Below are 44265 nucleotides of genomic sequence, written 5' to 3' on the forward strand. Positions count from 1 at the left end.
CCCGCCAGGAGGAAGGGCACAGCCCTTCCTCCTGGACCTCCTTCCCAGTTTTTCATACGTTTTTCACGGTGAACAACCTCAGACAGCAACCTGGTACCAAAACTTGTGAACATGCGCGGATTCGGCAACAAATTATTACGAGGCCTGCAAATCGCTTTTGGAATTTTTTTGGGCTTTCCCGTTTTGATCATCCTGCTGCCAACCTGGTACCTCTATCGATGGACGGAAATTCGCGCTGGCCGACCGGCACCCGTCACCCCCTGGCACTATCTGCAAACCCTGCTGCAATCCCGGAAAGCAGCCTACAGCCTCCAAATGGATGGTCGGGAATTGGGAGGCACATTCACAGACGCTTTTGCAACCAATTCGGACCCCGAACCTGCCGAACCGGATAACTGGGCCGACACTCCAGACAGACTGCAGCAGACCCCCTTCCTCCAGGCAACTTGCGGGGAAAGGGATGGACTCGGCAACGCCATGCCTTGCGAAGGGGTTGCCCTGGTCACCGGGGGCGGCAAACGGTTGGGGGCAAGCCTCTGCCAGGAGCTGGCCCGTCTTGGCTTTGCCGTGGCGGTGGTTTATCACCATTCCGAGCCGGCAGCCCGCCGTCTGGCCAAGGATTTGCGCGCCCGGGGCGGCCAAGCCGAGGCCCTGGCCGTGGATCTGGGCAATCCGGCCCGGATTCTGTCCCTGCTCCATAATGTGGAAAGATGCCTGGGTCCCGTGCGGCTTCTGGTCAACAACGCCGGGGTTTTTGCCCCGACCCGGATCGTGGACGGCAGTTGGGAGGCCATGGATGCCCTGTTCAAGAGCAACCTGCAAGGTCCCCTCTGGCTCTCCCTGCAAGCCGCCGAAAACATGCGCCGTCATGGGGGTGGCCTGATCATCAACATGGCCGATCTGTGGGGTGAACGCCCCCTGGCCGGGCATGCCGCCTATTGCGCTGCCAAGGCGGGTTTGATCATGGCCACCCAGGTTTTGGCACGCGATCTGGCTCCCCGGGTACGGGTCAACGCCATTGCGCCAGGCGGAATTTTACCACCCGATTCACCAACAGATGCCGCTCCCTTCCAAACCCTGCTGCAACACACCCCATTGGCCCACCACGCCAATCCCGATGCGGTTTTGCGAGCCGTTCGATATCTGCTCGCGGCACCCTTCGTGACCGGTGAAATTTTGCATGTGGACGGAGGACGGCGGCTTGTTTGATAACAGCCGTATAAGTCTGTCGCATGGATTCGTCACCTTCGGTCGAATGACCAAGAATCAATTGCCACCGGGCAGGTCACCGGAAAATCAAAAATTCTCCGGCACCTTGCCCATGGTATCGACCCGTGTGGGTAACGGGTTTGGCTTATCATGAGAATGTTGACTGATGATATTTTGTAGCTATCATGAATCACATGAAGATTGAGTTTGATCCCGCCAAGGATTTAGTCAATCGCATGAAGCACGGGGAATCCCTGCGCGAAGCGATTGATCTTGATTGGGAAAAACTCCTTGTCTCCCTGGATTGCCGTCGCGACTATGGAGAGCCGCGCCAGGTTGGCTACGCACCAAAGGATGGAAGGATTTATTGCGTCGTGTTTGTAGACCGTGGAGATACCCGGAGAATCATCAGCCTGCGCAAAGCAAACAAACGGGAGGTCAGGGACTATGTCAGTGCCAGAAACATACATGGGGTTCATACTCCCCACTCCTGAAGAGGAGGAAGCGATCGCCCGTGGCATTGCGGCAGACCCGGATACATACGAGCCAACAACCGAGGAGATCATGGCCATGCGTCCCCTGCGTGACTGGCCAGTTGATCCCGAAATGAAGGTTCTCTTGTCCGTGCGATCCGATTGAACTCAATCGCTTCCCGTAACGTCACCACCAGCGATTCCAGCAGGGATTCACGTGTCATTTCCTGACAATTCACCCCGGAGATTTCTTCGATCCATCCAATCCAGAAGCCATCCACTTGTTTGATAACAGCCGTATAAGTCTGTTGCATGGATTCGTCACCTTCGGTCAAATGACAAAGAATCAATTGCCACCGGGCAGGTCACCGGAAAATCAAAAATTCTCCGGCACCTTGCCCATGGTTCCGGCCCGGGCGGGTGACGGGTTTTGTTCGATGATCAAGGGCGGCTTCAGGCCAATGGGATCGACGGGGGAATTTTTGTCGGCACCTTTGGGTGATTGCAGACCCAACGGATCGGCAGTCAGATCGGGTTTGATATAAACCGGACGGGTCTCCCTGGAGATCATGATTTCCACCCGGGCATTTTGCAAGGGACTGGGGCGCATTTTTTCAGATTTCAAAGGGTGGATTTTCTTGTTCTCAGCCGGTTCGAACTCTGCCATGCCCCGCAGTTGCAGACGATTGGGATCAATCCCCCCTTTGACAGTCATCAGATCAATGACTGCCGCAGCCTTGGCACCCGATATGCCCCAATTGGTGCTGAAGGGTCCTGTCGGGTCGGGAGGCTGGGCATCGGTATGACCCGTCACGCGAATCAGGTTGGGAATGTCGGCAATGGAGGCCGCAATCTGCAACAAAACAATCTCGGTTTCCGGTTGGATTTGCAGCGTACCACTGGTAAAAAGTGCCTGATCATTGATCTGCAACGAAAACCCCTGTTCGGTCTCCATCAATTCCGCATCCCCATTGTCCACCATGGGTCGGGAGAGAACCTCCAGTTTTTCCCGTAGCTTGACCAGAATGATCTGCTGGGAAAATTCGGTGGCAATCAGGGATTCGCCAGAGGGGTCGGCATTGATTTGTTCGACGGTCTGGACCCCAAACGCATTGCGCAGGGAACCTGCTGCCGTCTTGAATTTGACGATATCCAACTGGGCCATGGAGAGCAGCAACACAAAAAAAGTCAACAACAGCGACATCATGTCGCCGAAGGTCATCATGTATGCTGGTGCCCCTTTTTTGCATTTTGGGCAATCGGCCATTGTCCGGATTCCTGTTGATCAAAGATGAGTGTACTGGATCACAGTTCACGCTGTTTGGGTGGCAGCGCGGTCAGCAGGGCCTCCTGCAACAGACGTGGATTGAGGCCTTTCTGGATGCCGAGCATGCCATCGATGATGACCTTGCGCACTTTTTGTTCTTCGGCACTGTAGCTGGAGAGTTTGGTGGCAATGGGCGAGGCAATGAGATTGGCCATCAAGGCACCATAAAACGTGGTGATCAAGGCCACCGCCATGGCCGGACCGATTTTCGATGCATCCTGCATATTGGCGAGCATTTGCACCAGGCCGATCAACGTTCCGATCATGCCAAAGGCCGGGCCGAATTCGGCAACACCCTCCATGAAGGCAATTCCTTTTGCATGGCGTTGTGCCAGAGCATCAACCTCCTTGTTGAGAACATCCGCCAGAAATTCCGGGTCAGCACCATCGACGCAGTAGGTAATGGCCGATTGCAGGAACGGATCACTGGCCTTGACTTTTTCCAGGGCCAGGATGCCATCCTTGCGGGCGATGTTGGCCAAATCCACCAATTGGGAAATGACCTTTTCCAGACTCTGCTCCTTGACCACGAACACCTTGGCGGTGACTGCCGCCACATTGGCGATTTCGCTCAGCTTGTGCCGCACGAACATGGCGCAAACCGTGCCCCCGCATGTGATCAACACACTCGGTATGTCGATAAACATTGCAAAGGTGCCACCAATGAGGATGGCCCAGGAAATCAAGCCAAGACCGGCCAGGAGACCAACGATTGTCGCAACATCCATTTTCAATGATCCTCATTGCATTGAAGTACAAATCAAAAAAAACAGGCCAATTCAATCCTCAATATCAACATAAATATCAAAATCATGATCAAGTATTATTTAATATTATATACGCATATGAATCCTTGAACAATCATATTTTCCGCTTGTTCGATGTTGCTGACCTGGTTTGCAATCCGGTCTTTCTCCTCTTGTCCTGTTCCCTGGAATCTTTCTTTTCTTTCAGTTTTTCAGCCCTGTAACGCCTGATCAGATAGACTGTCAGGAGGAGAGCCACAAGCATCATGAACCCGACAAAACCCCATGCCATGTCCGTATTGTCATGTACCTTGTTTTTAAAGCCTCTGGATGCTGATTCAACGCGACTGGTTTCCATGGTCATTTCCTGAAACGATGGTACCTGGTGTACGGTGGGGCAGAGTCGCAAACTTCCACTCACCCCATGATTGAACATTCATCTTTCTTAAAGGCTGTCCATTAACCCTCGGATAAAAAAATTGGAAAGAAAGACTTTATTGGGGCTCCGCCCCAAACCCCGCCAAGAGGAAGGGCACAGCCCTTCCTCTTGGACCTCCATCCCAGTTTTTCATTCTTTTTTTTTGAAATTAACAAGTTATTAGACAGTCTCTTATGTTTTTTCGCTCTAATTCAATGCACGATAACAGCAACATTATTGAACAGGTGGCTATTGACCAGCAGATGCGCCCCAATGCTGGCTGCGAAGCCCAGGGCCACGACCGGAGTCCATTTCAGATGGGAAAAGAAGGTATATTTTCCCCGGGCCTGTCCCATGAGGGCGACACCGGCGGCGGAGCCGATGGAAAGGAGGCTCCCACCAACCCCGGCGGTCAGGGTCACGAGCAGCCACTGTCCTGCATCCATGGCCGGCATCATGGTCAGGATGGCAAACATGACGGGAATGTTGTCCACAATTGCGGAGAGTACGCCTACGGACACGTTGGCCAGGGTCGGACTCCATTCGACATACAGGGCCTGGGAAACGAGGGCCAGGAAACCCAGGAAACCCAACCCTCCAACACAGAGAACGACCCCATAGAAAAACATCAGGGTATCCCATTCGGCCCGCCCCAATTCACGAAAAATGTCGAAGCGAATATCGCCGATAAATTCGTTGGATTTCAACGGGTGGGAATTTTCCGGATGTTGGCGGCGATAGCGTTCGACGGTCGTTTTCAGGTAAAAGCCCAGAAACTGGATATAGGCCAGACCAAGCATCATGCCGGCTGCCGGGGGAAGATGCAAATATTGGTGAAACGAAACCGAGGTCATGATGGTGAGAAGGAACAGGAAGATGGCTCGTTTGGCACCGCGCCGCATCCGCACGACTTCCTGGCTGGGTGCCGGTCGTTCGTCGGGCACGGAAAAATGCATGATGGCACAGGGAACCAGCCAGTTGACCAATGCCGGGATGAACAAGGCAAAAAAGCCGGCAAAGGGAATGACCCCTTTTTGCCACACCATCAGGGTGGTGATGTCGCCAAAGGGGCTGAACGCGCCTCCGGCATTGGCTGCCACCACGATGTTGATGCAGGAGAGCGCGACAAAGCGGGTATTGTCCTTGCCGACGGCCAGCACCACGGCACACATGAGCAGGGCGGTGGTCATGTTGTCCGCCACCGGTGAAATGAAAAAGGCCAGGACTCCGGTCAACCAGAACAGTTTCCGATAGCCGAAACCGGTCCGAATGAGCCAGGAGCGCAAGGCCTGAAACACCTGCCGCTCATCCAATGTATTGATATAGGTCATTGCAACGAGCAGAAACAGAAACAACTCTGCATAGTCCAGCAGATTGTGGCGCAAGGCTTCCCCGACCACGCCGGGCAGGTTGTGTTCGGCATAGACCCAGGCAATCATGGCCCACATGGCACCCGCCGCCAGCAGGACCGGTTTGGACTTGCGCAGGTGTGTAAACTCTTCTGTCATGACGAACAGATAGGAGACGATGAAAGTCCACAAGGCAAATATGCCCACGCTGTGGTTGGTCAAATCCAGGTGCCTGGTGGCCGCACCGGTCCCCCCTGTGGACGCCCAGGTCAGACCCGGCCATCCCCACAGCGGAACAATCGCTGCGATCCACATGCATAACCTGTTGAACATGATCGCCTCCCGGAGGTTTCGTTCGTTTCGCTTTCGTCGTTATCTTTATCAAATTTTAACATGCTTCATTCTCCAGTCAATGTTTTCTCGTGCCACGTTCGTTCCGGACGTGGCAGCACCGCCCATAATTATTATTATCATCATCCTGAATAATAAATTGAATAAATAAATGATAATAATTCAAGAATGCCATGGAGTTTCCCCGGAAGGTGAGGCGCAACCCTTCTTCCTGGGCTTTCATCCTTGTATTTAATAATTTTTATTTTATTTCCAAATCAAAAATTTACTTAGAGGCTATCCAATAACTTGTTGATTTCAAAAAAACAAATGAAAAACTGGGATGGAGGTCCAGGAGGAAGGGCTGTGCCCTTCCTCCTGGCGGGGTTTGGAGCGGAGCCCCATGCTGTTTTTTTACGCCCCCCTTTTCCCAGGCTTTTTTTGCGCCGTTTGCAAAAAAAGCCCAGGGGGCGGGCCATGGTCTGACTCTTGGCGCGTTGTTCAGCGCCAAGAGTCAGACGTATTGCAGGTTTTTTAAAGAGAAAGCACGCATCGTGGCCGAAAGGATGATCATGGCCTGGAGTAAGAACGGAATTATAATGATGGGATGTATCGTTGCAATCTTTCAACCCAACCCCAGAGATTTCAGCTTGCGGTGCAACGCCGACCGTTCCATGCCCACCGCTTCCGCCGTGCGGGAAATGTTGCCCTGATGGCGGGCCAAGTGTTCCGCCAGATAGTGCCGTTCAAACTCCTCCCTGGCGGTGCGCAGATTGGCGCTGCGCAGGAGCTGCTCCCAGGGAGATTGCACCTCGCGGTCACGCCGCACGATAAAGTCCGGCAAATCCTCGGGACGCAGCACCGGTCCGGGGGCCATGATCAGCAGGCGTTCCACGAGGTTTTTCAACTCCCGGACATTGCCCGGCCAGTGATACTCGGCCAACAGATCGAGTGCTTGTTGGGCAAAACTCCAGTGTGGTGTGACACTCTGGTGCTGACCGATAAAATAGGCCACCAGGGCCGGAATATCCTCGCGCCGCTCCCGCAAGGGAGGAACCCGTAACGGAATCACGTTCAAACGATAGAAAAGGTCGGCCCGAAAGCGGCCCTGGGCAATCAGCTCTTCCAGGTTTTTGTTGGAAGCGGCGATCACCCGGACATCCACCTGGACTTCCCGACTCCCCCCCACCCGCTGGAAACGCTGTTCCTGGAGGATGCGCAATATTTTGGCCTGGGTATTCAGGGCCATGTCGCCAATCTCATCGAGAAAGACCGTGCCCCGATGCCCCTGTTCGAAGCGTCCCACCCGGGGATCCTTCTCTTCGTTCATGCCGCCTGGTTCATATCCGAACAGTTCGCTTTCGATCAGGGTTTCCGGAATGGCCGCCGAATTGACGGTGATGAAGGGACCTTCCGCCCGCTGCGAAAATTTATGGATGCGGCGGGCAGCCACCTCCTTGCCGGTACCATTTTCGCCGGTAATCAAAACCCAGCCGCTGGTCGGAGCCACCCGGCGGATCTGCTGGTCCAACTCCCGCATGATGGGTGTATCGCCGATCATGGGTTGATCCAGGACCACCCGCGCCTTGAGATCGCGATTTTCCCGCACCAGGACCAGCTCCCGGATGGCCCGCTCCAGCAGCAGCAGGACCCGATCCAGGGAGAGGGGTTTTTCAAGAAAATCGTAGGCACCACCCTTGGTGGCCACCACGGCGGTATTGATGGTGCCATGCCCCGACATCATGATGACCGGGGCATCGACATTGGCGGCCAGAATCATCGGGGACGTCGCTCCCGGATGGGTCTCGCCGGCGGCTGATTTTTTCTGCCCCTTGATGCGATCCAACGTTTCGATACCGTCGATGCCATCCATCCAGATATCCAGGAGAATGGCATCCACGAGCTGGCGCGCCAGCAGGCGCAGGGCTTCTTCGCCCGAGGCAGCCTCCAGGACCCGATACTCCTCGTCCTCCAGAATGCCCCGCAAACTGGTGCGGATGGACTCTTCATCGTCCACGATCAGGATGGTGTGACTCATGGTCAACAAACCGTTGGCCCAGACAAGGTTGATGCCGATGTGGGACCATGCATGGACAGTTGAAACTCCACCTGCACCCCCTGCCAGGGAGATTCCCGCAGCCGCAGGGTGCCACCATGATCCTCGATGATTTTCTTGACGATGGCCAGGCCCAGGCCGGTACCCTTTTTCTTGGTGGTGAAATAGGGTTCCCAAACCCGTGACCGGTCTTCCGGGGGAATGCCAATGCCGTTGTCGGCCACCACCACCCTGGCCCATTGGCCATTCTGCGCAAGCGCGGTGGAAATGACAAGTCGGCCAGGTTGGGCGGCATCCCCCTCTTTTTCCTGCCGTTCATGAATCGCCGCCAGGGCGTTGGCGATCAGATTGGTGACCACCTGCTTGATCTGGCCGCGATCATAGGGAAACAGGGTCAGTTCATTTGAAAATTCACTCTTGAAATCAATCGCACGCAACTCTGTATCATGCAGGGTCAACACGTCGCGGATGGTGGCGTTGAGGTCATCGTTTTTCAGATCCGGGCGCGGCATGCGGGCAAAGTTGGAAAATTCATTGACCAGCACGCGCAGCTCCTCGACCTGACTGATGATGACACGGGTTCCTTCGTCCAGGATGCGCCAATCCCGGCGCTCCTGCTCCCCCTCCCGCAGATATTTGCGGCGCAGGCGTTGCGCCCACAATTGAATCGGGGTCAATGGATTCTTGATTTCATGGGCAATCCGGCGTGCCACATCACTCCAGGTCCGGGTCCGTTGCGCCTGCAGAACATCGGTCAAATCATCGAAGGTCAGAATGAACCCGCTCCCTTCATCTTGTTGATTTTCCAGCAGGGTCAGGCGAATCAGCAGGGTCAGATGCCGGTCCGGGGCCTGAATCTGAATCTGGGTGGAGAGCATGTTGCCACCTTCGCTGCCGGGACCCGGGACCCGTTCGGAGCGCATGGGAGCATTTTTCAACAAGGTGCGTACCGGCTCCAACACCTCTCCCGGCAACACCGTCGCATAAGGCTGGCCCATGGCCGCAGCCAGATTCACGCCCAACAGCTCGCCGGCCACAGGATTCATCAAGGTGATTTCATCGAAGCGATTGACGCTGATCACCGCCGAGGAAATATTGCGCAGAATGGCGGCCATGAAGCGCCGCCGCTCTTCCAGCAGGGCATTGGTGGTTTGCAGATCCCGCTGATTTTCCGTCAGCTTCAAGGTCATGGCATTGAAGGCGGCCTGCAAGGTGGCCAGTTCATCGTCACCGGTCACCGGCAGGGTGACGGAGAGATCGCCGGCGGCCACCTTGCGGGTTCCCTCCACGAGTTCGGTGATCGGATCGGTTATCTCTCCGGCCATTCGGAACCCGGACCACATGGCCGCCAGCAACAACAACAACGTCATCAATGCCAGGGTCAGGGCATGGCTGTTTTTGAGCAGTCCATGGGCGGCCCGCAACTGGTTGTAATCGACATAGGCGGCTTCGATCACCTCCATCTGGCCGAGAATCTGCCGGTCGATCCAGCGACCGGTGGAGAGATAGACATCCCCTCCCAGATAGACAAAGGCCCGCACGCGCGTTCCAGTGTCATTGCTCACCAAAAGTGCCCGGGTTGAACCGTCGCGCAGCGTTGTCAGACCCGGAAGAGGATCTGGAGGCAGGTCCCCCGCATGACTGATGCGGGTGCCATTGCTGCGCTGGATGACGATTTCATCCAGACCACGCGCCAACCGTTCCAGCTCCAGGGCCGCCCGGGTCGCATCCTGGTCCTGCAAGGCGACGCTGGAGGTGATGATCCGGTTTCTGGCAATATCCTCGGCGTCGTGGCGGATGGTCCGTTGGCTCTCCTGATAGTATGAACGGGCCACTTCCAGGGAGTGGGCCAGTGCCTGGGTGATCCGGTCGGAAAACCAGGAATCCACCCCGCGATTGAGCAGCTCCAGGGACAAAATCGCCACCACCACCGTCGGCACGAGCGACAAGGCCACAAACATGGCCACCATGCGGGTGCGCAGTTGCGACCCGGCCCGTTGTTGCCGCCGGTCCAGCCAGAGCCGGGAGAGGTTGCGCACCACCAAAAATCCCAGCGCCAGCAACAAAAACAGATTGATATACAAAAGTATCAAAAATGCCAGGCTGTAGTTGCCCCCGGCTGCCGTCTGCACCTGCAAGCCCAGGCCCGTGGTCAGGGTGGTTGCCACCACCAAAAACAAAAACAGCGTGGCCAGCCAACCCCGTTTTGAACGGGTTGCCCACGCCGCCCATCTGACCCACCGCCAGTTGCTCATGAATGACGAAATTCCGTCACAAGACGATAATCCACCGGTCGCCAAAAGGTGAACAACCGGTTCAAAAAACGCAAGGGACGCGATATGCCTTCCCGCTCCAATTCAAAATGGGTCTCCAGGAGATAGCGTCGCCCCGGAAGCAAAAAATGGGTGGTCGCCCCGGTTTTACGTTCTTCCAGAAGAATGTTGCGCGGATGTCCCAAAAATTGCAGGGCTTCGTCGTCGTCGTCGGTGTAATAGGTCTGTCCCCGGGTGATTTCCTGCATTTCATACCGTTGCGTGATCAGATGGTAACGCAGACGGCGCTTCAGTTTCAAGCGCGACACCTCCCGATCCGGCAGGAGGGTACGCACTTCCAGCAATCGAAAACGATAGGCCGCCAGGATCGGCTCCCCCTGTTTCAAGAGTTCCAGCGCCTCGCGCTGAAACGCCGGCGTCAGGGTTGCCTGGGCATACAGATTGTTCCCCTGCATGGAAGCCACCACCTCCCGCAGGGGATTGGGAGGTGGGGCATGTTCCGTCTGACAAGCCGTCAGGAAAAACAACAACAGCAACCCGAGACCATACTGAACCATCCGCAGCAGCAACCCACGGCCACACCGATGCAGTGGATGGCCTTGATCATCGTTTTCACCAGTCCCCTGCCCATGGCCGAAATGACGATCAAGGCCCAACAGATGCATCCATTCGGAAAAACCAAGCCGTCTCTCCCCATTTCCGGGGAAAAACCAAACCGACCGACTCATCAATTCGGAAAAGCCACGGCGGGTTCTCCCACTCCCAGCGAATAGGGATGGAAGGTTGGGACGGGAAGATCGAACGACTCCCCCTCGACAAACTCCCAGGCTCCAGATTGGGACAACAATTTGTGGAGCAGCATGTTGTTCATCGTATGGCCGGAGCGGATTCCCTCGAACTGGCCCAGGATGGGGTGACCCAGCAGATAGAGATCACCGAGGGCATCCATGATTTTATGGCGGGCAAACTCGTCTTCATAGCGCAGACCGCCATCGTTGAGAATGCGAAAATCCCCGATGGCAATGGCATTGTCCAGGGAGGCTCCCCGGGCCAGACCATTGGACTGCAACTTTTCCACTTCCTTGAGAAAGCCGAAGGTACGCGCCCGACTCACCTCTTTGACGAAGGAGGTTTCGGTAATTTCCAGATCCACGCTCTGTTCGGTCAGCAGGGGGTGGTCGAAATCGATCATGAAGCTGACCTGGAACCCGTCTCCGGGATAGAAGGCGGCCCGTTTGTCCCGATCTTCGACGATCACCGGTTTCCTGACACGGATCCATTTTCTTGACACGCGCTGTTCCACGACCCCCGCGCACTGGATCAGAAAAACAAACGGGGCGGCGCTGCCATCCATGATGGGCACTTCGCGGGTGTCCAGATCGATGTAGGCATTGTCCACGCCCAACCCGGCGAAGGCGGCCAGGAGGTGTTCCACCGTGGAGACCTGCACCCCGTCATCATTGGCGAGCGTGGTGCAAAGGCGCGTATCGATGACATTTTCGACCCGGGCCGGGATCAAGGCGTTCCGGCAGTCCGTGCGACGAAAAACGATACCGGTATTTTCAGGGGCCGGTCGCAGCGACAGGTAGGTCTTTTCGCCGCCATGCAGGCCAATACCGGTACAACGAATCGTGTTTTTTAAAGTTCTTTGCAAGTACATGAAAAAGCACCCTGGATTCCGTTCCGACCCCCTCTGTGGGGCCTCCATGACAACCTTGCCTGGAGTATGGAAAAAATATGCCAAATTCTAAAACCGGGCAAATATCTTTCTGCCATTCGAGGTTGGTCACAACGGTCCTGCCGGCTCCCTGAACGCTTTCGGACGACCCGAGGGTCGTCCGAAGCCTGTTTTCCGTGCTGATCAGTCAATTTGTCGGCGCAGGAAGGTCGGGGTATCCAGGACATCGGCATTGACCGGGGCGAACTCTTCCAGGTCGGCGCGTCGCCTGGGACGACGGTTGGACTTGCTCATGGCTTCAGCCGGGGTTGCAGCATCCATCTCTTTTTCCGGCTGGGCAGAGGCAACCTGCCGGAAATTTTTTTGCTGACCGACTTGTTGCGGGGCGGGCTTTTCACGGCTGTCACGGCTGTCACGGCTGGGGAAGGCCATTTTTTCGGCGCTGCCGATGCCTGTTGCCACCACGGTGACGCGGACCGAATCTTCCATGGCTTCGTCGAGAACGGCACCGAAGACAATGATGGCATCTTCATGGGCCATGTCCCGGACCACGGTGGCAGCTTCGTCCACTTCCTGGAGGGCCAGATTGTAGCCACCGGTAATGTTGATCAGGACCCCGCGGGCACCGTGGATGGAGACATCGTCGAGCAGCGGACTGGAGATGGCCTGGGTGGCGGCGTCGAGGGCGCGGGTATCGCCGGAGGCTTCGGCGGCTCCCATCATGGCCTGGCCCATTTCGTCCATCACGGTGCGCACATCGGCAAAATCGACATTGATCAGGCCGGGAATGGTGATCAGATCGGTGATGCCGCGCACGGCCTGGTGCAGGATGTCATCCGCCTTGCGGAACGCTTCCAGGATGGTGGTATTTTTTCCCACCACGCCCAGGAGTTTCTGGTTGGGGATGGTGATGACCGTATCGACGTGTTTGCGCAGTTCGGCCAAGCCTTCTTCGGCGAATTTCATGCGGCGTTTGCCTTCGAAGCCGAAGGGTTTGGTCACCACGGCCACGGTCAGGATCTGCATTTCCTTGGCAATCTTGGCGATGATGGGGGCCGCGCCGGTTCCGGTACCGCCACCCATGCCGGCAGTGATGAACACCATGTCGGCCCCGTGCAGGGCTTCCTGGATGCGTTCCCGGCTCTCTTCGGCGGCCCGCATGCCCATATCGGGTTTGGCTCCGGCCCCGAGACCCCGGGTCACCCCTTCGCCGATCTGGATGCGGATGGGAGCCAGATTCCGGGTCAGGGCCTGCGCGTCGGTATTGGCAACGATGAACTCCACCTTGTCCAACTGGGACTGGATCATGTTGTTGATGGCATTGCCACCGCCTCCGCCAACGCCGACGACCTTGATCCGCGCTCCTTTTGTTTCATCGTTCTGCTCAAATTCGATGCTCATGGGACCCCCTCAATAGCCTGAAAATTTCGGGCATCATACCTCAAAAAATTTCTCCAAACCACTCTCGCATGCGATGCATCACCTTGCGGACACCTCCGGTCTCCTCCGGGATAAAACGTGTGGGGCGGTCCCGGTCGAAGCGGGTGGCGAACTGCACCAGGCCCACAGCCGTGGAGTATATCGGACTGTTGACGACATCCGTCAATCCACCCACTCCCTGTGGGGATCCCCGGCGAACCGGCTTCTGAAAAACATCCTCGGCCAGCTCGGCCATTCCTTCCATGATAGCCGAACCGCCGGTCAAGACAATGCCTGCTGCGATCTGTTCCTCGAAACCGGAGCGGGCAATTTCGCGCTTGACCAGGGTGAACAGCTCTTCCACACGCGGCTCAATGATTTCCGCCAGGATGTGCCGCGCCAGGGTACGGGGTTTGCGGTCGCCGATACTGGGAACTTCGATGATCTCTTCCGCGTTGACCAGGGAAGAGAGAGCCGCTCCATAGGTTTTCTTGAGCTGTTCGGCCTCCCGGGTCGGGGTACGCAGACCAACGGCAATATCGTTGGTGATATGATCGCCACCGATCGCCAATACGGCAGTATGCTTGATATGACCTTCCGCAAAGATGGCAATATCCGTGGTACCGCCGCCAATGTCAAGCAGGCAGACGCCCAACTCCTTTTCGTCCGAGGTCAGGACGGCCTCGGCGGAGGCCAACTGTTCGAGGATGATGTTGCCCACATCCAGTCCGCAACGGTTGGCGCATTTGATGATGTTGTGGGCCGAGGAAACTGCGCCGGTGATGATGTGAACGTTGGCTTCCAGACGAACTCCCGACATGCCCAGAGGTTCCTTGATGCCATCCTGGCCATCCAGGATGAACTCCTGGGGAATGGTATGGAGAATTTCTCGATCCTGGGAAATGGGTTGTGCCCGGGCGGCATCCAGAACCCTTTGGATATCGCTGGCGGTCACCTCCCCTTCCTTGGTGGCCACCACGCCGTGAGAGTTGCCGCTCTTGATGTGGCTGCCGGCGATGCCGGTGTAGACCATGTTGATCTCCACCCCGGCCATCATTTCCGCTTCTTCCACGGCCATGCGCATGCTTTCGACCGTGGAGTCGATGTCGATCACCACCCCCTTGCGCAACCCCCGGGAGGGGTGGGTGCCGATACCGATGATATCCAGGCGTCCATCCTGTTGCTGATCGGCGACGATGCAGCAGATCTTGGTGGTTCCAATATCAAGGCCAATAATAAGATTTTGATCCTGTTTCGCCATATTGCTTCCGAATCATCCTGATCGTTTGAGGCCTGGCAGGGACCATGCTCACCCTTGAAACAGGCTCTCTTCCCTGGCTGCGACGTGAGATCTTTTCCTTAAAGCTGCTTTTCGGGGGGCATGGGGCGCACTGCCACCAGGCCCGACACGCGCATATCCACTTGCCGGATACGGCGATCCAGGACCCGATACCGGTCCTGAAGCTGTCTCAACAGGTTCATCTCTGCCTCCGTGCGCTGTGAAAACAGGATTCTGACACCTTTCTTCGTATACACGATCCAGCGGTCACCGGGAATGCTGATCGCTTCCGACAGTTGCTCCCGCAACCAGGAGTGTTTTCCCAAAAGGTTCATGAGTGAGACCACTGTTTCCGGCTCCAAAACCGACTCCTTGCGAAACACCACCGGCATCCGCAGGGGATCTCCCTTTTCCAGGAGCTTGATTGGTTTGCCATATTCATCCAGCAGGGTCAACTGCTCCCCCTGCCGCCCCATGCAGACCGCCACTTTTTCAATCATGGCAATGGACAAAATACCCGGATAGACCCGTTCGACACGTACCTTCCGAATCCAGGGCAGGGCTGCCATGCGTTCCATGACCTGGCGCGGATTGATCAACAACAAATTGGTTCCCTGCACAATCCCGATGTCGCGCAGGGCGTTCAGGATGGCTTTCTCATCCGTATGCACCCGACCCAACAAGCGGATTTCCTGCAACTGAAAATGCCCGGGCTGACGGGCTTCACGCCACCCCAGTGACACCCCTCCTGCAATCAACAAGGCCAGTAGGAAAATCAGTAAACGGGACCACATGACTTCAATGCAGCACTTCGCAATATTCGTGCCACAAGTTGATCGAAACTCATTCCCATGGCAGCGGCAGCCTTGGGAGCCAAACTGAGTTCGGTCATACCCGGCACGGTGTTGATCTCAAGGACCCAGGGTAATTCATCACGATCCAGCATGATATCGACCCTGGCCAAACCACAACATCCAGCCACCCGATAGGCCGCCAGAGCGGCATCTCGCGCCCGTTCCAAAGCCAGCGCCGAAACATTTTGCGGGGGGATCCGGTACTCTGTCCGACCTGCCGTATATTTGTTTGTATAATCGTAGAAACCACTGACCGGATGAATTTCGATGGGGGGCAGCGGCTGGTCATCGAGGATGGAGATGGTCAACTCCTTGCCGACGATGGCCGTTTCCACCAGAATGCGGGCCACGCCGTCGGCGGGCAGATCGTCGGTTTTGGCGGCTTGCAGCAAGGCTCCCGCCAGTTGTGACCGTTCCGTCACGCGCGTGACGCCGACGCTGGAGCCGGAGTTGGCCGGTTTGACATACCAGGGAGGCGTGGATTTGACCCGGGCGGCAGCGGCTTCCGGGTCTCCGCCGCTTGCGGTCAGAATGATCTCTTCTCCCGGGGGTGTCGGCACACCGGCGTCACGGAACAGACACTTGGTCAAACTTTTGTTCATGCACACCGCCGACGCCGCCACACCGGAGCCGCTGTAGGGGATCCCCATCACTTCCAGGAGTCCCTGGACCGTGCCATCTTCCCCCAGAGGGCCGTGCAGGGCCAGGACTGCGACCTGGATGCCTTCCCGAACCAGGAGCGTGGCCAGATCCCGTCCCGCATCAATCGCCACGACCCGATGACCGAGGCGTTCGAGGGCGGCGGTCATGGCGCGCCCGCTCCGCAGGCTGACCTCCCGTTCCGCCGAAATCCCCCCCATCAACACACCGATTTTTCGACCTTGCCATTCCATGTTCATTTTATTTCAACCCGAAAGTTGCTTCCCTGCGCCTTTGTGGTCCGGATGCCATAAGGTAGGGGTTTCGCTTCTTCCGCGCAAGTCATTCTTCTCATCCGTCGCTCTTTTTCACCACGGCGGTGATGTCCCATCCGGGGAGAGGACGCACACTTCCGGTTTCAACTCTATCCCACTGTCATGCAATACTTTTTCCCGAATCGTTTCCATCAATGTCAAAACATCCCGACTCCGGGCACCCCCACGATTAAGGATGAAATTACAGTGTTTTTCCGCCACCTGTGCCTGGCCCTGCCACACGCCCCGCAATCCGGCGGCTTCGATCAGGCGCCAGGCGGCAGGCCCCCGCGGGGGATTGCAAAACACGCTGCCTGCCGAGGGGTGATTCAGGGGTTGGCTGGCGATGCGGCGGTGATTGAAATCCTGCATGGTCCGCCGAATGATGGCCGGATCTTCCGATTGCAACCGAAACCGTCCCGACAAAAAAATGCTCCCGGCAGCAAGATTGGTATGTCGATAGGACATGCCGAGTTCCCGGGGCGTCTGTTCCTGTTCCTGACCGGTCGGCGTCAAAATCCGTGCAGACAAAAGAATTTTGCTCATGTCGCCACCGTAGGCACCGGCATTCATCCGCAGGGCACCCCCCACGCTCCCGGGAATGCCGGAGAGAAATTCCGCACCTGTCAGGCCCTGGTGGCGGGCAAAGTGGGCCAGGGCGCGGGTGGAAACGCCGGCCTCGGCCTCGATGGTCACCGCATCCACCAAATGCAGCCGGTTCAGGCCGGCAGTCAGATTCAAGACAACCCCATGGAAACCGGCATCATCGACCAGGACGTTACTGCCTCCGCCCAGAACCAGCCAGGGCACCTTGCCGGCCAGACGCTGCACCAACTGGGCAATTTCCAAAGTTGTCACGGGAAACACCATCCAGCGAGCCGGACCGCCCAGTCGCCAGGTGGTGTGGGGGGTCAGGGAAACCTGCTCGGCCACAGGCCGGGTCAGAACCGGAAAATCGGGCGTCGTCACCTCCATCATCTCAAGTCAGCGAACCGGCGTAGGCGCGTGCCCGCTGGGATATGTTGCCGGCTCCCAGAAACAGGACAATATCACCCGGTACCAGATGCGCCGTCAGGTCGGCAATCCAGGCGCTGCCGCCGGGCAGGGGGGCGGTCCGGGTCCGGCTTTGTTCGCGGATGGCCGTCATCAGGATTTCCTGACCCCGCTCGCCCAGGGGGGGATCCTCGGGCGGCGTCTCGCCAGCCGGATAAATGTGATCCACCAGCACGAGGTCGGTCTCCCCAAAGCTGGCGGCAAATGCCTGAAAGTGATCCCGGACCCGGGTATAACGATGCGGCTGAAACGCCACCACGAGACGCCGTTCCCGGCCAAACCCGGCCCGCACGGCGGCCAGTGTGGCCTGAATTTCCACCGGATGGTGACCATAATCGTCGATCACCACCCGCTCCGGGGTGTTCAGCAGCAGGTCAAAGCGGCGCTGCACCCCCTTGAAGCCGGCCAGGGTGTGAGTCACCGTAGCCCAGGGTATGTCCAGTTCCCGGGCCACGGCAATGGCAGCCAGGGTATTGGTCACGTTGTGCAATCCGGGCAGCGAGAGGGAGACCCATCCCCAATCGACCGGTGCGGCCTGCGGATCGGCGGTCACCTCGACCCGGAACCGGGTACGGATCCCTTCCTGCACGACCTCCACCGCCCGAATGTCCGCCCCCTCTGACAAGCCGTAGGTGACAACCCGCTTGTCGCCCAGATCCGGCAGCATGGCTTTGACCTCGGGGTGGTCCCGGCACAGGATGATCAAACCATAAAAAGGCACCTTGGCCACAAATTCCCGAAAAGCCCGGCGCACGGCATCGAAGTGGCCATAGTGTTCCATGTGTTCCGGATCCATGTTGGTCACCACGGCCATGGTGGGAAACAGCTTCAGGAAGGAGCCGTCCGACTCATCCGCCTCGGTGACCAGAAAATCGCCCCGTCCCAGATGGGCATTGCTTCCCAGGGATTTGACGATGCCGCCATTGACCACGGTCGGATCCATGCCGGCCTCGCCCAGCAGCGTGGCGATCAGGGAGGTCGTCGTGGTTTTGCCATGGGTTCCGGCAATGGCGATGCTGTATTTGAACCGCATCAGCTCGGCGAGCATTTCCGCCCGGGGCACGACCGGAATGCGGCGGCGGCGGGCGGCCACCATTTCGGGATTGTCCGCCGTGACCGCCGACGAATACACCACGGCATGGGCCTCGCCCACCTGGTGGGCCGCATGACCGATCTGGATGTTCGCTCCCAGACGGCGCAGACGCACAACATTGGCATTTTCCGCCACATCCGAGCCGGAGATCACATACCCCAGATTGATGAGGACCTCGGCAATGCCGCTCATGCCGATGCCGCCGATACCCACAAAATGCAAACGATTGATTTTTTCGTACATGATCCGTAAACCGCATCCATTCGGTGTCAAGAGTGGGAGAGGGATTTCGGTGCCAGGGTCGGGACAGAAGGGTTATTGCAGTGCCCGTTCCACTGCCTCCACAACAACCGGAGCCTGAAGTTCCCAGCAATAACGGGATTTGGCCAGTTCCAGAGCCGCCTTCCTGCCAGCGGCCAAGCGTAACGGATTGCCTGCCAATTCATCAAGTGCTGCCGCCAGGTGGCGGGCATCGCCGGATGGCACCAGAATGCCGGCCTCGGGATGGTCACCCAGAATCTCCCTCTGCCCCCGGGTATCCGTGGCCACAATAAACAATCCCGCCAGCAAATACTGGAACAATTTATTCGTGACGGTCAAATCCCGACTCGGAATGACCGTGTCATCCAGGGACAGCCCCACATCGTGTTCGGCAATGCGCGACAACAAATCCCGGTTCGGGACCAGGGGGTGGACAAAAACCCGTTCCCGCCAGACAGGAGACAGTTGCCGGGCCAGCCACGCCCGAGAGCCTGGCGAATCCTGGGCACGCAGGTGAATTTCGACCGGAATGCGCATATGCGGCAGGGCCGCAAAAAGAAACTCCAGACCGCGACCCGGACCCAGAGTCTGGGAAAACCAGTGCAGGGAGACCCTCTGCCGCCCCGGGGGTCGATCCAGGGCGAGGGTATCCAGCGTTTCCCGATCCGCCCAGGGAAATACATTGTAGACCACCTGCGGCGCGGGTGTCTCATAACGTTCCGCCAGACTGGCCGCCAGGGCATGGGACGTGGTCAGGGCATAACGACAATTCCGCAAGGCATCCTGTTCCAGCCGCCGCAAAAAGGTCAGTGGGCGACTCTGCCGCATGGCCGCAGTCAAATCCTCGGAAAACCAATCCTCGAAATCCACTCCCACCCGCAGACCGGCCTGCCGGAGTTGTTCTCCGACCCACAACCCTCCTTCGGCATGCACGATGGTCAAATCCGCCCGGCGGGCCAGGGCGGCCCGCAACAGATGGTGTACTCCGTATCCAAGCAGGGCGGGCGTCACCCGGCCCCGGCGTTGATACAGTTCCCTGGCCCAGCGGGACTGGAGACGCACCCCAATATTTTTGACCTTGCCTCGCCAGCCCTGGGGTCGAAAATCCAATGCCGGCTGAAAATGCCAGATTCCCTCTTGCATCAGCAAGGCATCCCGCTCCACCCAGGCCTGGCTGGACCAGACACCCAGGATCTCCACGTCATGACCGGCGGCCAGCAGGGCCATGGCCTCTTTTTGTGGTCGGGGTGCCGAAGCAAGATGGGCACCGATCAGAATCAAGATTCTGGCCATGAATCCAAACAATCAATGTACAAAAAAATAAACGAAAAACTGGGATGGAGGTCCAGGAGGAAGGGCTGTGCCCTTCCTCCTGGCGGGGTTTGGGGCGGAGCCCCAACAAAATCTTTCATATCAAATCCTTTTTTTGGAAAGGTTCTGAATTTTTGGAAGGGTTCTGAATTTTTGGAAAGGTTCTGAATTTTTGGAAGGGTTCTGAATGGTGACTCATCATGGATGAAAGATCGATCATGGACCCGGCTGGACAGGATGCCCGGATTTCAACCGTTCCAGCATGGCAACGGCTGGCGGGAAACCACTTTGTCCGGAGCGATCCAACCAGCGCATGGCCTCCTCGCGGTTGGCCAGATGGGGTGAAGCGGTCAACAGGAGCAGGCCCAGATTGTATTGGGCCGGTGCCAGACCTTTTTCCGCTGCCTGTCGCAAATGGTCCATGGATTTTTGTTCATCCCTGGCAACGCCCTGACCGGAACGATAAATCCGTCCCAGAATCAGATGGGCATCGGCAGATCCCTGGGCAGCGGCTTTTTCCAGCCAATTGCGTGCCTGCACCGGATCGGCGGGAGTTCCCCGGCCATCCAGCAGGGCCAGGGCCAGCCAGAAGGCGCTTTCGCCATCCCCTTTTTCCGCCCCGCGTCGCCACCAGGTGACGGCCTCGGCCAGATTTTCCGCAGAGGGTTTATCCCTGCCGGGCAGTTGCGACAACAATTGCGCCAGATTGTTCATGGCGGGAGTATAGCCGGCAGTGGCGGCCCGCTGGTACCACACCCGCGCCTGGGAGGGGGGAAGCAGGGAAGCCAGATTGTGCATGGCCGGGGCAAATCCCTGCTCGGCGGAGCGGGCAAACCAGATTTGCGCCACATCCGGATCCTGGTTCACGCCCCGCCCCCGTTGATAAAACACCCCCAGATTGTACTGGGCTTCCGGGCGACCGGCCTCGGCAGCCAGGGTGTAATGGTGCAGCGCCTTCTGTAAATCCCGTGGCAAAACAGCCCCGTTTTCCCACAACGTTCCCATGACGAAATGGGCCGCCGGGTCATTTTTCTCCTCGGCCAGGGGTTGGCAGGTTGCCCGTGCCCTCTCCATCTCCTGGGATAAAAAATAGGCCAGACAGACCCGGGATTCCTGTTGTTCGGCCCAGAGCGTGCCAAACCAACCCATCCCCGCCAACAGGATCCACAAGCCCCATCCGTCAAAATATTTCCGCACCATGGTGACTCCTCCCCTTCGGAAGGCTACGGCATGCAACCTCTGCGCCTCAAGGCAACCACTCTCAATCCCCAGCGCCACAAGGCAAACACTTCAGATATCTATTAACCCTCGAATAAAAAAAATTGGAAAGGAAGATTTTATTGGGGCTCCGCCCCAAACCCCGCCAAGAGGAAGGGCAGAGCCGCTTCCTCCTGGACCTCCATCCCAGTTTTTCATTCGTTTTTTTGAAATCAAGATATTGTTAGACAGCCTCTCAGATCCATGGTCGGTTTGCACATGCGGTTGCCCTGGCGAAAAGGTTGACCCGGCACAAAAATGGGTTACAATGGGACGCGAGGGTTGGAAAATCACGTCCAGGCGGGTGTCGTCTAATGGTAGGGCCTAAGCTTCCCAAGCTTAAGGCGGGGGTTCGATTCCCCTCACCCGCTCCATCTCCATCATGACACAGTAACCTGGCAGGGCCAACATTTTCGTCATGCAACCCCTGCTTCATCTTGATCGGGTGGTCATGCCACCACCCCTGGGAAGATCGCCCCTGACCCTCTCGATCCAGCCTGGCGAACGGTGGGCATTTCTGGGTCCGGAAGCGTGCGGCAAGAGTACCCTGCTGCGTCTTCTGGCCGGTCTGCAAGCACCCGCCGCCGGGGTGATCCGTCTGGAAAACAAACCGCTGCCGCAGTGGTCCGATCAGGAACGCTCCCGTCTCCTGGGAGTCCTGTTTCAGGACCCCGAACCCCGTTTTTTGACCCAACAGGTCTGGGAAGAGGTGGCCCTGGTCCCGGCCAGTCGCGGCATGACGGGTTCGCAGCTTGACCGGCATTGTCACGCGGCCCTGCTTCAGGCCGGGTTGTCGCCAGCCCTGGCCCGACGCTCCCCGGATACCTTGTCGGCCTCTCAATGTGCCCGGCTGGCACTTGCTGCCGTCCTGGCCGCCACGCCGCGCCTCCTCCTGGCCGATGAACCCGGTCGTGATCTTGCCCCGGATGGTGAACTTGCCCTGGCCGCCACCTTGCAAAATTTGACCCATTCCGGAACCACCACCGTCATCTTCACCAGCCATCCGATCCGCGCCCAGCGTTTTGCCAGCACCATCATTCCCCTGGATCCGCCCGCGTGACCGCATCCCCTCTGTCACAATCCAACCCCGAAAGAGCTACGTCCATGTTCAAATCCATCCTGTTGCCTCTGTTGTTGTGTATGGCCCTTCTGGCTGCATCCACCGTTGAAGCCGGTCGCAAAAAAAGCAAAGGCGACGACGATATCATCGATCTCAACGCCGTGACCTGTGGCGAGTTTGTGGAAGAGTTGCAACAAAAAGACAACGTGGAAAATGTCACCTTCATGATCATGTGGATTTATGGTTATCTGGGAGGACTCTCCGAGGCGACCAGGATCGACATGAATGAATTTGGCAAACTCACCGAAAAACTGGGCGAGTATTGTGCAAAAAATCCAAAAACCAATCTGCTGAAAGCCGCCAAGAAATCAAGTCCCTACTGATCTGCTGAAAGCTGCAAAAAAAGCAGGCCCCTACGATGATGAGGCATGAAGGGGAGGTGTTCCCGTGACCACTCTCGAAAACATCACCAGGCATGCTGTCCGCCTGCCGGAAGCCTTGCAAATCGAGTTGTTGCATTACGCCTTGTATCTCGAACAGCGGTTTGCCAGGACCGGTCAACCCATCGAGATTCCATCTGAAGAACGGCAACGTTTGTTGGCAGAATCATTGGAAGCCGCCGCACGCTTGAATCCGTTCCAGGAAATTTCCGATCCCGTGGCATGGCAACGCGAAATCCGGCAGGACCGCTCCCGGGCAACGCCTTGATCGCTGCAACCGCATTGGAACACCAGCAGACATTGGCAACCGCGAACGTCGATGATTTTCGTTGGATCGAAGGGTTGACTGTGTTCAACCCACTGAAGACGTTTTCGTAAATAATAATTGTTGGCTCAATACAGATTCCGGTTAAACCATATTTTGGCAAAATCAGCTTCAGCCTTGTTCATCAGACGAAGAACGAGCGGGCCAATGGTTTTACCTTGCGACTGTCGAAATTTTCGGGTCGCGGGTGTGGTTGCCGCCCAGCCTGTGCTATCATGAATCCATGAATCAACAAGGACCCTCAATCATCAGCCGATTGTTGTCTGACGCCGAAGAGATTCTTCTGGGCAAGGGGCGACAGATCCGTCTGGCCATGGCCTGTCTGCTCGCCGGGGGGCACCTGCTGATCGAGGATCGCCCAGGGGTGGGCAAGACCACCCTGGCCCTGACCCTGGCCCGTCTGCTGGGCCTGGGGTTTCAGCGGATACAGTTCACGAGTGATCTCCTGCCGGCTGATCTCCTGGGTGTCTCCGTGTTGGCGCGGGAGAGCGGCCAGTTTCGTTGGCATCCGGGACCGGTTTTCACCCCGCTCCTTCTCGCCGACGAAATCAACCGGGGCATGCCCAAGGTCCAGAGTGCCTTGCTGGAAGCCATGGAGGAAGGTCAGGTAACCGTGGAGGGGGAGACAAGACCCCTGCCCAGACCCTTTTTTGTCATTGCCACGCAAAATCCCCTGGAACATGCAGGCACCTTTCCCCTCCCCGACTCGCAGCTCGACCGGTTTCTCATCTGCCTGGATCTGGGCCTGCCGGATCCCAGGGCCGAACGGACACTCCTGGAAGGGGAGTCCCGCCGTCACCTGCTCGGGCGTTTGCAGCCACGCATGGATCCGGCAACCGTGCTGGAGTTGCAGATCGCGGCGGCCCGTGTGCATGCAGCCCCCCCGCTCCTGGATTACATCCAGAATCTCCTCGCCTTTTCCCGCCACTCTACCGATTTTCGGGAGGGAGGCCTGTCGCCACGGGCCGGTCTGGGTTTGTTGGCTGCGGCCCGGGCGTGGGCCTTCATGGCCGAACGACCCCATCTCCTGCCCGAAGATGTCCAGGCAGTCCTGCCGGGCATCGTGGGACACCGCCTGCGGCTCCATACCCGGGCCGGAATGGATGTCGGCAGGCATCTCCTGACTTCGGTTCCGGTGCCCTGATATGAATGTCGGCAGACATCTCCCGACTTCGGTTCCGGTACCCTGATCATGCCAGATGACATTCTCCAGTCTCGCTGTCCATTGCCGACGCTCCTGGATGGGCACCGTTTCCAGGTGGCCCCCGACTGGTTCGGCATCGGCATCCTGCTCGTCATCCTGGTCGTGGCCCTGCAAACCGGCTTGAACCTGGCCCTGGGATTGGTCGCCCTGTTGCTCGGGGTCTCCCTGGTGTCGATTCTCCATGCCTGGCGCAACCTGGCCGGCATTCGGGCCGTGCCCTTGCACCCGGCAGCCGTGTTTGCCGGTGAAACAGCATGTTTTCCCGTGCAACTGGCAGCCACCGGCCAGGATGCGCGATGGGCCATCCGGGTACGGACCGACACCAAAACAGCCACCTCCTCTCCAGAAACGGTGCATGTGCCGCCAGTCGGCCAGGTGATCCAGGAAATTCATCTCCCAACTACCCGGCGGGGTTGGCTGGCATTGACCGGGGTCTGGATCGAAACCGATTATCCTTTGGGATTGGCCAGGGTGCGAACGCCCCTGGATGGCACATGGCAATGTCTCGTCTATCCACAACCGGAGCAGGCGTCGTTGCCGTTACCGGTGGAACCGGGCGGCAGTATCGGCCAGGGGCAGGGATCGGGCGAGGATGATCTGGCCGATTTGCGCCTGTACCACCCCGGAGACCCCCTCCATAAAATTCATTGGAAATCCTCGGCCAAACGGGATGAACTGCTGGTACGGGAATTTTCCGGCCATGGTGAACCGGTGGTGTGGTTGCAATGGGAACGTCTGGCCATGCTGGACGATGAGGCCCGTCTTTCCCGCTTGTGTCGCTGGGTTTTGGATGCCGATGCCATGGGGGTCACTTTCGGGTTGAGGGTGCCGGGAGTGACCATCGCCCCGGCGCGTGGGGATGCGCATTGTGTCCAATGTCTGACGGCGTTGGCGCTGCATGATGTGGAACGCCTGTGCAATCCATGACTGCCCTGCTGCCTCTTCTCTGCCTGGAATTACTGCTGGCAACAGGACCGGGATACCTGCACCTGCCCTGGAGCGCGGCCCTGTTGGCCTGGGGAATCACGATCTTCTCCCTGACAATCATCCTCCATGGACATGCCCACCCTGAACGTCGCCGCCCGCCCAATCGCCCCACACTTGCAGGCCTGTTGATCCTGGCCTCCCTGTTGATCGTGCTGGCCAGGGAGAATGTCCCACTGCTCGATCTGGGCAGCAGTTTTCTGGGTGTCATCCTCTTCATCAAACTCCTGGAACTGAACTCCCGACAAGAAGCCAAGGGACTTTTGCTGGTCAGTCTGTTGCCGGCCCTGGCCGAATGCCATCACGATCAATCCTTCCTGGTGGGTTTGCGCCTGTTTGTGGTCGTGTTGCTTGTGATCGGTTTGCTCCTCTCCCTGACCCTGCAATCCGGTGAGATGCCCGCCCCCCCCCTGCTCACCGGAAAATGGTCCATCCCATGGGTCAATAGATCTCCCCGGCTGCGCCAGATCGGCATTCTGCTTCTCCAGGCCTTTCCCCTGGCCACGGTTCTTTTTTTGCTGTTGCCGCGCCCCCAGGGTGACCGGGAACTGTCACACTCCTTGCGCCAGATCATCTATGGCACGGATGGTCCCCAATTTGGCGGCGATGCCCCCGGCAGTTTGTCCCAGGCTGGGGGCATGCCTTTCCTGGGCGACAAGCCGGTCTCCGGAATGTTGCAGGATCTCGCCTCCTGGGTGAAAACCCTGTGGAATGCCTTCATCGATTATGGTGCCTTGGAGCAGCAGGAGATGTGGCTCGCCCTGGGCCTGCCGCACAAAATGCCCTGGTGGTGGGTTGTCGGCGTGGTCAAACTGCTGCTGGCACTGCTGCTGGCACTCCTGACGGGTTGGATTTCCTATCGGTATTGGCGGCGGGAAGATCCGGCAGTACGGCTCTATCGTCGCTTTTGCCAGCGTATGGCACGCCATGGCACGCCCCGCCTGGCCTGCGAAGGACCGGTCGCGTTTTCGCAACGGGCAGCAAAACACCATCCGCTTCTGGCCCCAAAAATCGAGCAGATCGGCCAATTGTATGCCGCGCTGCGGTATGGCAGGGATGCCCCTCCAGAAGCCATGCACCAATTGCGGTATCTCATTAATAATATTTGAAAAAACGCCATGAAGCCTGCGGGCGACCGGGCGATGACCCTCAGCGCTTCACGCCGCATCCTGAATGGAAACCACCAGACGCTTGCCGAGAACGAAAAGAGCCTGCTCAAGAAGAGGAAGTTTTGTGCCATGGCGCGGGTCGAGGATGCGACGCGCCTCTTTCTCATCACGAAATAAATTGATATTTTGCGCCATTTGTGCAAAATATCAATTTATTATCCATTCACGTGGTGGTGTTCCATGCTTGTCGAGTTTCGGGTCAAAAATTTTCGCTCCATTCGCGAGGAGCAGTGTCTGAGTCTGGTGGCTGCCAAGGATGCCGCCCACAAGGAGACACACCTTTTGGCGACAGGTATCCATGCCGTGCCGCATCTGCTCAAATCGGCGGTCATCTATGGTCCCAATGCCGGCGGCAAATCGAATTTGATCCGGGCATTGGAATTCATGCAGGGTGTGGTGGCCACTTCAGCGACCCAGACACGCGAGGGCGATCTATTCAATTATTCCGCATTCATGCTGGATGCCGTATCCAGCAAGCAACCCAGTGAATTTGAATTGACTTTTATTGACCAGGGTGTGCGTTTTCAATATGGTTTTTCCTTGATGCCGGAACGGGTGGTCGAAGAGTGGTTGCTGGTTTACAAGAGTGCCAAGCCACAAATGTGGTTTTCCCGGCGTTTTGATCCTGATGGTGGGAAGGATCTCTATGAATTTGGCCCGCACTTGACAGGAAAACGTTCCCTTTGGAAAGAGTCTACGCGCTCCAACGCCCTGTTCTTGTCCAAGGCCGTCGATCTCAACAGCGAGGGATTACGTCCCATTTATTCATGGATTACCAAAAAGCTCAGGATCATCGGTGCCGGGGATCGACCTCCATTTCATGCCTCGATCCTGCATGCAAAGACTGAGGAGGGAAAAACAGAGCTGTTGCGTTTTTTGGAAGCGGCTGATCTTGGTATCGTTGGCCTGGTGGCAAGTGATGAAAAAAAACTGAAGCAAATAATCAAAATGGGGTTGACGGCAGATGGCAAACCAGCAGCCGTGTACGCTGAAATGCCGATGCCCGTTTTTTTACATCAAGTCGAGGACATTGTGGCAAAAATTGACTTGGAAGATGAATCCGCAGGTACACAGAAATTTTTTGCTTTTGCCAGTTTTGTGATCAACATTCTTAAGGATGGTTGTGTATGGGTCGTCGATGAACTCGATGGCAGTTTTCATCCATTATTGGTACGCTTTTTGATCGGCTTGTTCCATTCCATCGATAATAATAAGAATGGTGCGCAATTGATTTTTACCACGCATGATGTTTCAATCTTAAACACAGAAATTTTTCGGCGTGATCAGATATGGTTTATCGAAAAGGATCAAACACAATCCAGCAAGCTTTATCCCCTGACAGATTTCAGTCCACGCCAAAAAGAGGCAATTGATCGTGGTTATCTCATAGGTCGGTATGGAGCGCTGCCATTTATTACAAATTTTAATTTATAAGGATTTATTCATGGCTATAGACAATCATCCTCGAATACGCCAGAATAATAAATTAAAAAGAAAGAAATATAAGCGTGCGAGTTATGATCGTATTTTGATTGTTTGTGAAGGAGAAAAGACTGAGGTGAATTATTTTGAAGAAATTCGAATAAGTTGCAGATTGCAAACTGCTAATGTACAGATTAAACATAGTGAATACGGAACAAATCCATTGCAAATAGTCGAATATGCTGTAGATTACTGTAGGAAACATGGCAATAGGTATGAACGTATTTATTGTGTTTTTGACCGTGATGAACATATTAATTATTTTAATGCAATAAATAGCGCTTCAGCAAAAGACAAAAAAATTAAAAATGAACTTGGTAAATATATTTATTTTTCAGCAATTCCATCCAATCCTTGTTTTGAATTGTGGCTATTATTACACTTTGAATTGATCACTCGCGAAATTCACCGTGACGAGGTCAAGCGTTTATTGCGTCAATCAGAATATTTGCCTGATTATACCAAAGGAGGAAGCAAATATTTTGAGCGTACCCGACACAAATTGAACGATGCTTTTGCAAATGTCGAAAAACAAAATTCCGAGCGTCAACGTCATGGGCACGAGAATCCATCCACAGCGGTAGGTCAGCTCGTCAAGTGTCTATTGGCCATGGGGGAACGTTGATGCGGTTTGAATATTTTGCCTTTTTCAACGGCGAATGGATTACAAACCGTTAATATTTCAGCGCTGTTTTTTGCGACGGAAATAATCCAGGACGGCGTGGACGGGAATGTAGCCGCGCAGAACGCCTTGTTTGCTGACCACAGGGAGCATGCGGAGGGAGTGTTCCAGGATGAGGTTGGTGGCCTGGTTGATGCTGCCCTGCATGGGGATGGAGATCAGGACCTGGTTTTCGTTGATTTTTCCCAGGGGCAGGGTGCAGATGGCCTTGTCGCGGGCGCTCATGGCCTGGGTGCCGAAAAAAGGCCCCATCAATTGCCTGAGGTCGCTTTGACTGACCACCCGGACCAGCTTGCCATGACGTTCGATGCCGATATAACGAAAACCATCCTGCCGCATGGCGTTGATGGCTTTGATGACCCGATCTTCCTCTTTCAGGCTGAAGGGGGGAATCGTGGTGACGATCTTGATGCTGCCGGCTTCATCTGGATGGGGCAGACCATCCGCAACCCCATAGACAAGATTGGGCGGCGGCAAAACGATGCCACCCTTGCCCCCAGCCATCTGGGATGCATGGGGTCCGGATGCGTCTTGCTGCTCCTGAAGGGAATCACCTTCGGTGGCGAATTCAGAAAGGGGGAACCCTTTTTGTTGCCCGACCAGATCGACATCCAGTCCACTCAGGGTGGTGTCTGAGGGTTCGATGGCGGCATTTTCCGGCTTGCCTTTACCTCCGGGAGCGGATTTGGAAGGAGAGGCGGGTGTTTTTCCTGCCGGTGGTGCGGCGGTTGCCTTGGTGGCAGTGGCTGACTTGGTTCCAGTCGCTTCCCGGGATGGTTCGACTGGTGCCGGTGCGGCGGCCTTCGCCGGAGCTGGAGCCGGAGTCGGAGCGGGAGTTGGCGCTGGTGTCGGGGCTGGTGTGGATTCCGGTTCGGCTGGAGCAGCCTTTGCCTTGGGCTCCTTGTTTTCGTCCGCCGTCCCTTCGATATCCACCTTGAACAATATTTCGCACAGCCCCTTGGAGAGGATCCATACGGAAGGTTCAACGGGAAACTTGGAAACCTGAATATCGACCGTGGCGGCCAGGTAGGTGCGGTTGTCGGGAATGGATTCCGGAAACTCGGCATATTGCGTATAGCTGGTGGGGAGGACCAGAAAAAGGTGCGAACCGTCCACCTTTTTTTCCACCAGATCGTTCATGGCACCAACCACCTGGTTGGCAATTTCCTGGAAACCTTCGCTGACCTCTTCGTTGTAATTGCGGTTTTTGACCTGTTCCTGGATGGCGGCCTCGGGGATCATCATCATCAGCCCGGCCAGGGAGATGGAGGTGGCCACATCCATGACGATATGGATATCGCCGGAGTTTTTGCCATCCTCCAGGACATAGGCGATGGTTCGGTCTGTTTCGAAGACCGGCTCCATTTCCTCACGGCCACGCATCAGGGCAAGATCCTTCAGCACGCAGGTGATGGGGGCTGCGGTGAGGGTGTTCAGGTCATTGGCCAGTCGCGTGAAGAAGTTCAGAAAAAAAGGACGGGCCTTTTTGAGGATCTGCTCTTCAGATGTGGGCATGCAGCATCACCTCGTGCGGGTCCGTATGATTTCCTCCGGTCCGGATCGAGACGCCTTTCGACAATTATTTGAAAAACTGACCCAGGGTGGCGCGCAGGGTATCCGGGGTAAAGGGTTTTTTGATATGGCCATTGGCACCGCTTTTGACGGCTTCGGCGACTTTGGCTTCGCCCCCTTCGGTGGTGACCATGACGATGGGCGTTTTGTCACCTGTTTTGCGGACCTCCTTGACGAAGGTGAGTCCGTCCATGTTGGGCATGTTCCAGTCGGAGAGGATCAGATCGCATTTGGATGCGGCCTGGGTTTCCAGTCCTTTGACACCGTCACCGGCTTCCAGGATTTCATCAATCTTGAAACCGGCCTGGCGGAGGCCCCGGGTAACGATCTTCCTCATGACGCTGGAATCATCGACGATCAGGACACGCATGTGATTTGTTCCTCTCTGGTTGGAGAAATTTCCTGTTATTCTACATGGTTATCTATGGTGCCGGAAGGGGGATCCGGGTCGCCCGTTCCGGATAATTCTGCCACACCGGACCATTATAGCCCAAAACGATGTCTGAATAAAACGTTCAAATGCTGAAGATGACGATCAGGGAGTGATCCTGCATGTGAAAGGTAAGCTGTTGCGTGGGATGGGCTGTTTTCCATTGGGCAACATACTCCGAACCCATGATGGCCATGGGGGTGCTGATGGTGATGCCGCTGATCTGCGACTGCGACTTCATGCCGCCGCAGACCATGTTGGCCAGTTCGGCGACACCGTCCAGGAGATCCTCCTGGGTCAATTCCCTGGTTTCGTTGCCGGTGATGGATTTGATGATGGCGGCAAGGGAACGTTGGCTGGTCATGACGGCGACGACGCCGGGGCAGGAGCCAAGCAGGTAGATCACGCCGCACACCTCCTGAGTCAGTTGGAAGATGGGCAGGGTTTTCACCGGCTCGCAGACGACGCGGTTCCAGGTTTCCGATTCGAGGATTTGGCAGGTCACGTTTTGCAACGTTTCCACCATGATACGGCAATTGTTTGCCTGGTCTGACATCATGCGGAAAATCTCCTAGCCACCCACGCCCAGGGCTTCCATGATGCGGGCCGCCATCTCTTCCTGGGAAAAGGGCTTGGTTTGGTAGTGAACGGCTCCGGCTTGAATGGCTTTGATGATATATTCCCGTTCCCCTTCCGTTGTGACCATCATCACCGGAATATTTTTGATGCGCGGATTGGCCTTGATGGATTTCAGGACTTCGAGGCCATTCATGCCGGGCATGTTCCAGTCGAGGAGGATGAGATTGATTTCCTGGCCGAGGTCCTGGAGAATTTCCAGACCGGCGACCCCATTTTCGGCTTCCAGCACATCGAAACCCAGGATTCCCCCGATACCGGCAATGACGCGGCGTATGGTTTTGGAATCGTCAATGGTGAGCAGTTTCATGGCCATGATCCTATGTACCTGGTTTCGGCAACACGCGATCCGGTGGGGATGGCCTGTAGGTGGCGGCGGTGGACGCTGTTGCTGTTTGCCTGGGCTTGGGACGGTACAACGTGGCGCTGCCGAGGGTAACCTGATCGAAAGCGGTTGTATAGCCTCGCGGCGATTCAGAAGCACCGATGGCCAGAAGGCCATCCGGGGCCAATGACGCATGCAGTTTTTGATAAATCTCGCTTTTCAATTCATTGGAAAAATAGATGAGTACATTGCGACACAGAATGAGATCAAAAACGCCATGTTCGGCAAAGCTCTCCTTCAAATTGAAGGATTTGAAGGTCACGAGCCGGCGTATGGCAGAATTGACTTCATGAGCCAGATTGTTGGCCTGCGGGATGAAATAGCGTTCCAGGAAGGCCGGGCGCATCCCCCGGGAGATGGCCAACTGGCTGTAGCGGGCTGTTTTGGCAATCATGAGGGCAGTCGGGGAAATGTCGGTTGCCAGGATTTGAAAGCGTTCCAGGGGGGGGGCGGTGGAGCCCATCTTGCGGCAACCGTGATCGAGCAGCATGGCGATTGAGTAAGGTTCCTGACCGGTCGAACAGGCCGCTGACCAGATGCGCACCTGGGGCTGATGTTCCCCTTTTTTCAACAGGATCGGAACCACAAAATCCGCCATGGCCGAAAAAAACGAGGCATCCCGAAACCAGAGAGTCTCGTTGGTGGTCATCGCATCGACAACCTTGGTCTTCAAAGGTCCCGTATCGGCCAGAAGTTTTTGATGAAATTCAATAAAATCCCGGCAGCCGGACTGGACCAGCAGCACGTTCAGCCGGTTTTCGACCAGGTACTCCTTGCCATCGGCAATCAGAATGCCACTATGTTCATGGACATAGTGCCGAATCAGGTCGAATTCTTCACGCGAGATAGGCATGCGCTGGTTACCGGCATAGATCCGAAATTCTGGGGCCAATCTTGTCCAACGGCAAGACTTCGTCCGCGAGTCCCGACTCTTCCACCGCCCGTGGCATGCCGTAGACGACGCAACTCTCCTGGTTCTGGGAGATGCACCAGGTATGCTTTTGTCGTTTGAGCAGCTCCACGCCCTGTGCGCCGTCACGACCCATCCCGGTCAGGATGACTGCCAGGACATTGCCGGTGAAATTTTCCGCTACGGATTGGAAGAGAACATCCACTGCCGGACGACACTCATTCACTCTGGGTCCTTCATTGAGGGAAACAACCATGCCGCCGGCGTCACTCTTGATACCCATGTGAAATCCACCCATGGCCAGGATGACACGCCCCGGGCCGATTGGCAATCCTTCCTGAGCTTCCTGAACTTCCATACCTGAAGTTCGACTCAACTGAGCAGCCAGGGAGGCCGTAAAGACCGGGGGCATGTGTTGCACGATCAGGGTCGGGATCGTCAGGGATCGGCCAATTCCGGACAGCAGTTGGGTCAAGGCTGCCGGACCACCGGTGGAGGAACCGATCAACAGCAGGTCAAAGTGCATGGGTTCCGCTTTGTCCTGGCTGGAAACTTTTCGGTGTGGTGACATGGATCGCGTGGCAGCGGCGGTTGGGGTCACAGGGGAAGGAGATGGTCCCGGACGTGGAGCCGCAGACGGCACGGAACGCAGGGCCGGAGTCGGCACGCTCCGTGGCATCGGGGGAGGCACCTTGGGGGGAAGCGTCACGGAAGGAGCCGGAAGCGGTGGCGAAGCAGGTGACCGGGATGGTGCCGGACGTGGCATCGGAAATGGTGCCGGTTTTTGTTCTTCCGGTTCGGGCGCGGTCCTGGTCGAAACAGGAGCGCGTGGTCCAGAAACATCCACGTTGACAACAGGTCTCCCGGGGGCCACCGGGGTGTTTGATTGGGCCGGATGGTCTTTTTTCTGCAACAACAGGGTCAGAATGGGTTCAAGATCGCGTCGCAGGGCTTCCCGTGCCCGGGTGGCATTGGACTCCAGGGGTTTGGTGACAAAATCCAGGGCACCGGCCTGCAAACACTCCATGACCAGATTGGCATTGGAGCGGGAAAGGCCGCTCACCATGATCACGGTGATGTCGGGATGGTTCTTGTGAAGATATTTTAACGTTTCCAGCCCATCCAGGACCGGCATTTCCACGTCGAGAAGGATCACTTCCGGCTGATGCAGCGCCAACTGGTCGAGGGCTTCGCGGCCATTGCTGGTCGAGGCGACCACCTGCACACCGGCGACGCTGCCGGCCACACTCTTCATGATCATCCGGTAGGTGATCGTGTCATCCACCACCATGATGCGGAGGGAGGCACCCATGAAATTATCAAATCCCTGAAGAGGTCATGAACTGGACCATCGGTAGGTGGCTTCGGCGATGTTCGCGTTGCCGTGATAGGTCAATTCCGTGCAGAGGGAACGCACCAGGGCAATGCCGCGGCCACCATGGTGCATGTTGCCTTCCAGGAAGGATTGTACCTGGTTGGGATCAAAGCCGGTCCCACTGTCGGCGATGTGGATGCGCAGCTCACCGCCCTGGGGATGGGGCGTATGGGTCAGGTGGATTTCAATCTGACCTTCGGTGAGGGCCGCCAGCCGCTCTTCGCGCTGGGCATAGTAGCGCAGAAAGCCTTCCGGGGTCTCCTTGGTGCGGGTATCCAGCTTCAGCAGGCCATGGTCCAGGGCATTGGAAAAAAGTTCGGCCAGAACCGTATAGATCCGTTCCCGTTGCCCGGAGGGTGCCTGGAGATTCATCAGGGCATTGATGATGGTGGGCAGGGGATCGACCGACTTCAGGGTGTGGGCGGAGAAGGTAAAGGAAATTTTCCAACTGGAAGGGGGAATATCCTTTTGGGGCAATTGTGGCCGACCTCCAGGCGGCTCTTCGCCGGCCCGGGCACAGACCACCTCCAGCAGACTGATATCGTCGGTTTGCACGGCATGACCACGAAAATGATTGAGTTTGTCCAGAATCATGGCAAACAACCGATCCGGTGGGTTGTTGCCATCGAAGAGGGCATCCAGACCTTCCTGGGAAAACATCGCTCCCTGGTCATTGGTGGCTTCGGTCAGCCCATCCGAGTAGAGAAAGACCCGATAATCGTCTTGCATCTCCAGGATTTCAACCTTGCGGTCTTCCCGGCGCATGGGGGCGACGCCCAGGGGAAGATGGCTGGAAAGAATGCGCCGCACGATGCGGCCACTCTGATCGGTGACCAGGACATCGGGCAGTCCGCCATTCCAGACCATGATGCTTTTTTGCCGAAAGTCGATTTCGATCAGGCAGGCGGCGCAAAACATGCGGGTCGGCAGGACCTTGCGCAGTTTGTCGTTGATCTGTTCCGCCAGATCGCCGATGGAAAACCCTTGCGCCGTCAGGCCATAAAACAGTTCCGCCAGGGGAAGTGCCCCGACCGAGGCCGACAGCCCATGGCCGGTAAAATCGCCCAGCATGATGTGCAGGCTGCCGGCGGGGGTGTAACTGGCCACGAGCAGGTCACCGTTGAACAGGGACATGGGGGTGGTCCAGTGGTTCAGACAGGGGGCATCCAGAAGATTGCCGGCCCGAACAATATTGGAAAAAAGATGTTGTCCAACCTCCATTTCGCGGCGGACGCTCTCCTGGTGTTTTTCCAACTGCTCTTTTTGGCTGCGCAGAACGGCATGGAGCTGGCGGATCCGCTCCATGGCGCTGATTTTGGCTTGCAGGATGACACGGTTGAACGGCTTGGTCAGAAAATCGTCGCCACCTGCTTCGATGCAGCGTGCCAACCCTTCGTCGTCGGTGACGGCGGTGAGAAAAATAATGGGGACGAAGCGATCCAGGGAGGCTTCCTTGATCTGTCGGGCCGCCTCGTAGCCGTTCATCAACGGCATGCGGATATCCATCAAGACCAGATCGGGTCGTTCGGATTTGAACAGGGCCACGCCATCCCGGCCATTGTAGGCAGTGACCACAGGGTGGCCATCCCGGCTCAGCAGCCGGTTCAGGATGGTACTGTTGATGCGGTCATCATCAACGATCAGGATTTTCATGCCGTGCCGTTGCAAGGATCGATGGAGGTTGTCTTTCGGGCTGTATGATCGTCAATTGATTTTGAAAAGACGCTGAAAATTGGCCGTTTCCAAAATTTTGCGAATTTCCGGGCGGGCATTGACGATTTCAATATCGGCTTCGTTGGCCCCGGCCTCTTCCCGAAGCAGAAGGAGCATGCCCAGGGCCGAAGAGTCGATGTACTCGGTCCCGGTCAGATCGATGATGAATTTGCGATTTTTGTTGACCGACCCATCGATCTCATTCTGATAGGCGGTACGAAACTGGGAGTGCATTTCAAAGTTGAAGCGGCCCTTGATGCTGATGGAGGTTTCGTTTTCATTGCGATTGACCGTGATGGTTCCCGACATCGTTCTCTCCTGCTGGCAATGGGTGATGACCGACTGAAAGTCAAAACAGTTCAATGTCCCCTTCGTCCATGGAAGTCTGATCGACAGGTTTGTGGCTGCTCTGGGCAAACAGATCCAGATGTTCCTGTAATGTCTCGCGTATCGCCTGAACTCGTGCCGCCTGATCCGTCAATCCCGGCTTGAGACAGCCACAGCATACCACATGGGTGAATTGTTCCATGAGATTGATGTGTTTTTCCAGGCTTTGCACGAGCTGTGTCACCATATCCTCAAACTGGAGAGACATCACCGCCGTTCCCACATCCTGATTGATCCGTTCGGTGATTTCCGACACCTTGACCAGGGTGGCGGCTGTGAACCTGTCGATCTTGCTGACTTCTTCCATCATTTCATCGACCCGGCCCTTGGATTCGATGGCAAAGCTCATGTCCTTGGATGCCATGATTTCGATGATTTCCTTGGCTGATTCGATATTTTCCTGGGAGCGACGCACCACCTGATTGATTTTTTGACTGAACTGGTTTGAATCCTTGGAAAGCTTGCGGACCTGGTCGGCCACAACGGCAAACGCCTTGCCCGCCTCTCCGGCTCGTGCCGAGACAATTCTCGCATTGAGGGCCAAGACGTTAGTCTGTTCCGCAATGGCGTCAATGTCATGCAAAAAATTGACGACCTCGTTCATCTGGTTGGAAAGATCGTCGATGCGATGCACCATTTCCATGCTTTGGCGACTGACCAGCAGAATGTGGTCCACGAAAGAGCGCAAAATCCGGTCGGTTTCACTGACGAATTGCCGGATATTGATGCGTTTCTGGGCCTCATCACCCTGGGGTTTTTCGGAACTTTCCGCCCCTTCCATGCTTGTGGTCAGGGAGGTCACCAGCTCGTTCTGACTGTTGGATTGATCGCGCAGACCATTGAAACTGGCCGTTAATTTGACGATGGCATCCTGGACGAGAAAGCGAATCTGGCCGGCATCATGGCGCAATACATCCATTTCCAGGTGAAGCTGCCCCTGGATCTCTTGCGCAAGCTGTTGTTCTTGATTGTCCATGATGGCGTTTTATGGATATCCGCTCTGCTCAAGCTGTTGTTCTTGATTGTCCATGATGGCGTTTTATGGATATCCGCTCTGCTGGGGTCTCACCGTTGGCTGTTCATGGATCGGGATGGGGAGCAGACCGTTGCGGGATCAACTTGCAATCAGGCCGTTGCGAGGAAAACACCCGATCAGACTGTTTCGGAATCAACACCCAGGACACTGGCAACATCCAGGATGACCAGTAAATTGTTTTCAAACTCCACGACTCCATGGACAAAATCCGCCGCGATGCCGCGCAGGTTGGCCGGGGGGGGTTGAATGTTGTCGTCGGAAATTTCCAGCACATCGCCCAGTTGATCGACGACCAGACCGACCGGATCCTGCCAGGGACAACGCGCCTCACCGATTTCCCGATTGATCTGGATCACCTCGCTGCGCGTTTTCATGATGACATTGTACTGCTTGCGCTTGTTGTTGGCCGTCCCCTCGCCGACAGGCTGTGCATCGTTCCAGCCCAGACGGCGTTTCAGGTCAAACAGGGTGATGACGCGCCCGCGTATGTTCAGCATGCCGCGAATGTAATCGGGCGAGCCGGGCACCGGGGTACACTCCATGGAGCGATTGATTTCCCGCACGAGCAGAATTTCGATGCCCAGATACAAATCGCCCAGGGTGAAGGTGCTGACGAGCATGGCTCACTCCCCCTTAAAAGTCTGTTGTCGGCTGGAGGGAAGAGACCACCTTCAGCAGCCGCTTTTTGTCGATGGTGGGCACGCAGGCGACAAATCCGGCCCGGATGCATCTTTGCTCCAGGTCGGAAGAGATGGAGGTCGTCGTGGCGACCATGGGAATGTCACCATGGGAGGTGGCAGGCATTTCCACGGCCAGCTCAAAGCCATCCATGAGGGGCATGTTGATATCGGTGACGAGCAGATCGTATTGATTGGAGCGCAGCATGGTCAGGGCCATCTGGCCATCTTCGGCCTGATCGATTTCAAAACCGATCTCCTTGAGATAGCTGGCGGTCAGCACCCGCAGGAAGGGGGTATCATCCACCACCAGGGCACGCAGACCGGCGGCATCGAATTTTGAATCCAACTGGGATGTGGTGATACGGGCCAGATCCAGAACCCGGTTGACATCCGGGAAGAGAACCACCCGGTCGTCCAACTGCGCCGAGCCAAACAGACCGTCCGCAACGATGGCCCGGGTATCCAGTTCAATATTGATTTCGCGGGTATCGATGATGCGGGCGAAGATCAGGCCAGCCTGGATATCCGGAATATTGGGAACCACCATGCATAGATCATTGTCTTCATCCTCCCCTTCCGGACGGGGGGCCAGGCCCATTCCTTCCAGACCCATCACCTGATCCGGATAGATGGCCCGGAAGGTTTTGCGGTCGTAGCGCACATAGGGAAGGCCGCCAATATTGACGAGCAGGTTTGGCGATATTTTTTCCACCCGCCGCACCATGCTGTGGACGATGCCCATGAGCAGACCGGTATCGGTCTCCAGGAGGATGATGTTTTGCCGTTCGCGCAGGGCTTCGCGGCGTTCGGCATCCAGGTCCATGCGGGTGGCGCGTTCGACGTTGCTGAAGCTGATGTTGGCCCGTTCCATGACCCCGGCATAGTCGATGATCAGGGAGACCGTGCCATCGCCCAGGATGGTGGTGGCCGAAAAGCAGACGTTGTCCTTGAAGAAGGAAGGGAGCGGTTTCACCACAATCTCTTCGCTGTCGAGGACCTCATCCACCACCATGCCAAACTCATTGCCGCCGACATTGAGGACCATGACGTAGGCGACAAGGCTGCCTGGATGGCGGCGATCCTCATTTTCCCGACGATTGCCGGAGTTCCGGCCACTGCTGACGCCAACCTTGGGGCGACTGGCAGCGGTGGCGGCCTCTTCGGCACGTTGCCGCCGGGTGCGCCGATCCGAGAGGCGCCCCCGCCGGTCGGGTTCGCTGCTGTCGGGCGGAAAGGTGCGTTGGATACCAAGGACATCAGCCAGGTCCACCAGGGGCAACAACATGTTACGCAAACGCAACACCGGGGCGTTGCCCACAGTTTCAATCTGATTGGAGCGATCTGATTCGGCCACCCGGACAATTTCCACCAGACCGATTTCCGGGATGGCAAAGCGTTGATTGCCAGCCGAAACGATCATGGCCGGAATGATGGCCAGGGTGAGGGGGAGTTTCAGGATGATGCGGGTACCCCGGCCGACCTTGGATTCGATATGGACCGTGCCGCCCAATTTTTCAATATTGGTGCGCACCACGTCCATGCCCACGCCGCGGCCCGACACATCCGAGACTTTCTTGGCCATGGAGAGTCCCGGCAGGAAGATCAGATTCAGGGCCTCTTCCTCGCTCATGGCGTCGGCCTGTTCTTCGGTGATCTGACCTTTTTCGATGGCTTTCATCTTGATTTTGTTGCCATCGATACCGGCACCATCATCGCTCAGGGCAATATTGACCATGCCGTTTTCATGGTAGGCGGCGAGTTCCACCCGGCCGGCCTCGGGTTTGCCGATGGCGATACGGTCATTCGGTGCCTCGATGGCGTGATCGGCCACGTTGCGGATCATGTGGGTCAGGGGGTCGGAAAGATGTTCGATCACCGACTTGTCAAGGTCCACATCGCCGCCGCGCAGTTCCAGATCGATCTTTTTCTCCAGTTTGCGTGCCAGATCGCGAATGATGCGGGGAAATTTGTTGAAAACCACACTCACCGGCTGCATGCGGGCCTGCATCACCTTTTCCTGGATGCGGCTGGTGATCGAGTCCAGGTTTTGCACGAGCGGCCCGATGCTGGGATGCTGACTGGCCACATCGGCAGCGGCCCGGGTCAACTGGTTGCGGGCCAGAACCAGTTCTCCGGCCATATTGATCAATTCATCCAGCAACGAAACACTGACCCGCAGGGTCTCTTCCACAGCTGGAGGCGCATTGCCCTTGCTGCTGCTGGTGGTGGTTGGCGTGGCTGCTGCGGCAGACGAAGATGTCGATCCTCCGCCCTTGCCGCTGCTCCCCTTGTTGTATCCCAGAATGCCACCAGTGGGTTTGCGCAGACGTGGCCGTCTGGTTTCCGGTTCTGCATCCGCCAGCACGGGCGTCAGTGCCGTGTCATCACCCTGTGCCCGCAACGGCAGGGGCTTGCCTCGTGAAACCGCAGAAATGGCCGAGGTCTCCGGTTGCAACTGCGGACGCAGTGCCGCCGCCAGCTTGACCAGGGATTCGGGTATCTGAACGGGAGTAAAACTCTCACGCGAAAGTTGCAGCAGGGTTTGCAGGAGATCCGCTTCCAGCACGGTCGCCAGCAACACTTCCAGCACGTCATGGACCGTATGGAGACCCGGATCTGCGGAAACGTTCGGACTGGTTGCCACCACCAGACCGACGGATTCCATCAGGGCCTTCATTTTAGTGAAGAAGGACTGTTTCTCGTCCGCATCCTTGGGGAGCTGCAGTTTGATGATGAAAAACAGTTGCCCGTGATGCACGGCATTGGTCACGGCTTCCGGGTACTGTTCAAGATTTTTGAGATTGACCAGCACCGGGGGTCGGCTCAGTGCCCGGGAGGGTGCCGCCGGTTTTCCCGCAACGGCATCTTCGACCACGGCCTCCGCAACCCCGGCATCTTCGGCTGGAGGCTCGGATTCCGCCGGCGGGAGCGACTCACCTGCCGGTTCCGTTTCCGACGTTTCCGCCCCGGCGGGAGAAGACGGCTCCGGTACCTCTGCCTCTGCCTCTGCCTCTACCGTTGCCGCTGCTGGTGTTGGTGCCGCTGCCGGTGGACCACCCCCGTCCAGATCCGCCAACAAGGCCTGAATCCGGGCCACCTGCTCGCTGGCATCGACACTCTCGCTGCCGCTGACATCGTTGATCATTGTCTGCAGCTTGTCGAGGCCCGCCAAAAGACTGTCGGTCACCGTCGGCGTGGCGACATTCGGATCATCGCGCACCTTGCCGAGCAGGTTTTCCATGGTATGGCTCAGCTTGGTGATGGCAGTGAGGCCAAAAAATCCAGCCGAGCCTTTGATGGAGTGAACACCCCGGAAAAGGCGATTGATGATATCCCGCTCCGTACTGCTGCCGTTCTCCTCCAACGTCAGCAGGTCGGGTTCTATGGTCTCAAGGTGTTCGACCGCTTCCTGGACGAACATCCCCAACAATTCATCGTCTTCCTCGGACATGGCCGTTCCGCTTCCAAGCGCAGGGGTTGTAATAAGGATGCAAACCCAATCCGTGTGTCGGTTAAGCGGCCTGCAAGACCGGTACCAGAGAAAAAAAGGCCCGGTCACACTCTGCACACATCATTAAATGGATTGCCGTGCAAAACCAGGAAAAAAATATGATGAAATTTCCCCGGCAATTTTGTTATGATCTGTTGCGAAACTGGATGGGAATTGTGAAGATTGTCGGGAAGCTTTTGTTTATCGACTGTTTTTGGGCGTTTTCATGGTCCGCAGCCGGTTTCAGGGATGCAGTTGGAAAAACTTTTTTGTCTGGAACAAAATTTGCTGAACCGCTCAACGCCCAATCATACATTTCAGCAAGGCTGTCGCGTCGCTGTTGAGGGCGCTGGCACCGAAGACCCATGTCGCAAATTGCCAAACCAGCAGGTGTTGCAAGCGATCACGGAGTCTTGCACGGGCCAGCGATCCGTCCAGACGCAGGTTTGAACCGGTTGCCCGAGGGAGGAAAAGCTGATGAGGAAAACGGTTTTGTCGGAAATTTTGGATGAGCCGGTATTCGATAACAATGACACCCACCTCTGGATGGCTGTCATGGATCGGGCCGTGCGCGATCTTGTAGCGCTGGAACGGTACCGGCAGGATCCGACTGTCATGGAAGATCCCGTTTTTCGTTACGATTATCGTACCCTGAAAAAATGGTTTCACTCCTCTTCCATGGAGCCCGGTTCCTTCAACTGGATCTGTTCCCTGGTCAATATTGATCCGCGCTGGGCCTTGCGGCGCCTCGAAGATCGCCTCAAAGTGTGCCTGCTGCCCGAGTCGGCCAGAAGGGCCAGCGCCGCCCGCAATGAACGGGTACGGGCTGCCGCCGCAGCGCGAGCGGCCTGAGCGGTTTTTTTTTGTCGGTTGGTCAAATCCATTTTCAGGCCGGGCTTGCCCGGCCTTTTTTTGACGTATGGAGTCAACAGAACATGATGGTGGATCGGTTGCAGGAGTCCTGGTTGCGCGGATCCCGCTTTTTGGGGGCCCGCCATGCCATTCTTTGTGGAGCCATGTCCTGGCTTTCTGAACACAATCTGGTGGCAGCCATCTCTGCTGCGGGTGGCTTCGGGGTCCTGGCCACCGGCAACATGCCTCCCGAAACCTTGCAAAATGAGATTCACCAGGTACGAAAACGCACCAGCAATGCCTTCGGAGTCAATCTGATCACCCTCAATCCACGCCTGGGCGAACTGGTGACCGTGGTGGTGAACGAAAAAGTGAGCCATTGCGTCCTGGCCGGCGGCCTGCCAGATCAGGAAACCATGCGTACCCTCAAGGAGGCCGGAGTGAAGGTGATCGTCTTCGCCCCGTCCCTCGCCATCGGCAAACGTCTGATTCGTCGCGGTGCCGATGCCCTGATCATCGAAGGCCATGAAGCCGGCGGTCATGTCGGGCCGGTCGCCACCAGCGTTCTGGTCCAGGAAATCCTGCCCCATGTCGATGAAGTCCCCGTCTTCGTGGCCGGGGGCATTGCCAACGGCGACATGGTGGCCAATCTGGTGGCCATGGGAGCCGCCGGTTGCCAGATCGGGACCCGGTTCGTCTGCACCACCGAGTGCATCGCCCACGCCAAATTCAAGGATCTTTTCATCCGCGCCCAATCCCGGGATGCCATGGTGACCGTGCAGTTCGATCCCGTGTTGCCGGTGATTCCGGTCCGTGCCCTGGTCAACAAGGGAACCGATCTCTTCAATCAAATGCAGCTTCGCCTGGTCAGTGAAGTGAAAGAAGGACGCAAGGAACGCAAGGATGCCATCCTGGAACTGGAACATTTCTGGGTGGGTGCCTTGCGGCGGGCCGCCATCGACGGCGACGTGGAGTTCGGCTCGGTCATGGCCGGGCAGAGCGTCGGTCTGGTCCGCGCCATCCAACCCGTGGCCGAAGTGATGCAGGAACTGGTCAGCGTCGTGGAAAATCGCCTGCACGCTTCGGCAGCGGTTGCATGACGCAGGGTGAAAATTTTTTCACAACGCAACATGCAAATCCTGATTTTCGTGCGTCCATCATCCCCGTGAAAACGGGGATTCAAGCCGAAAAGGTGGGGGTTGCCGGTTTCAGGAAAGATGTGAAGTGTTGTTCCACAAGCGCGGCTTGAACGCCACTGGATTGAGCAGACGGACCGAATCCCCGGACGGGGCTATGACGAAAAGTCCAGACTTCATGGCCTGTTTGGCCACCTGATCGGGAACGACCATGGCGGCCATCGCACCCATGATCCGCATTCCGGCATAGGTCGGGAAAAAAAGCGGCACCTTGGGCAGTTTTTTCAGAAATTTTTTAATGTGTTTTTCGCTCAGTTTGGATTTGACCTCCACCACGACCAGCATTTGATCGTTGATCACGGTCAGATCCAGTTCCAGGCTGTCACCAAAGCGGCGGGCAAGGCGATTTGGACTGACTTCATGGACCGGGATGCCGCGTTCGGCAAACAGGGTTTCACAGGCCGGGGCAACCATACTCTCCACGTACTCTCCCAGACGATTGCCCAGTTCACCGATTTGCCTGTCCACCCGGTCAATCTGTTCGTCCACCCGGTCAAGATGCTCATCCATCCGGTCAAGGCGTTTGTCCCTCTCGATCATTTGGGCATCGAATCTTTTGCTGCTCTCGGCCAACTCGTCCAGTTTTTTTTGGATACGGGCGTGTTGAACCAGCGATTCTGCCTGAAATCTGGCATTGATTTCTGACATCTGTTTTTCTCGTTCTGCGATCTGATCGAAAGTCGCCCAGATTTTGTCATAAACAGCTTGATGATCCATGACTTGCTCCCTGGTCAATCATCCAACCATCCATTGGGGTTGTCCGTGGACATGATCCCACAAGCGTGGCTTGAATTCCACCGGGTTGAGCAGACGGGCCGAATCCCCTAGAGGCTGCCTATTAACTTTCGGATAAAAAAAATTGAAAAGAAAGATTTTATTGGGGCTCCGCCCCAAACCCCGCCAGGAGGAAGGGCACAG

The 44265-nt window shown here is 56.7% G+C and carries 43 protein-coding genes and 1 tRNA gene; 14 read left to right on the forward strand and 30 right to left on the reverse strand.

Translation table 11 applies throughout. The features are described 5' to 3' along the window. Window positions 1-105 precede the first annotated feature (105 nt). Window positions 106-1209, forward strand: coding sequence for an SDR family NAD(P)-dependent oxidoreductase (locus tag HQL65_08890; protein MBF0136342.1), 1104 nt, complete (start codon window positions 106-108; stop codon window positions 1207-1209). A 194-nt stretch (window positions 1210-1403) separates the two neighbouring features. After that, window positions 1404-1703 (forward strand): BrnT family toxin, encoded by a 300-nt coding sequence (locus tag HQL65_08895; protein MBF0136343.1) that lies wholly within the window; start codon window positions 1404-1406, stop codon window positions 1701-1703. Between the two features lie 68 nt (window positions 1704-1771). Here HQL65_08895 and HQL65_08900 read toward each other — a convergent pair whose 3' ends face one another. From HQL65_08900 to HQL65_08980, 17 genes are all read right to left on the reverse strand, one after another. Beyond that, window positions 1772-1996, reverse strand: a complete 225-nt coding sequence (locus HQL65_08900) for a type II toxin-antitoxin system HicB family antitoxin (GenBank protein ID MBF0136344.1) — start codon at window positions 1994-1996, stop codon at window positions 1772-1774. Window positions 1997-2058: 62 nt separating this feature from the next. Continuing rightward, entirely contained in the window at window positions 2059-2949 is an 891-nt protein-coding gene (locus HQL65_08905; GenBank protein ID MBF0136345.1) for a flagellar motor protein MotB, read from the reverse strand. Between the two features lie 38 nt (window positions 2950-2987). Continuing rightward, entirely contained in the window at window positions 2988-3737 is a 750-nt protein-coding gene (locus HQL65_08910; GenBank protein ID MBF0136346.1) for a MotA/TolQ/ExbB proton channel family protein, read from the reverse strand. A gap of 133 nt (window positions 3738-3870) precedes the next feature. After that, entirely contained in the window at window positions 3871-4113 is a 243-nt protein-coding gene (locus HQL65_08915; GenBank protein MBF0136347.1) for a hypothetical protein, read from the reverse strand. A gap of 272 nt (window positions 4114-4385) precedes the next feature. Next, window positions 4386-5837: a sodium:proton antiporter NhaD gene (gene nhaD, locus HQL65_08920; protein ID MBF0136348.1), complete on the reverse strand. Its 1452-nt coding sequence runs from the start codon at window positions 5835-5837 to the stop codon at window positions 4386-4388. A gap of 640 nt (window positions 5838-6477) precedes the next feature. Then, complete coding sequence (locus HQL65_08925) at window positions 6478-7890, reverse strand: sigma-54-dependent Fis family transcriptional regulator (GenBank protein MBF0136349.1); 1413 nt, start codon at window positions 7888-7890, stop codon at window positions 6478-6480. A 2-nt stretch (window positions 7891-7892) separates the two neighbouring features. After that, the gene (locus HQL65_08930; GenBank protein ID MBF0136350.1) at window positions 7893-10163 is read right to left on the reverse strand and encodes a HAMP domain-containing protein; all 2271 of its coding nucleotides are present in this window, start codon (window positions 10161-10163) and stop codon (window positions 7893-7895) included. Then, complete coding sequence (locus HQL65_08935; protein ID MBF0136351.1) at window positions 10160-10837, reverse strand: DUF4390 domain-containing protein; 678 nt, start codon at window positions 10835-10837, stop codon at window positions 10160-10162. The genes HQL65_08930 and HQL65_08935 overlap by 4 nt, the downstream gene beginning before the upstream one ends. Window positions 10838-10908: 71 nt before the next feature. Beyond that, window positions 10909-11841 carry a UDP-3-O-acyl-N-acetylglucosamine deacetylase gene (locus HQL65_08940; GenBank protein MBF0136352.1) on the reverse strand — a complete coding sequence of 311 codons (933 nt, stop codon included), beginning with the start codon at window positions 11839-11841 and terminating at the stop codon, window positions 10909-10911. 201 nt (window positions 11842-12042) lie between these two features. Next, complete coding sequence (gene ftsZ, locus HQL65_08945) at window positions 12043-13260, reverse strand: cell division protein FtsZ (protein ID MBF0136353.1); 1218 nt, start codon at window positions 13258-13260, stop codon at window positions 12043-12045. Window positions 13261-13300: 40 nt separating this feature from the next. Beyond that, the gene (gene ftsA, locus HQL65_08950) at window positions 13301-14539 is read right to left on the reverse strand and encodes a cell division protein FtsA (protein MBF0136354.1); all 1239 of its coding nucleotides are present in this window, start codon (window positions 14537-14539) and stop codon (window positions 13301-13303) included. 98 nt (window positions 14540-14637) lie between these two features. Next, window positions 14638-15351: an FtsQ-type POTRA domain-containing protein gene (locus HQL65_08955; protein ID MBF0136355.1), complete on the reverse strand. Its 714-nt coding sequence runs from the start codon at window positions 15349-15351 to the stop codon at window positions 14638-14640. Continuing rightward, complete coding sequence (locus tag HQL65_08960) at window positions 15333-16310, reverse strand: D-alanine--D-alanine ligase (GenBank protein ID MBF0136356.1); 978 nt, start codon at window positions 16308-16310, stop codon at window positions 15333-15335. The genes HQL65_08955 and HQL65_08960 overlap by 19 nt, the downstream gene beginning before the upstream one ends. 108 nt (window positions 16311-16418) lie before the next feature. Next, the gene (murB, locus tag HQL65_08965) at window positions 16419-17333 is read right to left on the reverse strand and encodes a UDP-N-acetylmuramate dehydrogenase (protein ID MBF0136357.1); all 915 of its coding nucleotides are present in this window, start codon (window positions 17331-17333) and stop codon (window positions 16419-16421) included. 10 nt (window positions 17334-17343) lie between these two features. Further along, entirely contained in the window at window positions 17344-18753 is a 1410-nt protein-coding gene (locus HQL65_08970; GenBank protein MBF0136358.1) for a UDP-N-acetylmuramate--L-alanine ligase, read from the reverse strand. Between the two features lie 72 nt (window positions 18754-18825). Beyond that, complete coding sequence (locus HQL65_08975; GenBank protein MBF0136359.1) at window positions 18826-20064, reverse strand: glycosyltransferase; 1239 nt, start codon at window positions 20062-20064, stop codon at window positions 18826-18828. Window positions 20065-20298: 234 nt separating this feature from the next. Beyond that, window positions 20299-21282 (reverse strand): sel1 repeat family protein, encoded by a 984-nt coding sequence (locus HQL65_08980; protein ID MBF0136360.1) that lies wholly within the window; start codon window positions 21280-21282, stop codon window positions 20299-20301. 357 nt (window positions 21283-21639) lie between these two features. Between HQL65_08980 and HQL65_08985 the strand changes: the two genes are divergently transcribed. From HQL65_08985 to HQL65_09015, 7 genes are all read left to right on the forward strand, one after another. Continuing rightward, window positions 21640-21713, forward strand: a tRNA-Gly gene (locus HQL65_08985). Between the two features lie 44 nt (window positions 21714-21757). Beyond that, entirely contained in the window at window positions 21758-22399 is a 642-nt protein-coding gene (locus HQL65_08990) for an ATP-binding cassette domain-containing protein (protein MBF0136361.1), read from the forward strand. Window positions 22400-22443: 44 nt separating this feature from the next. Next, window positions 22444-22782 (forward strand): hypothetical protein, encoded by a 339-nt coding sequence (locus HQL65_08995; protein ID MBF0136362.1) that lies wholly within the window; start codon window positions 22444-22446, stop codon window positions 22780-22782. A gap of 64 nt (window positions 22783-22846) precedes the next feature. After that, the gene (locus tag HQL65_09000) at window positions 22847-23107 is read left to right on the forward strand and encodes a hypothetical protein (GenBank protein ID MBF0136363.1); all 261 of its coding nucleotides are present in this window, start codon (window positions 22847-22849) and stop codon (window positions 23105-23107) included. 280 nt (window positions 23108-23387) lie between these two features. Further along, complete coding sequence (locus HQL65_09005) at window positions 23388-24308, forward strand: AAA family ATPase (protein ID MBF0136364.1); 921 nt, start codon at window positions 23388-23390, stop codon at window positions 24306-24308. 48 nt (window positions 24309-24356) lie between these two features. Then, the gene (locus tag HQL65_09010; protein MBF0136365.1) at window positions 24357-25295 is read left to right on the forward strand and encodes a DUF58 domain-containing protein; all 939 of its coding nucleotides are present in this window, start codon (window positions 24357-24359) and stop codon (window positions 25293-25295) included. Next, window positions 25292-26461, forward strand: coding sequence for a DUF3488 domain-containing protein (locus tag HQL65_09015; protein MBF0136366.1), 1170 nt, complete (start codon window positions 25292-25294; stop codon window positions 26459-26461). Before HQL65_09010 ends, HQL65_09015 begins: the two co-directional genes overlap by 4 nt. 48 nt (window positions 26462-26509) lie before the next feature. Here the strand turns inward: HQL65_09015 and HQL65_09020 are convergent, their stop codons facing one another. Then, on the reverse strand, window positions 26510-26656 hold the full coding sequence (locus HQL65_09020; GenBank protein ID MBF0136367.1) for a hypothetical protein: 147 nt from the start codon (window positions 26654-26656) through the stop codon (window positions 26510-26512). A 45-nt stretch (window positions 26657-26701) separates the two neighbouring features. On the opposite strand from HQL65_09020, the gene HQL65_09025 reads away from it, so the two are divergent. After that, window positions 26702-27955, forward strand: coding sequence for an ATP-binding protein (locus tag HQL65_09025; GenBank protein MBF0136368.1), 1254 nt, complete (start codon window positions 26702-26704; stop codon window positions 27953-27955). Between the two features lie 10 nt (window positions 27956-27965). Continuing rightward, complete coding sequence (locus tag HQL65_09030; GenBank protein MBF0136369.1) at window positions 27966-28628, forward strand: RloB domain-containing protein; 663 nt, start codon at window positions 27966-27968, stop codon at window positions 28626-28628. 57 nt (window positions 28629-28685) lie between these two features. On the opposite strand, the gene HQL65_09035 is transcribed toward HQL65_09030, so the two are convergent. The 11 genes from HQL65_09035 to HQL65_09085 form a co-directional block, all read right to left on the reverse strand. Beyond that, entirely contained in the window at window positions 28686-30200 is a 1515-nt protein-coding gene (locus HQL65_09035; GenBank protein MBF0136370.1) for a hypothetical protein, read from the reverse strand. Between the two features lie 64 nt (window positions 30201-30264). Further along, complete coding sequence (locus HQL65_09040; protein MBF0136371.1) at window positions 30265-30627, reverse strand: response regulator; 363 nt, start codon at window positions 30625-30627, stop codon at window positions 30265-30267. Window positions 30628-30772: 145 nt separating this feature from the next. Beyond that, window positions 30773-31246 (reverse strand): chemotaxis protein CheX, encoded by a 474-nt coding sequence (locus HQL65_09045; GenBank protein MBF0136372.1) that lies wholly within the window; start codon window positions 31244-31246, stop codon window positions 30773-30775. A 12-nt stretch (window positions 31247-31258) separates the two neighbouring features. Next, window positions 31259-31633, reverse strand: a complete 375-nt coding sequence (locus HQL65_09050; protein MBF0136373.1) for a response regulator — start codon at window positions 31631-31633, stop codon at window positions 31259-31261. A gap of 10 nt (window positions 31634-31643) precedes the next feature. After that, window positions 31644-32561 (reverse strand): protein-glutamate O-methyltransferase CheR, encoded by a 918-nt coding sequence (locus tag HQL65_09055; protein MBF0136374.1) that lies wholly within the window; start codon window positions 32559-32561, stop codon window positions 31644-31646. Between the two features lie 7 nt (window positions 32562-32568). Then, complete coding sequence (gene cheB, locus HQL65_09060) at window positions 32569-33930, reverse strand: chemotaxis-specific protein-glutamate methyltransferase CheB (protein MBF0136375.1); 1362 nt, start codon at window positions 33928-33930, stop codon at window positions 32569-32571. A gap of 24 nt (window positions 33931-33954) precedes the next feature. Beyond that, window positions 33955-35646 carry a fused response regulator/phosphatase gene (locus tag HQL65_09065; GenBank protein MBF0136376.1) on the reverse strand — a complete coding sequence of 564 codons (1692 nt, stop codon included), beginning with the start codon at window positions 35644-35646 and terminating at the stop codon, window positions 33955-33957. A 51-nt stretch (window positions 35647-35697) separates the two neighbouring features. Then, a complete protein-coding gene (locus HQL65_09070; protein MBF0136377.1) occupies window positions 35698-36015 on the reverse strand; it encodes an STAS domain-containing protein in 318 nt (105 codons plus the stop codon). A gap of 40 nt (window positions 36016-36055) precedes the next feature. Further along, a complete protein-coding gene (locus HQL65_09075; GenBank protein ID MBF0136378.1) occupies window positions 36056-37069 on the reverse strand; it encodes a chemotaxis protein in 1014 nt (337 codons plus the stop codon). 176 nt (window positions 37070-37245) lie between these two features. After that, window positions 37246-37749, reverse strand: coding sequence for a chemotaxis protein CheW (locus HQL65_09080; GenBank protein MBF0136379.1), 504 nt, complete (start codon window positions 37747-37749; stop codon window positions 37246-37248). A 13-nt stretch (window positions 37750-37762) separates the two neighbouring features. After that, complete coding sequence (locus HQL65_09085; GenBank protein ID MBF0136380.1) at window positions 37763-41260, reverse strand: chemotaxis protein CheW; 3498 nt, start codon at window positions 41258-41260, stop codon at window positions 37763-37765. Between the two features lie 158 nt (window positions 41261-41418). Here HQL65_09085 and HQL65_09090 point away from each other — a divergent pair, with 158 nt between their 5' ends. From HQL65_09090 to HQL65_09100, 3 genes are all read left to right on the forward strand, one after another. Next, window positions 41419-41643 (forward strand): hypothetical protein, encoded by a 225-nt coding sequence (locus tag HQL65_09090; GenBank protein MBF0136381.1) that lies wholly within the window; start codon window positions 41419-41421, stop codon window positions 41641-41643. Between the two features lie 133 nt (window positions 41644-41776). After that, window positions 41777-42151: a hypothetical protein gene (locus HQL65_09095; GenBank protein ID MBF0136382.1), complete on the forward strand. Its 375-nt coding sequence runs from the start codon at window positions 41777-41779 to the stop codon at window positions 42149-42151. Window positions 42152-42234: 83 nt separating this feature from the next. Beyond that, window positions 42235-43251, forward strand: coding sequence for a nitronate monooxygenase (locus HQL65_09100; GenBank protein MBF0136383.1), 1017 nt, complete (start codon window positions 42235-42237; stop codon window positions 43249-43251). A 108-nt stretch (window positions 43252-43359) separates the two neighbouring features. On the opposite strand, the gene HQL65_09105 is transcribed toward HQL65_09100, so the two are convergent. Next, on the reverse strand, window positions 43360-44064 hold the full coding sequence (locus HQL65_09105; protein ID MBF0136384.1) for a DUF3782 domain-containing protein: 705 nt from the start codon (window positions 44062-44064) through the stop codon (window positions 43360-43362). Between the last annotated feature and the right edge of the window lie 201 nt (window positions 44065-44265).

The organism is Magnetococcales bacterium (assembly GCA_015228935.1).
Lineage (GTDB): Bacteria > Pseudomonadota > Magnetococcia > Magnetococcales > DC0425bin3 > HA3dbin3.

Coding starts and splice junctions, on each gene's coding strand:
- HQL65_08895 (MBF0136343.1), top strand. CDS start 1,404: ATGAAGATTGAGTTTGATCCCGCCAAGGATTTAGTCAATCGCATGAAG.
- HQL65_08900 (MBF0136344.1), bottom strand. CDS start 1,996: ATGCAACAGACTTATACGGCTGTTATCAAACAAGTGGATGGCTTCTGG.
- HQL65_08905 (MBF0136345.1), bottom strand. CDS start 2,949: ATGGCCGATTGCCCAAAATGCAAAAAAGGGGCACCAGCATACATGATG.
- HQL65_08910 (MBF0136346.1), bottom strand. CDS start 3,737: ATGGATGTTGCGACAATCGTTGGTCTCCTGGCCGGTCTTGGCTTGATT.
- HQL65_08915 (MBF0136347.1), bottom strand. CDS start 4,113: ATGGAAACCAGTCGCGTTGAATCAGCATCCAGAGGCTTTAAAAACAAG.
- nhaD (MBF0136348.1), bottom strand. CDS start 5,837: ATGTGGATCGCAGCGATTGTTCCGCTGTGGGGATGGCCGGGTCTGACC.
- HQL65_08925 (MBF0136349.1), bottom strand. CDS start 7,890: ATGAGTCACACCATCCTGATCGTGGACGATGAAGAGTCCATCCGCACC.
- HQL65_08930 (MBF0136350.1), bottom strand. CDS start 10,163: ATGAGCAACTGGCGGTGGGTCAGATGGGCGGCGTGGGCAACCCGTTCA.
- HQL65_08940 (MBF0136352.1), bottom strand. CDS start 11,841: ATGTACTTGCAAAGAACTTTAAAAAACACGATTCGTTGTACCGGTATT.
- ftsZ (MBF0136353.1), bottom strand. CDS start 13,260: ATGAGCATCGAATTTGAGCAGAACGATGAAACAAAAGGAGCGCGGATC.
- ftsA (MBF0136354.1), bottom strand. CDS start 14,539: ATGGCGAAACAGGATCAAAATCTTATTATTGGCCTTGATATTGGAACC.
- HQL65_08955 (MBF0136355.1), bottom strand. CDS start 15,351: ATGTGGTCCCGTTTACTGATTTTCCTACTGGCCTTGTTGATTGCAGGA.
- HQL65_08960 (MBF0136356.1), bottom strand. CDS start 16,310: ATGAACATGGAATGGCAAGGTCGAAAAATCGGTGTGTTGATGGGGGGG.
- HQL65_08970 (MBF0136358.1), bottom strand. CDS start 18,753: ATGTACGAAAAAATCAATCGTTTGCATTTTGTGGGTATCGGCGGCATC.
- HQL65_08975 (MBF0136359.1), bottom strand. CDS start 20,064: ATGGCCAGAATCTTGATTCTGATCGGTGCCCATCTTGCTTCGGCACCC.
- HQL65_08980 (MBF0136360.1), bottom strand. CDS start 21,282: ATGGTGCGGAAATATTTTGACGGATGGGGCTTGTGGATCCTGTTGGCG.
- HQL65_08990 (MBF0136361.1), top strand. CDS start 21,758: ATGCAACCCCTGCTTCATCTTGATCGGGTGGTCATGCCACCACCCCTG.
- HQL65_08995 (MBF0136362.1), top strand. CDS start 22,444: ATGTTCAAATCCATCCTGTTGCCTCTGTTGTTGTGTATGGCCCTTCTG.
- HQL65_09005 (MBF0136364.1), top strand. CDS start 23,388: ATGAATCAACAAGGACCCTCAATCATCAGCCGATTGTTGTCTGACGCC.
- HQL65_09010 (MBF0136365.1), top strand. CDS start 24,357: ATGCCAGATGACATTCTCCAGTCTCGCTGTCCATTGCCGACGCTCCTG.
- HQL65_09015 (MBF0136366.1), top strand. CDS start 25,292: ATGACTGCCCTGCTGCCTCTTCTCTGCCTGGAATTACTGCTGGCAACA.
- HQL65_09020 (MBF0136367.1), bottom strand. CDS start 26,656: ATGGCGCAAAATATCAATTTATTTCGTGATGAGAAAGAGGCGCGTCGC.
- HQL65_09025 (MBF0136368.1), top strand. CDS start 26,702: ATGCTTGTCGAGTTTCGGGTCAAAAATTTTCGCTCCATTCGCGAGGAG.
- HQL65_09030 (MBF0136369.1), top strand. CDS start 27,966: ATGGCTATAGACAATCATCCTCGAATACGCCAGAATAATAAATTAAAA.
- HQL65_09035 (MBF0136370.1), bottom strand. CDS start 30,200: ATGCCCACATCTGAAGAGCAGATCCTCAAAAAGGCCCGTCCTTTTTTT.
- HQL65_09040 (MBF0136371.1), bottom strand. CDS start 30,627: ATGCGTGTCCTGATCGTCGATGATTCCAGCGTCATGAGGAAGATCGTT.
- HQL65_09045 (MBF0136372.1), bottom strand. CDS start 31,246: ATGATGTCAGACCAGGCAAACAATTGCCGTATCATGGTGGAAACGTTG.
- HQL65_09050 (MBF0136373.1), bottom strand. CDS start 31,633: ATGAAACTGCTCACCATTGACGATTCCAAAACCATACGCCGCGTCATT.
- HQL65_09055 (MBF0136374.1), bottom strand. CDS start 32,561: ATGCCTATCTCGCGTGAAGAATTCGACCTGATTCGGCACTATGTCCAT.
- cheB (MBF0136375.1), bottom strand. CDS start 33,930: ATGGGTGCCTCCCTCCGCATCATGGTGGTGGATGACACGATCACCTAC.
- HQL65_09065 (MBF0136376.1), bottom strand. CDS start 35,646: ATGAAAATCCTGATCGTTGATGATGACCGCATCAACAGTACCATCCTG.
- HQL65_09070 (MBF0136377.1), bottom strand. CDS start 36,015: ATGTCGGGAACCATCACGGTCAATCGCAATGAAAACGAAACCTCCATC.
- HQL65_09075 (MBF0136378.1), bottom strand. CDS start 37,069: ATGGACAATCAAGAACAACAGCTTGCGCAAGAGATCCAGGGGCAGCTT.
- HQL65_09080 (MBF0136379.1), bottom strand. CDS start 37,749: ATGCTCGTCAGCACCTTCACCCTGGGCGATTTGTATCTGGGCATCGAA.
- HQL65_09085 (MBF0136380.1), bottom strand. CDS start 41,260: ATGTCCGAGGAAGACGATGAATTGTTGGGGATGTTCGTCCAGGAAGCG.
- HQL65_09090 (MBF0136381.1), top strand. CDS start 41,419: ATGATGAAATTTCCCCGGCAATTTTGTTATGATCTGTTGCGAAACTGG.
- HQL65_09095 (MBF0136382.1), top strand. CDS start 41,777: ATGAGGAAAACGGTTTTGTCGGAAATTTTGGATGAGCCGGTATTCGAT.
- HQL65_09100 (MBF0136383.1), top strand. CDS start 42,235: ATGATGGTGGATCGGTTGCAGGAGTCCTGGTTGCGCGGATCCCGCTTT.
- HQL65_09105 (MBF0136384.1), bottom strand. CDS start 44,064: ATGGATCATCAAGCTGTTTATGACAAAATCTGGGCGACTTTCGATCAG.